50 protein-coding genes, 1 tRNA gene and 2 pseudogenes (2 of these 53 cut by a window edge) are annotated in these 56811 nt (G+C 69.1%); 26 read left to right on the top strand and 27 right to left on the bottom strand.

Annotated features, from left to right (window positions below):
• Together OG804_RS19020 and OG804_RS19015 are read left to right on the top strand one after the other, a co-directional pair.
• Nucleotides 1–759, top strand: partial view of a hypothetical protein gene (locus OG804_RS19020; RefSeq protein ID WP_328388339.1) — the 3' end only. 1449 nt of this gene lie to the left of the window's left edge; the window shows 759 of its 2208 coding nt (coding positions 1450–2208); its start codon lies off the left edge, out of view; its stop codon occupies nt 757–759.
• Nucleotides 760–858: 99 nt separating this feature from the next.
• Nucleotides 859–1773 carry an SDR family oxidoreductase gene (locus OG804_RS19015; RefSeq protein WP_328388337.1) on the top strand — a complete coding sequence of 305 codons (915 nt, stop codon included), beginning with the start codon at nt 859–861 and terminating at the stop codon, nt 1771–1773.
• On the opposite strand, the gene soxR is transcribed toward OG804_RS19015, so the two are convergent.
• Nucleotides 1694–2275: a redox-sensitive transcriptional activator SoxR gene (gene soxR / locus OG804_RS19010; RefSeq protein ID WP_328388335.1), complete on the bottom strand. Its 582-nt coding sequence runs from the start codon at nt 2273–2275 to the stop codon at nt 1694–1696. The genes OG804_RS19015 and soxR overlap by 80 nt on opposite strands.
• A gap of 125 nt (nt 2276–2400) precedes the next feature.
• On the opposite strand from soxR, the gene OG804_RS19005 reads away from it, so the two are divergent.
• Both OG804_RS19005 and OG804_RS19000 read left to right on the top strand, forming a co-directional pair.
• Nucleotides 2401–3675: an arginine deiminase gene (locus OG804_RS19005; protein ID WP_328388333.1), complete on the top strand. Its 1275-nt coding sequence runs from the start codon at nt 2401–2403 to the stop codon at nt 3673–3675.
• Between the two features lie 29 nt (nt 3676–3704).
• Nucleotides 3705–4064 carry a GntR family transcriptional regulator gene (locus tag OG804_RS19000; protein WP_328388331.1) on the top strand — a complete coding sequence of 120 codons (360 nt, stop codon included), beginning with the start codon at nt 3705–3707 and terminating at the stop codon, nt 4062–4064.
• A 10-nt stretch (nt 4065–4074) separates the two neighbouring features.
• Here OG804_RS19000 and OG804_RS18995 read toward each other — a convergent pair whose 3' ends face one another.
• Nucleotides 4075–5694 carry a dolichyl-phosphate-mannose--protein mannosyltransferase gene (locus OG804_RS18995; protein ID WP_442941574.1) on the bottom strand — a complete coding sequence of 540 codons (1620 nt, stop codon included), beginning with the start codon at nt 5692–5694 and terminating at the stop codon, nt 4075–4077.
• Between the two features lie 765 nt (nt 5695–6459).
• Between OG804_RS18995 and rsmI the strand changes: the two genes are divergently transcribed.
• Nucleotides 6460–7305, top strand: coding sequence for a 16S rRNA (cytidine(1402)-2'-O)-methyltransferase (gene rsmI, locus OG804_RS18990; protein WP_328388329.1), 846 nt, complete (start codon nt 6460–6462; stop codon nt 7303–7305).
• An 11-nt stretch (nt 7306–7316) separates the two neighbouring features.
• On the opposite strand, the gene metG is transcribed toward rsmI, so the two are convergent.
• Complete coding sequence (gene metG / locus OG804_RS18985) at nt 7317–8882, bottom strand: methionine--tRNA ligase (RefSeq protein ID WP_328388327.1); 1566 nt, start codon at nt 8880–8882, stop codon at nt 7317–7319.
• Between the two features lie 281 nt (nt 8883–9163).
• Here metG and OG804_RS18980 point away from each other — a divergent pair, with 281 nt between their 5' ends.
• The 3 genes from OG804_RS18980 to rsmA all read left to right on the top strand — a co-directional run bounded on the left by OG804_RS18980 (nt 9164) and on the right by rsmA (nt 11399).
• Entirely contained in the window at nt 9164–10000 is an 837-nt protein-coding gene (locus OG804_RS18980; protein WP_328388325.1) for a TatD family hydrolase, read from the top strand.
• Between the two features lie 151 nt (nt 10001–10151).
• Complete coding sequence (locus OG804_RS18975; RefSeq protein WP_328388323.1) at nt 10152–10334, top strand: hypothetical protein; 183 nt, start codon at nt 10152–10154, stop codon at nt 10332–10334.
• 198 nt (nt 10335–10532) lie between these two features.
• Nucleotides 10533–11399 carry a 16S rRNA (adenine(1518)-N(6)/adenine(1519)-N(6))-dimethyltransferase RsmA gene (gene rsmA / locus OG804_RS18970; RefSeq protein WP_442941891.1) on the top strand — a complete coding sequence of 289 codons (867 nt, stop codon included), beginning with the start codon at nt 10533–10535 and terminating at the stop codon, nt 11397–11399.
• A gap of 1 nt (nt 11400) precedes the next feature.
• Here rsmA and OG804_RS18965 read toward each other — a convergent pair whose 3' ends face one another.
• Entirely contained in the window at nt 11401–11610 is a 210-nt protein-coding gene (locus OG804_RS18965; RefSeq protein ID WP_328388318.1) for a copper ion binding protein, read from the bottom strand.
• Nucleotides 11611–11884: 274 nt separating this feature from the next.
• Here OG804_RS18965 and OG804_RS18960 point away from each other — a divergent pair, with 274 nt between their 5' ends.
• Together OG804_RS18960 and OG804_RS18955 are read left to right on the top strand one after the other, a co-directional pair.
• Nucleotides 11885–12856, top strand: a complete 972-nt coding sequence (locus tag OG804_RS18960) for a 4-(cytidine 5'-diphospho)-2-C-methyl-D-erythritol kinase (protein WP_328388317.1) — start codon at nt 11885–11887, stop codon at nt 12854–12856.
• A 271-nt stretch (nt 12857–13127) separates the two neighbouring features.
• On the top strand, nt 13128–14936 hold the full coding sequence (locus OG804_RS18955; RefSeq protein WP_328388316.1) for an ABC-F family ATP-binding cassette domain-containing protein: 1809 nt from the start codon (nt 13128–13130) through the stop codon (nt 14934–14936).
• 18 nt (nt 14937–14954) lie between these two features.
• On the opposite strand, the gene OG804_RS18950 is transcribed toward OG804_RS18955, so the two are convergent.
• Nucleotides 14955–15788: an Abi-alpha family protein gene (locus tag OG804_RS18950; protein WP_328388315.1), complete on the bottom strand. Its 834-nt coding sequence runs from the start codon at nt 15786–15788 to the stop codon at nt 14955–14957.
• Nucleotides 15779–17101 carry a hypothetical protein gene (locus OG804_RS18945; protein ID WP_328388313.1) on the bottom strand — a complete coding sequence of 441 codons (1323 nt, stop codon included), beginning with the start codon at nt 17099–17101 and terminating at the stop codon, nt 15779–15781. Before OG804_RS18945 ends, OG804_RS18950 begins: the two co-directional genes overlap by 10 nt.
• Before the next feature lie 225 nt (nt 17102–17326).
• On the opposite strand from OG804_RS18945, the gene OG804_RS18940 reads away from it, so the two are divergent.
• Both OG804_RS18940 and OG804_RS18935 read left to right on the top strand, forming a co-directional pair.
• Nucleotides 17327–18355, top strand: coding sequence for an Abi-alpha family protein (locus OG804_RS18940; RefSeq protein WP_442941573.1), 1029 nt, complete (start codon nt 17327–17329; stop codon nt 18353–18355).
• A 350-nt stretch (nt 18356–18705) separates the two neighbouring features.
• Nucleotides 18706–19326 carry a nuclear transport factor 2 family protein gene (locus tag OG804_RS18935; protein WP_328398527.1) on the top strand — a complete coding sequence of 207 codons (621 nt, stop codon included), beginning with the start codon at nt 18706–18708 and terminating at the stop codon, nt 19324–19326.
• Between the two features lie 12 nt (nt 19327–19338).
• Here the strand turns inward: OG804_RS18935 and OG804_RS18930 are convergent, their stop codons facing one another.
• Nucleotides 19339–21021 (bottom strand): peptide chain release factor 3, encoded by a 1683-nt coding sequence (locus tag OG804_RS18930; protein WP_328388311.1) that lies wholly within the window; start codon nt 21019–21021, stop codon nt 19339–19341.
• Nucleotides 21022–21367: 346 nt separating this feature from the next.
• Between OG804_RS18930 and OG804_RS18925 the strand changes: the two genes are divergently transcribed.
• Complete coding sequence (locus tag OG804_RS18925) at nt 21368–21964, top strand: 50S ribosomal protein L25/general stress protein Ctc (RefSeq protein WP_328388309.1); 597 nt, start codon at nt 21368–21370, stop codon at nt 21962–21964.
• 18 nt (nt 21965–21982) lie between these two features.
• A complete protein-coding gene (gene pth, locus OG804_RS18920) occupies nt 21983–22558 on the top strand; it encodes an aminoacyl-tRNA hydrolase (RefSeq protein ID WP_328388308.1) in 576 nt (191 codons plus the stop codon).
• A gap of 16 nt (nt 22559–22574) precedes the next feature.
• Here pth and egtD read toward each other — a convergent pair whose 3' ends face one another.
• From egtD to egtA, 4 genes are all read right to left on the bottom strand, one after another.
• The gene (egtD, locus tag OG804_RS18915; protein WP_328388307.1) at nt 22575–23546 is read right to left on the bottom strand and encodes an L-histidine N(alpha)-methyltransferase; all 972 of its coding nucleotides are present in this window, start codon (nt 23544–23546) and stop codon (nt 22575–22577) included.
• Complete coding sequence (gene egtC, locus OG804_RS18910) at nt 23543–24379, bottom strand: ergothioneine biosynthesis protein EgtC (protein WP_328388306.1); 837 nt, start codon at nt 24377–24379, stop codon at nt 23543–23545. The genes egtD and egtC overlap by 4 nt, the downstream gene beginning before the upstream one ends.
• Nucleotides 24379–25710, bottom strand: a complete 1332-nt coding sequence (gene egtB, locus OG804_RS18905) for an ergothioneine biosynthesis protein EgtB (protein WP_442941890.1) — start codon at nt 25708–25710, stop codon at nt 24379–24381. The genes egtC and egtB overlap by 1 nt, the downstream gene beginning before the upstream one ends.
• Before the next feature lie 64 nt (nt 25711–25774).
• Nucleotides 25775–27103 (bottom strand): ergothioneine biosynthesis glutamate--cysteine ligase EgtA, encoded by a 1329-nt coding sequence (egtA, locus tag OG804_RS18900; protein WP_328388302.1) that lies wholly within the window; start codon nt 27101–27103, stop codon nt 25775–25777.
• Between the two features lie 219 nt (nt 27104–27322).
• Between egtA and OG804_RS18895 the strand changes: the two genes are divergently transcribed.
• Nucleotides 27323–28495: an aminotransferase class V-fold PLP-dependent enzyme gene (locus OG804_RS18895; protein ID WP_328388300.1), complete on the top strand. Its 1173-nt coding sequence runs from the start codon at nt 27323–27325 to the stop codon at nt 28493–28495.
• 139 nt (nt 28496–28634) lie between these two features.
• Nucleotides 28635–29696 carry a hypothetical protein gene (locus tag OG804_RS18890; protein WP_328388298.1) on the top strand — a complete coding sequence of 354 codons (1062 nt, stop codon included), beginning with the start codon at nt 28635–28637 and terminating at the stop codon, nt 29694–29696.
• Between the two features lie 208 nt (nt 29697–29904).
• Here the strand turns inward: OG804_RS18890 and OG804_RS18885 are convergent, their stop codons facing one another.
• Together OG804_RS18885 and OG804_RS18880 are read right to left on the bottom strand one after the other, a co-directional pair.
• Entirely contained in the window at nt 29905–30705 is an 801-nt protein-coding gene (locus OG804_RS18885) for a hypothetical protein (protein ID WP_328388296.1), read from the bottom strand.
• 114 nt (nt 30706–30819) lie between these two features.
• Nucleotides 30820–31362 carry a lipoprotein LpqH gene (locus OG804_RS18880; protein WP_328388294.1) on the bottom strand — a complete coding sequence of 181 codons (543 nt, stop codon included), beginning with the start codon at nt 31360–31362 and terminating at the stop codon, nt 30820–30822.
• A gap of 148 nt (nt 31363–31510) precedes the next feature.
• Here OG804_RS18880 and OG804_RS18875 point away from each other — a divergent pair, with 148 nt between their 5' ends.
• From OG804_RS18875 to OG804_RS18855, 5 genes are all read left to right on the top strand, one after another.
• Nucleotides 31511–32833, top strand: a complete 1323-nt coding sequence (locus OG804_RS18875; RefSeq protein WP_328398525.1) for a hypothetical protein — start codon at nt 31511–31513, stop codon at nt 32831–32833.
• Nucleotides 32834–32844: 11 nt separating this feature from the next.
• Nucleotides 32845–34047, top strand: coding sequence for a hypothetical protein (locus OG804_RS18870; protein WP_328388292.1), 1203 nt, complete (start codon nt 32845–32847; stop codon nt 34045–34047).
• Nucleotide 34048: 1 nt separating this feature from the next.
• Nucleotides 34049–35560, top strand: coding sequence for a tetratricopeptide repeat protein (locus tag OG804_RS18865; RefSeq protein WP_328388290.1), 1512 nt, complete (start codon nt 34049–34051; stop codon nt 35558–35560).
• 56 nt (nt 35561–35616) lie between these two features.
• Nucleotides 35617–36843 carry a hypothetical protein gene (locus OG804_RS18860; RefSeq protein WP_328398523.1) on the top strand — a complete coding sequence of 409 codons (1227 nt, stop codon included), beginning with the start codon at nt 35617–35619 and terminating at the stop codon, nt 36841–36843.
• A gap of 100 nt (nt 36844–36943) precedes the next feature.
• A complete protein-coding gene (locus OG804_RS18855) occupies nt 36944–37801 on the top strand; it encodes an alpha/beta fold hydrolase (protein ID WP_328388288.1) in 858 nt (285 codons plus the stop codon).
• Nucleotides 37802–37868: 67 nt separating this feature from the next.
• On the opposite strand, the gene OG804_RS18850 is transcribed toward OG804_RS18855, so the two are convergent.
• The 3 genes from OG804_RS18850 to OG804_RS18840 are packed head-to-tail and all read right to left on the bottom strand — an operon-like array spanning nt 37869 to nt 40062.
• On the bottom strand, nt 37869–38384 hold the full coding sequence (locus OG804_RS18850; RefSeq protein ID WP_328388286.1) for a carboxymuconolactone decarboxylase family protein: 516 nt from the start codon (nt 38382–38384) through the stop codon (nt 37869–37871).
• 28 nt (nt 38385–38412) lie between these two features.
• Nucleotides 38413–38856: a DoxX family protein gene (locus OG804_RS18845; protein WP_328388284.1), complete on the bottom strand. Its 444-nt coding sequence runs from the start codon at nt 38854–38856 to the stop codon at nt 38413–38415.
• Nucleotides 38857–38889: 33 nt separating this feature from the next.
• Nucleotides 38890–40062 (bottom strand): serine hydrolase domain-containing protein, encoded by a 1173-nt coding sequence (locus OG804_RS18840; protein ID WP_328388282.1) that lies wholly within the window; start codon nt 40060–40062, stop codon nt 38890–38892.
• A gap of 241 nt (nt 40063–40303) precedes the next feature.
• Here OG804_RS18840 and OG804_RS18835 point away from each other — a divergent pair.
• Nucleotides 40304–41164: pseudogene (locus tag OG804_RS18835) on the top strand (sigma-70 family RNA polymerase sigma factor); the annotation flags it as partial.
• A gap of 101 nt (nt 41165–41265) precedes the next feature.
• Here the strand turns inward: OG804_RS18835 and OG804_RS18830 are convergent.
• From OG804_RS18830 to OG804_RS18800, 7 genes and pseudogenes are all read right to left on the bottom strand, one after another.
• On the bottom strand, nt 41266–42183 hold the full coding sequence (locus OG804_RS18830) for a ribonuclease Z (RefSeq protein ID WP_328388280.1): 918 nt from the start codon (nt 42181–42183) through the stop codon (nt 41266–41268).
• Nucleotides 42184–42405: 222 nt separating this feature from the next.
• Nucleotides 42406–43080, bottom strand: a pseudogene (locus OG804_RS18825) (DAPG hydrolase family protein); the annotation flags it as partial.
• A 313-nt stretch (nt 43081–43393) separates the two neighbouring features.
• Complete coding sequence (locus OG804_RS18820; protein ID WP_328388276.1) at nt 43394–44482, bottom strand: hypothetical protein; 1089 nt, start codon at nt 44480–44482, stop codon at nt 43394–43396.
• 57 nt (nt 44483–44539) lie between these two features.
• Entirely contained in the window at nt 44540–44788 is a 249-nt protein-coding gene (locus tag OG804_RS18815) for a hypothetical protein (RefSeq protein WP_328388274.1), read from the bottom strand.
• Between the two features lie 120 nt (nt 44789–44908).
• On the bottom strand, nt 44909–45889 hold the full coding sequence (locus OG804_RS18810; protein ID WP_328388272.1) for a ribose-phosphate diphosphokinase: 981 nt from the start codon (nt 45887–45889) through the stop codon (nt 44909–44911).
• The gene (glmU, locus tag OG804_RS18805) at nt 45886–47376 is read right to left on the bottom strand and encodes a bifunctional UDP-N-acetylglucosamine diphosphorylase/glucosamine-1-phosphate N-acetyltransferase GlmU (protein ID WP_328388270.1); all 1491 of its coding nucleotides are present in this window, start codon (nt 47374–47376) and stop codon (nt 45886–45888) included. The genes OG804_RS18810 and glmU overlap by 4 nt, the downstream gene beginning before the upstream one ends.
• A gap of 43 nt (nt 47377–47419) precedes the next feature.
• A tRNA-Gln gene (locus OG804_RS18800) sits at nt 47420–47490 on the bottom strand.
• Nucleotides 47491–47850: 360 nt separating this feature from the next.
• On the opposite strand from OG804_RS18800, the gene OG804_RS18795 reads away from it, so the two are divergent.
• From OG804_RS18795 to OG804_RS18780, 4 genes are all read left to right on the top strand, one after another.
• A complete protein-coding gene (locus tag OG804_RS18795) occupies nt 47851–48513 on the top strand; it encodes a TetR/AcrR family transcriptional regulator (protein ID WP_328398521.1) in 663 nt (220 codons plus the stop codon).
• A gap of 153 nt (nt 48514–48666) precedes the next feature.
• Entirely contained in the window at nt 48667–49314 is a 648-nt protein-coding gene (locus tag OG804_RS18790) for a TetR/AcrR family transcriptional regulator (RefSeq protein ID WP_328388268.1), read from the top strand.
• A gap of 849 nt (nt 49315–50163) precedes the next feature.
• Nucleotides 50164–53778, top strand: coding sequence for a transcription-repair coupling factor (gene mfd, locus OG804_RS18785; RefSeq protein WP_328388267.1), 3615 nt, complete (start codon nt 50164–50166; stop codon nt 53776–53778).
• A gap of 59 nt (nt 53779–53837) precedes the next feature.
• The gene (locus OG804_RS18780; protein ID WP_328398519.1) at nt 53838–54563 is read left to right on the top strand and encodes a MazG family protein; all 726 of its coding nucleotides are present in this window, start codon (nt 53838–53840) and stop codon (nt 54561–54563) included.
• A gap of 162 nt (nt 54564–54725) precedes the next feature.
• Here the strand turns inward: OG804_RS18780 and OG804_RS18775 are convergent, their stop codons facing one another.
• The 4 genes from OG804_RS18775 to OG804_RS18760 all read right to left on the bottom strand — a co-directional run.
• Nucleotides 54726–55301 carry a TerD family protein gene (locus OG804_RS18775; RefSeq protein ID WP_328388266.1) on the bottom strand — a complete coding sequence of 192 codons (576 nt, stop codon included), beginning with the start codon at nt 55299–55301 and terminating at the stop codon, nt 54726–54728.
• A 158-nt stretch (nt 55302–55459) separates the two neighbouring features.
• On the bottom strand, nt 55460–55942 hold the full coding sequence (locus OG804_RS18770; RefSeq protein ID WP_328388264.1) for a pyridoxamine 5'-phosphate oxidase family protein: 483 nt from the start codon (nt 55940–55942) through the stop codon (nt 55460–55462).
• A gap of 246 nt (nt 55943–56188) precedes the next feature.
• The gene (locus OG804_RS18765; RefSeq protein ID WP_442941571.1) at nt 56189–56443 is read right to left on the bottom strand and encodes a flavodoxin domain-containing protein; all 255 of its coding nucleotides are present in this window, start codon (nt 56441–56443) and stop codon (nt 56189–56191) included.
• A gap of 32 nt (nt 56444–56475) precedes the next feature.
• Nucleotides 56476–56811, bottom strand: partial view of an MATE family efflux transporter gene (locus OG804_RS18760; protein WP_328388262.1) — the end only. The gene runs 1068 nt beyond the window's last position; only the last 336 of its 1404 coding nucleotides appear in the window; the start codon falls outside the window, past its right edge; the stop codon is at nt 56476–56478.

The raw sequence follows: 56811 nt of genomic DNA, 5'->3' as shown, positions 1-56811 counted from the left end.
GGCCGTACGGTCAGCCCGCTGAGTCCGATGGCCTTCGGCAAGATGCGCAACGACCGGGTCAATATCGCCACCGCGGCCAGCCGGTTGGAGGGCAATCGTTGGGCGTCCCTGGCCCGGCAGAACTGGCGTCTGCTGGCACGCCGGGAAGCCGACGAATGGGGTGGTATCGGCACCGAACTCGGACTCGCGCGTGCCATCAAGTACCTCGACAACAACCGGGTGCCCTATCGGTACATGTCCGCCGTACTACTGGACGCGGGAGCCGGCCACGACAGTATCAACCAGGCGCTTCGCGCACGGTCGGTCCGGGACGAGACCAAATCGCGCAACCCGTACGGCTTCGGACCCCTGCAGAAGGCCGTCGCGTCCGGCAATGCGGTGATCAACCATGCCGGGACCGACGCCGATGCAGCCTTCGCCGCTCAGGCCGTGGCCGATGCCGACAGCCTGTCCCGGCACACCCTCGCACCGGATTCCAGTGCGCAGCTGGACTACGGCTTCATCGCGCGGGTCGAAGAGAGCTGGGACTCCGACCGGGCCCTGCGCGCCGATATCAGCCCCGGCGAATGGAACTCGGTCGGCCGGGCCACCCGTACCGCGATCGCCCACCGGCTGGCCACCGATCACTTCGCGATCTCGCGGGCGTTCAGCGACAGTCCCACCTTCGCCAACCGGGAGGCCCTCGCGACCTCGGTCAAGCGCCTGGCCAACCTGGACCACACGCTCCCCGAATTCGGGTTGGACCCCTGGGACGTGTAGCGGCGGCGTGCGAACGCGCGGCGGTTTCCGTCGTGCCGGGCCGACGCCGGATCGGTAGGCTGCTGCCGACATCGCAGTCCGACGATCGGGAGTATCAGCATGGGTCGGGTCGACCGCAGGAAATCGGTGCAGGACGCGAAAACGCTGATCACCGGCGCGGCCAGCGGCATCGGCAAGGCGACCGCGCTGGCTACGGCGGCGCGGGGCGCGCGGCTGGTGCTGACCGATATCGACGCCGACGGGCTGGCCGCGACGGTCGCCGAGGTCGAGGCGGCGGGCGGCACGGTACTCGTCGCCGAGGCGCTCGATATCGCCGATTACGATGCCGTCGCCGGATTCGCGGCGACCGTGCACGAGCAGGTCGGCAGTCTCGACGTGGTGATGAACGTGGCCGGCACCTCGGTTTGGGGGACGGTCGACAGCCTGGAGATCCGGCACTGGCGGCGGATGATCGATATCAACCTGATGGGGCCCATCAATGTGATCGAGCGCTTCGTTCCGCCGATGGTGCGGGCCGGTCAGGGCGGCGCGCTGGTGAATGTGTCCTCGGCGGCGGGTTTGCTGGCACTGCCGTGGCACGCGGCCTACAGCGCCAGCAAGTACGGCCTGCGTGGATTGTCGGAGGTGCTCCGATTCGAGCTGGCCGAGCACGGGATCTCGGTGCACGTGGTGACACCGGGCGCGGTGGCCACGCCGCTGGTGCGGTCGTTCGATCTGGTCGGCGTGGACAAGGAGCATCCGCGGGTCCAGCGGGTGACCTCGCTGTTCACCCGGCACGCGGTGGCGCCGGAGAAGGTCGCCGCGGTGATCCTGAAAGGGATCGAACGCAATCGTTTCCTGGTGTACAGCTCGTTCGACATCCGGTTCGGGTACTGGTGGAAGCGCAAGTTCGCGTTCCCCTACGAACTGCTGATGCGTCAGGCCAACCAGCAGTTCAGCACGCTGAAGCAGTCGGTGAATCGGAATCGAGCACCGGAGAGCACAACGAGTCCGGACTCTCCGGCGCCGCACTGAGCGGGTCGTCGGACTCGCAGCGCCGGGGCTGCTGCTCCGGGCAGTTCAGGTGAACGTCCAGCACCCGCGCGCCGGGGCCCTCGGCGCCGAGCCGGTCGTACTCGTTGACCAGCTTGCAGCTACCCAGTGACAGGCAGCCGCAACCGATGCACCCGGTGAGGTTGTCGCGCAGCCGGACCAGTTGGGTGATCCGCTCGTCCAGATCCACCCGCCACGTGGTGGACAGTGTCTCCCAGTCACGCCGCGTCGGCGTGCGACCTTCTGGCAAACGGTCCAGGGCCGCGCGGATATCGCTCAGTGGGATGCCGACCCGTTGCGAGATCCGGATGAACGCGACCCGGCGCAGGGTCTCACGGGTGTAGCGCCGCTGATTTCCGCTGGTCCGGCGGCTGGAGATGAGGCCTTCGCGTTCATAGAAATGCAACGCGGACACGGCTACTCCGCTACGCTCGGAAAGCTGGCCCGGGGTCAGCTCTTTCGTGGTCCAATCCGCTGTCGGCATCGTTACTCCTCCTCTATCTGAACAATACTTCAGGTTGCTGGAGGTGGGGGCGGAATCGGGGCAACTGCCCCGCGAACAGTCGGCGCCGCCGTGCTCGGGGCCGTTTCGCGCACTAAAGTCGGGACATGGGACCAGATGCCGTACCCGATCGGACATCCGCTGCCCGGGCCCGGGACCAGAACCGCACACCCCCTGCCGCCTACGGGGTGACGACCGAGGTCGGCGATCTGCGCGCGGTACTGCTGCACCGCCCCGGTGACGAACTGCGCCGGCTCACCCCGCGCAACAACGATCAACTGCTCTTCGACGGCATCCCCTGGGTGGAACGCGCCCAGCAGGAGCACGACACCTTCGCCCGGGTACTGCGCGACCGCGGGGTCGAGGTGCTCCTGGTCGCCGACGCGCTCACCGAAACGCTGGAGGTCAGCGGCGCCGCCCGCATCCAGGGCATCTCCGCGGCCGTACACACCCGCCGCCTCGGCCACTCCCTCGCCGCCGATCTGGCCGGCCACCTACGGGGCGTGCCGGCACCCGACCTGGCCCGGATCCTGATGGCGGGGATGACCTTCGACGAACTGCCCTTCGCCGCCGACAACACCTCACTGGTGCGCCGAATGCACCACGGCGGCGATTTCGTCATCGACCCACTGCCGAACCTGCTGTTCACCCGCGACTCCTCGTTCTGGATCGGACCCAAGGTGGCCATCACCGCGCTGGCCCTGCCCGCCCGCGCCCGGGAAACCTCCCTGACCGACCTCATCTACGCCTTCCACCCGCGATTCCTGGGGGTGCGGCGAGCCTACGAATCGCATACCGCGCCGATCGAGGGCGGCGATGTGCTGCTGCTGGCGCCGGGAGTGGTGGCGGTGGGAGTCGGCGAGCGGACCTCGCCGGCCGGGGCGGAAGCCCTGGCCCGCAGCCTGTTCGACGACCGGCTCGCCCACACGGTCCTCGTCGTGCCGATCGCGCAGAACCGCGCCACCATGCATCTGGACACCGTGTGCACCATGGTCGATATCGACGCGGTAGTGATGTACCCGGGGGTTCGTGAGAGCCTCACCGCGTACACGATCCGCCGTGACGAGAATTCCGAAGGCTGCGTGGTGACCGGGCCCGAGCCGTTCCTGCCCGCCGCGGCCGAGGCCATGGGAATAGGCAAACTCCGCGTGATCGACACCGGGCTCGACGGAGTCACCGCGGAACGCGAACAGTGGGACGACGGAAACAACACCCTCGCGCTGCGGCCGGGAGTGGTGGTGGCCTACGAACGCAACGAGATGACCAACGCCCGCCTCGAGGACTCCGGAATCGAGGTACTGCGGATTCCCGGCTCGGAACTGGGTTCGGGCCGGGGCGGGCCGCGCTGCCTGTCCTGCCCGCTTGCCCGAGATCCGGTATGAAACCCGGCCGGATGCGGTAAGAACGAGCCATGCTCGAGATCACGGTGTCCCACGATTCGGGCATCCCACCGTACGAACAACTGCGGCTCGCCGTCATCGCCCGGGTTCGCGCGGGTGAACTGGCGGCCGGCACCAAGATTCCGACGGTGCGGGCCCTGGCCGCACAGCTGGGGCTGGCGCCGAACACGGTAGCCCGCGCCTACCGGGAGCTGGAACAGGACGGTGTGCTGGAAACCCGGGGCCGGCTGGGCTCGTTCATCGCCTCCTCCGGTGACCCGACCGCCGACGCCGCCGGCCGTGCGGCCTCGGAGTACGTCGCGGCCATCCGGCGACTGGGCCTCGACGCCGACGACGCCGTCCACTACGTCGAGGTCGCCCTGAGCGGATAGCCGCGTCCCGCTATCTCCAGCTGGGCAACCAGAGGTGGTCCTGCCAGTTGCCGGTGGTGATCGGCAGCCCGGTGAGAATCGGCCACAGCCAGATGAAATTCGCGATCACCAGGCCCAGGTACAGACAGACCGCCAGCAGACCCAAACTGTGGCGTTCGCTGGGTTCGGTGGGGAGGAACATACCGCCCGGGCCGCGGGCGACCGCGCGTCTGGCGGTGCCCAGTACATCGCCGAGCACCAGCGCGACCGCCATCACCAGGAACGGGGCCAGGGTGACCGCGTAGAAGTAGTACATCTGCCGGTCCAGCGTCAGGAACCAGGGCAGAAGCGCCGCGCCGTAGGCGGTGAGCACGGCCGCATACCGCCAGTCACGGCGGACGATCCAGCGCCAGATGCCCCAGGCCAGTACCGGCAGCGCGACCCACCACAGAGCCGGCGTGCCGACCAGCATGACGGCCTTCACACATTCGGTCTGCCCACAGCCGGTGACCCCGTCGTCGGCGTAGTAGTACAGCATCGGCCGCAAACCCATCGGCCAGGTCCACGGTTTGGATTCCCACGGGTGATGGTTGCCGGCGGAATTGGTGAGTTCGGAATGGAACGTCAATGTGCGGGAGTGGAAATACCACAGCGAACGCATCGCGTCGGGCACCACATGCGACCAGAAACCGCCGGCGCCGATCCCGTCCTCAGGGGCCGAGGGATTCCCGGCCATGTACCGGTAGACGCCGGTCTCGCTGCGGAACCAGGCGGCGTAACTCGCCAGATAGACGCCGAGCGGGATCAGGACCAGCGCGTAGAGCGCGGGACCGAGATCCCGGACGGCGGTGCCGAACACCGGGCGGCGGACGCCGTAGGTGCGCCGCGCGAACAGGTCGAACAGCACACTCATCAATCCGAACGCGGCAATGAAGTACAGACCCGACCATTTGGTCCCGCACGCCAGCCCCAGCAGTACCCCAGCGCCGAACCGCCACCACCGCACCCCCAGCCGCGGGCCCCACACAGTATCGCCGATCCGGCCTTCGGCATCGGCTCGCGCGAGCCGGGCCCGGACTTGGTCGCGATCCACGATCAGACAGCCGAAAGCGGCGGTGACGAAAAAAGTGATGAAGATGTCGAGCATCCCGATACGCGACGAAACGAAGGTCGTCCCGTCGGCGATCAGCAGGATCCCCGCGATGGCCCCGAGCAGCGTGGAGCGGGTCATCCGGCGCACGATCCGGATGACCAGCAGAATCAGCAGAGTGCCGACCAGAGCGGCCGAAAACCGCCAGCCCCAGCCGTTGTACCCGAATAGAGCCTCCCCGATCGCGATCATCTGTTTGCCGACCGGAGGATGCACCACCAGCCCGTAGCCGGGATTGTCCTCGATACCACCGGTCAGGAACTGCCACCCCTGCGGGGCGTAATGCTTCTCGTCGAAAACCGGTGTGCCCGCGTCGGTCGGATAGTTGAGCATGGTGAAACGGGTGATGGCCGCGACAACCGTCAGGAACAGGCTGACCACCCAGCCGCGCGCGGTATCGGTGGGACCGAAATCGGGTGCGGGCCGCAACGGCGCCGGGCTCGACCAGGTGCGCGGCGGCCGCCAGGGCGCGCGGGGGCGCGAGTCGGTCAGCTGAGTCACAGCCCCGAGCTTATGTGTAAATGCGTCGCCTTCTGCGTTGCGGGGTGGAGGGGTGGAGGTGGGGGTGGGTCGCGCGTGACGGTGAGGGTGGGCTCACTGGCGGAGGTGGGGAGGTGGGGTTGCTCGGGAAGGTCTGTGTTTAATTGCGCCGCCTGGGGCGGCGCGGGTGCGGCCCCAGAGGGCCCGCTGTTCAGCACCCGAGACTCGCGGCTGCGCCGCATGCGCTTCGGGCGCTGAACAGCGGGCCGGGCCGCAACCTTCGAGGGCCTCGCTGGACTCGGCGCAGGGTGGGTGCGGCCGTTCGCGGACGGGAGACCGGGGCGGGGTGCCTCGGCGGAGTGTTGAGCAGAGGCGCGGGTTCAGGCCCCGAATTCGCGTGTGCTGCGGCGCGTCCGTATGGGCCTTCCCCTAACTCCCGCGCCACCGATAACTCCCCACGCCGTGATGCTGCCGCGGTGGGTCGTGGGAGGTTCGGTGCAGGGGTGGTGTGGCGGTTCGTGGAGGGGAGATGTTCGGGTTTTGCTGGTGCGGACTGGTGGGTCGTGGGTTCGGTGTGCAGCGTGACCGTCGGCGTCGAGTTCAGCGAGACACTTGAAGGGTTGAGGCCGGTCCCGGCGTTCAGCCCTCGAAGCGCATGCGCCGCAGGCACGAGTCTCGAGGGCTGAACGCCGGGACCAAGGGGGCCTCAACCCCCGCGCGCGCCAGCGCGCCAAATACACTGCCAGCGGTGACAGGCCCGGATCGGCCGGGCCGGGCAGGAGTGTGGTGACGCAGGGCGGGCTGATATTGGCGGCGACACCTCTCGGGGCGATCGGCGATGCCTCGCTCCGGTTGCGGGACGCGTTGGGCAGCGCCGATATCGTCGCGGCGGAGGACACCCGGCGCACCCGGTCGCTGGCCGACGCGCTCGGAGTGGAGATCGGTGGGCGGGTGGTCAGTTTCTACGATCACGTCGAGTCGGCGCGGATTCCGGCGCTGCTGACCGAGATCGCGGACGGCCGGACCGTGCTGCTGGTCACCGACGCGGGGATGCCGTCGGTGAGCGATCCCGGGTATCGGCTGGTGGCGGCCTGTGCCGAGCGCGGCCTGCCGGTGACCTGTCTGCCGGGGCCGTCGGCGGTGACCACCGCGCTGGCGCTGTCGGCGCTGCCCGTGGACCGGTTCTGCTTCGACGGTTTCGCGCCGCGCAAGTCGGGGCGCCGTAAGGAGTGGCTGGGCACGCTGGTCGGTGAGCGCCGGGCCTGTGTGTTCTTCGAGGCTCCGCACCGGCTGGCCGATTGCCTCGCCGACGCCGTCGAGGTGCTGGGCGGTGACCGGCGGGCGGCGGTGTGCCGTGAACTCACCAAGACCTACGAGGAGGTTGTCCGCGGCACCCTCGCCGAGCTCGCGCAATGGGCGGTGGACGGTGCGCGGGGCGAGATCACCGTGGTGCTGGAGGGCGCGTCCGCCACTGTGCTGGATCCGGAGGACCTGGTGGCCCAGGTGGAGGAGCGTGCCGCGGCGGGGCTGCGTCTCAAGGACGCGAGCGCGGAGATCGCCGAGGTCGCCGGCGTGTCACGCCGTGAACTCTACGATGCCGTGCTGGCCGCCCGCCGCGCCGCGGTGGACTAGACCCGCTCGGATCATTCCTCCGTTTTCGGCTCCACATAGCGCGGGAACACCGGCGCGGGGGCCGGCAGTGCGACACCGGGCGTCAGCGGGGTGGCGATATCGGCGAAGTCGCGGGACTGCTGGGCGAGCAGGTCCAGGATCTTCGCCGCCGAACCCGGGACGACCGGCTGGACGAGGATCGCCACGATCCGGATCACCTCGAGGGTGACGTAGAGGACCGTCGCCATCCGGGCCAGATCTTCTTCGGTGCCGGATTTGCGCAGCGCCCAGGGCGCCTGCGCGCTGAAGTAGCGGTTGGTCTCGCCGAGGGTCAGCCAGATCTGTTCGAGCGCCAGATGGATCTGCTGGATGTCGAATTCGGTCCGGCAGCGTTCCAGCAGCCCGTTCACCCGGTCGAGCAGTGCCCGGTCGTCGGCGGTGAACTCGCCGGGGGTGGGGACGGCCGCGCCGCAGTTCTTGGCGACCATGGTCAGGCTGCGCTGCACCAGGTTGCCGAGTTCGTTGGCCAGGTCGGCGTTGATCCGGGACACGATCGCCTCGTGGCTGTAGCTGCCGTCCTGCCCGTAGGAGATCTCGCGCAGCAGGAAGAAGCGCAGGGCGTCGAGGCCGTAGGTGTCGACGAGTTCGATCGGGTCGACCACATTGCCGACCGATTTCGACATCTTCTCGCCCTTGTTGTACAGGAACCCGTGGACGAAGACGCGGCGTGGCAGTTCGACACCGGCCGACATCAGGAACGCGGGCCAGTACACGGTGTGGAAGCGGGTGATGTCCTTGCCGATGATGTGCACATCCGCGGGCCAGTACTTGCCGAACGCGGCGGAATCGGTGTTCGGGAAGCCGGCTCCGGTGAGGTAGTTGGTGAGCGCGTCCACCCAGACGTACATCACGTGGTCGGGGTGGCCCGGGACCGGAATGCCCCAGTCGAAGGTGGTGCGCGAGATGGACAGGTCCTTGAGCCCGGCCTTCACATAGCTCACGATCTCGTTGCGGCGGGTCGCCGGGGCGATGAACTCCGGATGTTCGTCGTAGAGCGCGAGCAGCTTGTCCTGGTAGGCGGAGAGCCGGAAGAAGAAGTTGGATTCCTCGGTCCAGGTGACCGGGGTCTTGGATTCGGTGGAGATGCGGCTGTCGTCGTCGAGCAGGGTGGTCTCCTCCTCGGTGTAGAACGCCTCGTCGCGCACCGAGTACCAGCCGGAGTAGTTGTCCAGGTAGATATCGCCGTTGTCCAGCATCCGCTGCCAGATCGCGACGCTGGCGGCATGGTGGTCGGCGTCGGTGGTGCGGATGAAGCGGTCGAAGGAGATGTCGAGGGTCTTGTCCATCTGCTCGAACACATCGGAGTTGCGCGCGGCCAGCTCTTCCACCGGAATGTTCTCGGCGGCGGCGGTCTGCTGCATCTTCTGGCCGTGCTCGTCGGTTCCGGTCATGAAGAACACGTCGTACCCGTCGAGCCGCTTGAACCGGGCGAGTGCGTCCGAGGAGATGTACTCGTAGGCATGCCCGATATGCGGCGCACCGTTCGGGTACGCGATGGCCGTGGTGATGTAGAAGGCGGGGCGATCGACTGCGCTCATGGTGTGTCGATTCCATCATGCGGACCGCAGTGATCCCGACTCGACTGCGTGTTCATGCCATCAGAGGCTACTGGCACGGGTTCGCGGGCCGGAACCGAATTCGGCGCCGCACCGTGTCCGGCCGGGCCCGGCGGTGGCGGTGCCGCCGCTCCGCGGGGCGGGGGCGGGGTCTCTACTGTGGTGCGCGTGCCTCTTCTCGATCGTGTGCGTGTGCCCCGGCCTGCTCGTGTGGCGGGTCCCGTTCCGCGCGTCCGCTCGCTCCGGCGACGGGTCGCGGACCGATGAGCGCGCAGCGTCCCGCCCCGCCGCCGCCCGAACCGTTGGCGCCGTTGGTCGACGCGCACACCCATCTGGACGCCTGCGGCGCCACCGACGCCGCGTCGGTGACGGCGATGGTCGACCGGGCGGCTGATGTCGGGGTGGGCCGGGTGGTGACCGTGGCCGACGACCTGGCGGCGGCCCGCTGGGCGGTGCGGGCGGCGAATTGGGACGATCGTGTGTACGCCGCCGTCGCCCTGCATCCGACCCGGGCCGGCGCGCTCGACGATGCCGCGCGGACCGAGTTGGCGAAATTGGTGGCCGATCCCCGGGTGGTAGCGGTCGGGGAGACCGGGCTCGACTACTACTGGCCGGGAAAACTGGACGGCTGCGCGGATATCGAAACCCAGATCGAGGGATTCCGCTGGCATATCGATCTGGCCAAACGGGTCGGCAAACCGCTGATGATCCACAACCGCGAGGCCGATCACGATCTGCTGGCCGTCCTGCTGGACGAGGGCGCCCCGGAGACGGTGATCTTCCACTGCTTCTCTTCGGACGCGAATATGGCGTTGTCGTGTGTGGCCGAGGGATATGTGCTGAGTTTTTCGGGGACGGCGAGTTTCAAGAACGCGCGCGAATTGCGGGAGGCGGTGAAGGTGGTGCCCGACGAGCAGTTGCTCGTGGAGACCGATGCGCCGTATCTGACGCCACATCCGTATCGGGGCGCGCCGAACGAGCCGTACTGCCTGCCCTACACCGTGCGGGCGGTGGCGGAACTGCGTGGTCAGGACCCGCGTGAACTGGCGGAGATCAGCACGGCGAACGCTCGGCGGGTGTACCGATTCGGGCGCTGGTAGACCCTCTTGATCTTGAGTGACCTGAATCACAATCGAGCGCCGGAGTATCTCGCCTATCTGGGGTGTCGGCACATATCGGTGATGTGAAAAACCATCGGGTCGGTTCGTTGCGGTTGTCGTCGGCCACGGGCTTCGTTATCGTCCCGTGATCGTGTCACCCTTTGCGAGGATCAACTCCTCACGCTCGCCGCTGCTGTACATGGTCATCGCCGCTGTACTGCTGGTGCTGATCGCCGGCGCCGGCGCGGCCATCGCCACCCACGACTCCGGCAGCGAACGGGCCCGGTCCGCTCCGATCGGTGTCTCCCACTCGCTGGACTCCTTCGCCGCCTGACCCCGGCCGGCGATCGGGCCGCACCGGCAATCGCCCGCCGCCTCGTCGACCGGGAGCTGCCCGCGGCTGTGTCCGCCCGGCCGTTCACGGCTGTGCCCGCCCGGCCGTTCACGGCTGTGCCCGCCCGGCCGTACACGGCTGTGCCGATCCCGCCGTCGGTAATGGAGTTGGTAGGTTTTCCCGGTGTCGGATGCCGAGATGATGGTGCGTGGCCAGGCGGCCCTGCTGGGGCCCGCGCAGGTGCGTGAGCTGGCCGAGCGGCTCGGTGTGCGCCCGACCAAACAACTCGGGCAGAACTTCGTGCACGACGCGAACACGGTCCGGCGGATCGTGACCGCCGCCGGAGTCGGCCGCGCGGACACCGTGCTGGAAGTGGGGCCCGGGCTCGGTTCGCTGACGCTGGCCCTGCTGGACGTCGTGGACGCGGTGCTCGCGGTGGAGATCGACCCGGTGCTGGCCGGGCAGTTGCCCGCGACGGTGCGGGAGCGGGCGGACTCGCTGGCCGGGCGGCTGACCGTGATTCCGGGTGACGCACTGCGGGTCCGGGCGGACGCGCTGCCGTCGGCGCCGACGGCGCTGGTCGCGAATCTCCCCTACAACGTCGCCGTACCGGTGCTGTTGCACCTGATGGCCGAGTTCCCGAGTATCGCCACCGCACTGGTGATGGTGCAGGCCGAGGTCGCCGATCGGCTCGCGGCGGCGCCGGGCGGCCGGGTCTACGGGGTGCCCAGTGTCAAGGCGGGGTTCTACGGGACGGTGCGCAAGGCGGGTGCGGTCGGGCGTCAAGTGTTCTGGCCCGTCCCGCAGGTCGAATCGGGTCTGGTGCGGATCGACCGGTTCGCCGAATCGCCGTGGCCGGTCGACGAAGCGCACCGGCGCCGGGTTTTCGAAGTGATCGATCTGGCGTTCGCGCAGCGCCGCAAAACCTTGCGCGCCGCGTTGGCGGGCTGGGCGGGCAGCCCCGCGGCAGCCGAGCGGCGGCTGCTCGCCGCCGGGATCGCGCCGACCGCTCGCGGGGAAACCCTGGATACCGCGGCGTTCGTCCGTCTCGCCGCGCAGTCCTGACTCAGCCGGCGATTTCGTAGCCCGCTTCGTCGACCGCGGCCGCGATATCGGCGGCGGCGATGGGGCCGGTGCCCTCCACGGCGACTCGGCCGGAGGCGAGATCGACCTCGACGCTGGTGACGCCGTCGATCTTGCCGATTTCGGTCTGCACCGCCTGGACGCAGTGTCCGCAGGTCATCCCGGCGACGGTGTAGGTGCTGGTCGTGGGCATGGCATCTCCTTCGTGCTGAATCCCCGGTCGGGACCGTGCCGCCAATATACCCCTGGGGGGTAGTTGGGGCAATGATGGCTCCGGCTTCGATCGTGAAACGCCCGGACCGCTGGCACCCGCCTCATTCGCCCCGGAACGCGGACCCGGAGGCGGCAGCGCGGCTTCCACCATGCCGCCGGAGGGGCAGCCGTCAGGCGTCCCCTCCGCCTTCGCCCCGGCCGTGCGCCGACTATCGTTGGGCCTCCTCCAGCTGTGCACATTAGGCTGGGTCACCGTGCTGTCCGTTGTGCCCAGCCCCGTCACCGTACGGGCTCCTTCGAAGGTGAACCTCCATCTGGGAGTAGGTGACCTGCGCGCCGACGGCTACCACGAGCTCACCACCGTCTTCCAGGCGCTCTCCCTCGCCGACGACCTGGAGATCACACCCGCCAACTCGCTCACTCTCCGGGTCACCGGTGAAGGCGCCGCCGAAGTACCCACCGATCGCACCAACCTGGTGTGGAAGGCCGCGGTCCGGCTCGCCCAGCTGGCCGGCCGCGCCCCGCTGGTGGAGATCGCCATCGACAAGGGCATCCCGGTCGCCGGCGGGATGGCCGGCGGCAGCGCCGACGCGGCCGCCGCGCTGGTCGGGCTGAACGAGTTGTGGGAACTGGGCCTCAACCGCGACGAACTCGCCGCCGTGGCCGCCGAACTCGGCAGTGATGTGCCGTTCGCCCTGCACGGCGGTACGGCGCTGGGCACCGGGCGCGGCGAGCGGCTGCTGCCGGTGCTGTCGCGCAATGCCTTCCACTGGGTGCTGGCGCTGGCCAAGGGCGGACTGTCCACTCCGGAGGTCTTCACCGAACTCGACCGGCTGCGCGTCCAGGGCAGCCCACCCCGGCTCGGGGAACCGCAGGAGATCATGCAGGCGCTGGCCTCGGGTGACGCGAAACAGCTCGCACCGCTGCTCGGCAACGACCTCCAGGCCGCCGCGGTATCGCTGCGCCCTGACCTGCGCCGCACCCTGCGTGCGGGCGTGGAGGTGGGCGCACTGGCCGGAGTGGTCTCCGGCTCCGGACCGACCTGCGCGTTCCTGTGCGAATCGGCCGAATCGGCGGTCGCGGTCGCGGCCGAACTCTCCGGCGCCGGGGTGGCCCGCAGCGTACGCACCGCCACCGGGCCGGTGCCGGGCGCGCGCGTGACGAGTCACGGGGAGCCGCACCCCCCGGCGCCCGAACCGCCCGGTCCGGCCCCGCGCCGCGCCTGACCGGTCCCGGGCGCGGCCGGGCGCGCTGCGGGTCCCGGCCGTGCGCGGGCTGCGGATGGGCTACGCCCAACAGTGCCTATTAGGCGTACCTCCGCATTCGCTCCGGCCGTGCGCGGGCTTTGGATGGGCTACGCCCAACAGCGTGTATTAGGCGTACCTCCGCATTCGCTCCGGCCGTGCGCGGGCTGCGGATGGGCTACGCCCAACAGTGCCTATTAGGCTGATCGGGGCCCCGTACAGGCGTGGCCGGCAGCCGCAGGCGGAAGGATCCATGTCCAACCTGATCAACCTCGAGCAGGTCAGCAAGAGTTTCGGGATCACACCGCTGCTCGACGGAGTGTCCCTCGGTGTGCACTCCGGCGACCGGATCGGCGTGGTGGGTCTCAACGGCGGGGGTAAGACCACCCTGCTGGAGGTGCTGACCGGAATCGAGGAGCCCGACGCCGGACGGGTGAGCCGTCTCGGCGGACTGCGGCTGGCCGTGGTCACCCAGCGCGGGGTCCTGCCCGAAGGCGCGACCGTCGGCGAGGTGGTACTGGCCGGGTTGGCCGACGACGCGCCCACCGGCGATCTCGCCGAACACGAATGGGCCGCCGACCCCCGGATCCGGTCGGTGCTCGACGGTATCGGGATCGCCGGATTGGGCCTGGATACCTCGGTGGCGAATCTCTCCGGCGGTGAACGCCGCCGGGTCGCGCTGGCCGCCGCGCTGGTGCGCGAACTGGACCTGCTGGTTCTGGACGAACCGACCAACCATCTCGATGTCGAGGGTGTCGAATGGCTGGCCCAGCATCTGCTGGCCCGGCGCAGCGCGCTCGTCGTGGTGACCCACGATCGCTGGTTCCTCGACACCGTCGCCACGCGCACCTGGGAAGTGGTGGGCGGTCGGGTGGAGACCTACGAGGGCGGGTACGGCGACTGGATCTTCGCCCGTGCCGAACGCGCCCGCCAAGCCGACGCCACCGAAGCCCGGCGCCGGAACCTCGCGCGCAAAGAATTGGCGTGGTTGCGGCGTGGACCGCAGGCGCGCACCTCCAAACCGCGCTACCGGGTCGAGGCCGCGGAGGCGTTGATCGCCGATGTGCCGGCTCCCCGTGACAGCGTCTCGTTGGCGGCGTTCGCCAAGAAGCGGCTGGGCCGCGTGGTGGTCGAACTCGAGGACACCACCCTCGCCACTCCGGACGGGCGGGAGCTGGTGCGTGACCTCACCTGGCGGCTGGCCCCCGGGGAGCGGGTCGGTCTGGTCGGCGTGAACGGGTCGGGCAAGACCACGCTGCTGCGCGCGCTCGCCGGTGATATCGAACCGGTGTCCGGGAAACGGATCCAGGGCCAGACCGTGCGGATCGGCTGGCTGCGGCAGGAACTCGACGATCTCCCCACCCAGATGCGGGTGCTGGAGGCCGTCCAGGAGATCGCCATGCGCATCACCCTGGGCGAGGGCAGTAAGGCGCTGGAGCTTTCGGCCGGGCAGCTCGCGGAGCGGCTCGGCTTCACCCCGGCGCGCCAGCGCACCCCGGTACGCGACCTCTCCGGTGGCGAACGCCGTCGCTTGCAGTTGACGCGCATCCTCATGGCCGAACCCAATGTGCTGTTACTGGACGAGCCCACCAACGATCTCGATATCGACACCCTGCAGCAGCTGGAGGATCTGCTGGACAACTGGGCCGGAACCCTGGTGGTGATCAGTCACGACCGCTATCTGGTCGAGCGGATCTGCGACACCACCTGGGCACTGTTCGGCGACGGTGAACTCACCAACCTGCCCGGCGGGATCGAACAGTACCTACGCCGCCGGGCCGAGCTCGCCGCCGGACCGTCCCGGGCGGCGCGCACCTCTGCTGCGCAGACCCGCGCGCCACAGACCGACGGGGCGGCTCATCGGGCGGCCCGCAAGGAACTGAGCCGCCTGGAACGCGCTATCGAAAAACTGGACGCGCGGGAGGCGGCCCTGCATACGGCGATGGCCGATGCCGCCACCGAACCCGACAAACTCATGACGCTGGGCGCCGAGCTCAAGGATGTGCGAGCGCAGAAGGAATCGGCCGAGGAACGCTGGATGGAACTCGCCGACCAGACCTGACAGCCGCCGCCGCGAGGATCAGTGGTTCTCGGCCACCGGACCGTGGGTGCCCGCGATCGGGAGACTCGCCTGAACGAATTCACCGCCGAATACGGTGAGCGCGATACCGCGGTGCTGGAATTTGCCGCGCCCGCCGGCCTGCTTCAGCAGGTCGGCCGCCGGAGCCTGGGCCTCCAGGACCTGATAGCGCTCGGGGGTGCCGACCGGCTCGCTCAGCAATTCGATCAGTCCGATACGGCGCAGGTTGGCCAGATACCGCCGCACCCGTTCGGGATGCCGGAGCCCGGCGTGTTCACCGATCATGCTCACCCCGATATCGGCCACCCCGGGCCGCTGGCCGCCCATGCGGGCGCTGCGCCGGGATGCCCGGCCGCCCCGGACGGTCACCGCGGGCTGCGGACCCTCGAGACTGAGCAGCCGCAGGATGCGTGCCTCGTCGGAGGTCAGTTCGGCCAGGATCCGGGCGAACGCCGGATGCCCTTCGTCGGCGGCCTTGGTGCTGGCGGCCAGTCGCAACAGCGCGGCGCCCTGTTCACGTAGCGAACGTTCGGTGGGGGATTCTGCGGTGGCGGGTTCCGCCGCCGGGACGCCCAGCGCCCGGCGCAGCGCCTCCTGAACCTGTTGCACCGCTTCGGTGCGGATCTCGGTCGGCGGGAGTCCGGCCATACTGCCCCGAACCACCGTCTCGGTGACGTCCAGCGCGGTCTGCACACCCCAGCGCGCGGTTCCCGAGACGGCCGAGGCCGCGACCCGCGCGACGCCGCTCACCGCGCGCACCGTGGCGGCGGGGCCGCCGGGCCTGCCGGGCTCGCCGCTTTCTCGGGGTTCTCCGGTTTCTCGTTTCACAGCCATGTCGTCGCGACCCCCGTTCCGAAGACCAGGATATGCGCGTATCCGGCGAACAGGCCCAGTACGCCGCCGTGCACGAACAGCAGCCACTCGTCCTGTTTGATCGCCGCCCGCAGCATATCGACGAAATCGTTCGGGGACAGCTCCGACATCTGCTTGGCGATATAGGCGCCGATCTGTTTGCCCTGGCGCAGGTTGAAATCCTCGTCGGCGAAGGCCATCGGCGCGATGGCCATCGCCTCGGAGGTCAGGGTCTGGGTCAGCGTCTGGTAGTCGCGACTGCCGAGCACCAGTTTCACCGCGCCGCGGGCCGGGCCCAGAGCCCGGTCGGCGGCGGGCCGCAGGGTGTCCTCCAGCATCTGGAGGGTGCGATCGGATTTCGGGCCGTTCAGCAGTTCGTCACCGATATTGGCCACCGTCATCACCTGGGTGGACACCAGTTCGGCGTAACCGTCGGTGATCTCGTTCTGTCGTTTGATCAGCAGACCCTGCCGCCACGGGCACCACCATTTCGGTTCGGCGGGCGCGAAGATCATATTGAGGCCCACCCAGTTGACCACCCAGCCGATGATCACACCGCCGATCGGCAACACGGCCAGCGTCGGCCAGCCGGTCAGATGCAGGATCGCGACCAGCACCACGCCCATCGGGGCGCCGAAATAGAGACCGAAATTCTGCATGAACCGCAATTCCTTGGCGCCCAGCACCTGGAACAATTGATTCAACAGCTGGGGCCGGGCCTGAAAATAACGGATGACCATCTGTTTGACATCGAGCAACTGGTCGATGTTCGCGCCGAGTTCCCCGGTGAGTTCGCGCAGAATATCCGGAAGTTGCTGGCGCACTCTTTCGTGCACCATCTCGCGCACCTGGGTGGGCAGGTTGTACCAGAGCTGCGGATGTTCGCGGCGAAGAATGGTCTCGACGATATCGCGGATCTGCGACTCAGCGGTGAGTGCCAGCTGCTCGGCCAGCGCGTCGGGTTCCAGCTCCCGATAGAAGTCGGAGACGCTGCCCAGCTTCGAAAGTCCCTTGTCCACCGCGATACTGGCCATCTTGTCGGCCCGGGAGGGGACGATGCCCTGCCAGCCGAACCGGCCGTCGTCGCTGAGCAGCGGCAGGATCTGGATCCGCTTGGGCAGGTACGGGTACAAATACCGCAGGCCGGGTACCCGCACCCCGTGAAAGGCGATCGGGCGGAACAGCATCAGCACACCGGTCCAGTTGGTGATGTAGCCGATGACTCCGGTGAACAGCGGAATGGTCAGCAATTCCAGGAGGATCGTCGGGTGCACCCCGAACACACTCTCCAACACGACACACCCTCCTGCTCCGGTGATCGCCGCCTCACCGGGACCTCAAATTAGCACCACTGCCGAACGCCCACCGCGCCGCGGCGGCCGCCCCGCGGCCAGCGCGTTCGGGTCCGGCACATTAGTGTCTCAGACGTGAGCCGGATCTATGGTCCGGCGGCGGGCTATCACGGCGAATGGGCAATAATCGGTGAGCGGATTCGTTCATCTGGCGATATCGGAGTAGACGTGGCAGACGACAGGACCGGACAGGAGATTCCCCGGGCCGGTTCCCGAGCCGTGAAGCGGAGCTCACCGGAAGCCGTGCGCAGTTCATCACCGGGCGCCGTGCGCAACTCTGCCCCGGGTATCGCGCGCGGCTCCGTGCCGGGCGCCGGGCGCAACTCGGGGGCGGGCATCGAACGCAGGCCCCCGTCGAGTGTGGAACGCAGCTCGGATGTCGAGCAACGCCAGATCAGCAACGAGGCCCGGCTCATCCGCGGTGTCTTCCGGGCGGCCGGACTTGCCGCGGGCGGTGTGGTGCGCGGCGGGCAGTGGGCGGTGAACACCTCCTACGAAGTCACCCGGGAGATCACTCAGGCCGCGCTGGACGGGGAATCCTCGGCCGAGATCGCCGAGCGGACCGGCAATGCGCTGCGGTCCATCGCGCGCAGCGCCCTCGGCGTGACCGAGGGCTCGGTGCGCGAGATCGTCAGCTATGTGCCGACCGGCCAGACTCCGGCCCAGCAGACCGTCGCGGTGGGTTCCTATCTGCGCTCGGCCACCGTTGCCGAATTGCGCAAACGCGGGGATGCGCTGCTGGCCCGCTCGGCCGATGTGTACTTCACCGAGGAGGTGCATCCGGCCTACGACCGGATCCTCGACGAATTGGCGCCCGACGAGGCCCGCATCCTGCGCTTTATGGCGCTCAACGGGCCACAGCCCACCGTCGACGTGCGTACCAACCGTCCGCTGGGGATCGGTTCGGAGCTGATCGCCGGCGGTCTGACCTCGGTTCCGGAGCAGGCGGGGGTGCGGTACATGGACCGCGCACGCTCGTATCTGATCAACCTCAGCCGGCTCGGACTGACCCATAATTCCGACGATCCGGTGGTGCTCAGCCGGTACATGGTGCTCGAGGTCCAGCCGATCGTGGAGGCCGCGCTGAAAAAAGCGGGCCGGGCGCCGAAAATCGTCCGCAAAAGCCTGCGCCTGACCGAGTTCGGCGAGGATTTCTGCCGGACCTGCTTCACCATCGGCAACGGCGAACGTCTCTGATATCGCCGCAGGCCCGGCCCGATTCCAGGTATCTACCTGGCGCTATTCCGAGCCGACCGGTCGGCACGGGGAGTCCCGTAATACCGCCGACGCAGGATAGCAATCCGATACAGATCTGAATTGTCTCCCTATTCGTCCATTTCAGGTGGGATGGTGGAGATATGGACCAGGGCGAGGAGCGTAGCGATCCCGGGCCGCGCCCGGGTGGTTTTCCGCGGCGGCCGGGCCAGAGCAGTGAAACCATGGCCTTCTCCGGCGCCGCGCTCGCGGCAGCGTTGGGAGCCGGACTCGACGTCTCGCTGCCACCGCGGCTCGAGCCCGAACCGGATGTGCCGCTGACGGTGGGACCGATGCGGCCCGGCGAACAGCCCCCGCGCAACGCCGGGGCGCCCGACGATGTGCTCGAGATCCATCGCCTCAAATTCCGGTACGTGCGCACGCTCGACACGAAACTCTGGGACGAATTCGCCGAGACGATGATCCCGGAGGCGACAGCCACCTATAGCGAATATCTGCAGTTCGAATCCAGGGAAGCATTCCTGACATTTCTTCGCAATACACTCGGTCCGCATGTGATCACCGAACATCGCTGCGATCATCCGGAGATCGATGTGAACGGCGACCGGGCAACGGGAATCTGGTATCTGTCCGATACCACGCTGATCCCGGAGAACAATATGTTGTTGCGCGGCTCCGCCTTCTACAACGACGAATACGTGCGTTGCGACGACGGGCGCTGGCGGATCGCGCACACCGGTTACGAACGCACCTACGAAGTGGTGCTCTCCCTCAGCGATCTGCCGAGTCTGCGACTGACCGCCAACCGCTGGGGCCTGATCCAGCAGTCCACCGGGGTCGAGGAAGTCGAACGGAACCCGAGCGGCTACCCGCGCGCCGGGGAACGCCGGGACAACGGTGAATTCGACGCGGACCGCGAATATCCGGGTCCGGAGGAGCGGGCGGCCGGATAGCCCCGGCCCGGGTCAGTCGGCCGCGGCCACCAACGGTTCCAGCGTGAGATCCGGCATCTCCTTCTGGATGTACTGCAGCCGCCATTTATCGCTGAACACGGCCAGGATCGCGCCGTCGCTGCGGGTGAACACCTCCACGCCGCGCTGGCGGTCCAATTCGGGCGCCGAGGCCGCGTCGGTGCGCCGGGCGATCGTGTAGGCGAGGTTATCCAGCTGGGTCTCGACCCCGAATTCACCCTGCATCCGCGCGGTCACCACTTCGAACTGCATCGGGCCGACGGCCGCGAGCACCGGCGACGCGTCACCTCGGGAGTCGTTGCGCAGCACCTGCACCACGCCCTCGGAATCGAGCTGGTCGATGGCCTTGCGGAACTGCTTGTACTTACCCGCGCTCTGTGCCCGCAGCGCCGCGAAATGTTCGGGTGCGAAGGACGGGATCGGCGGGAACTCGACCTTCTTGTCCACGAACAGCGTGTGGCCGGGTGCGAGGGCGGTCGCGTTGACCAGGCCCACGACATCTCCGGGATAGGCGGTGTCCACGGTGGACCGTTCCCGGCCGAACACCGTCAGCGCGTATTTGGTCGCGAACGGACGGCCCGTCTGGGCGTGGGTGACCACCATGCCGCGCTCGAACTCGCCGGATACGATCCGCATGAACGCCAGCCGGTCGCGATGGGCGGTGTCCATACCCGCCTGCACCTTGAACACCACCGCGCTGAACGGATCCTTCGGCGCGCGTGGCGTGCCGTCGACGGCGTCGCGCGAGCCGGGCGCGGGCGCCAGCGCTACCAGCGTTTCCAGGATCTGCCGGACGCCGAAGTTCAGCATGGCCGAGGCATAGATCACCGGGGAGGTCTGCCCGGCGAGGAAGAGTTCTTGGTCGTGGTCCTGCCCGGTCGCCGAGAGCAGTTCGCTCTCTTCGGCGGCGGTGGTCCACGGCTCGCCCTCGCGGACTTCGGCGGATGCGGGAGTCAAGGACTCCTCCGGCGCGATGGTGGCGCCGCCGGCGGTCCGGGTGAAGTGGATGTACTCGGCGGCCGCACCGTCGGGCCCGCGGCGCAGCAGGCCCCGGAAATCTCCCGCGATGCCGACCGGGAGGAACAGTGGGGTCGGGGTGAGCCCGATCCGTTCTTCGATCTCGTCGAGCAGTTCCAGCGGGGCCCGGCCCGGCCGGTCCCATTTGTTGATGACGGTGATGACCGGGATCCCACGATGGCGGCACACCTGGAACAGCTTCAGCGTCTGCGGTTCGAGGCCCTTGGCGGCGTCGATCAGCATGACCGCCGCGTCCACGGCGGTCAGGACCCGGTAGGTGTCCTCGGAGAAATCGGAGTGGCCGGGGGTGTCGACGAGGTTGATCACATTGTCGACCTCGGAGCCCGCGGCCCGGTAGTTGAACTGCAGCGCGGTGGAGCTCACCGAGATCCCGCGCGCCTTCTCCATCTCCATCCAGTCCGACACCGTCGACTTACGCCCCGCTTTGCCGTGGATGGCGCCCGCCTCGGAGATCTTGCGGGCATGCAGCGCGAGAGCTTCGGTCAGGGTCGATTTACCCGCGTCGGGATGGGAGATCACGGCGAAAGTGCGGCGCCGCGACACCTCGGCGGCCAACCCGCGCGCGGCGGGCGCGACGGAGCCCTCGGTAGAGGCGGTCAACGGACATACCCTTTCGGCGGAAGAGCGGGGACAGCCCATCCAGGCTACGTGACGGCCCCGAAGGGTCGCGGGGCCGAGTGCCCGCACCTCGCCTTCCGCTGCCCGCCCGGGTCTCCATGGCCGGGTCGGCAGGGCCCTGCCCCGCGCGCCCGGAGGCGCGGATAATCGAGACACAACCACCCGATTCAGGTGTTATGCGGTGGCTGAGTTACAGTATTCGGGTTGTCTCGGCGAGGGTTCGCATATCTGCGGCACCGTGATCGACGCGGCGCGGCTTCCGGCCGCCTCCGATCGGTCTTCGCCTGACGAGCAGACCAACCGACCAGGGGCGCGATATCCCTGGCACCGCCCACCAGCCCGGTAGAGCCGTAGGAGTTATCCAGTCATGTCCGACGTCAACCTTCTCGAAGCGAAGATCCGCACCGAGTTCGGCAAGGGCGCCGCGCGCCGTACCCGCCGCGCGGGCAACGTGCCGGCAGTGCTGTACGGGCACCAGTCGGATCCCCAGCATCTGTCGCTGGACGCTCAGGAATTCGCGGCCATCCTGCGCCAGCACGGCACCAACGCGGTGCTGAACCTGAACATCGACGGCAAGAAGCAGCTCGCGCTGACCAAGTCGGTCGTGGTGCACCCCATCCGCCGCTACATCGAGCACGCCGACCTGCTGATCGTGCAGCGCGGCGAAGCCGTCACCGCCGACGTCCCGGTCACCCTGACCGGTGAGGCCGGCCCGGGCACCCTGGTCACCCAGGAGGCCAACACCATCTCCGTCTCGGCCGACGCCCTGAACATTCCGGAGTCGATCGAGGTCTCCGTGGCCGGCGCCGTGGTCGGCACGCAGATCACCGCCGCGTCGCTGGAACTGCCCAAGGGCGTCAGCCTGGCCGTTGATCCCGAGACTCTCATCGTGAACGTCGTCGAGCCCCGCGCCGCCGAGCCGGAGCCCGAGGCCGAGGCCACCGAGGCCGAGAGCGCCGAATAAGACCCGGCCACCCCTTCGATGGCCGATACCGCGCCGACGCTCATCGTCGGCCTGGGCAACCCGGGTCCCGCCTATGAGCGCACCCGGCACAATGTGGGCTTCCTGGTCGCCGACTCGCTCGCGGAGCGGGTCGGCGGCCGGTTCACCGCCCACAAGAAATCGGGCGCGGATCTGTTGCAGGCCCGGTTGGACGGCAGACAGGTGCTGATCGCGAAACCGCGATCGTTCATGAACCTGTCCGGCCGTCCGGTGGCCGCACTGGCCCGATTCTTCTCGGTCCCGCCGACCGAGGTCGTGGTCGTCCACGACGAGCTCGATCTCCCGTTCGGTGAGATCAAGCTCAAACGCGGCGGCGGTGAGGGCGGGCACAACGGCCTGCGGTCGATATCCGGAGCCCTCACCACCAAGGACTATGTGCGCACCCGTATCGGCATCGGGCGCCCGCCCGGCCGCCAGGATCCGGCCGATTTCGTGCTCAAACCGTTCTCCGCGGCCGAGCGCAAGGAACTGCCGGTCGTGGTCGAACAGGCGGCCGACGCCGTGGAACTGCTGCTGCGGGTGGGCTTGGAGATGGCGCAGAACCGGCTCCACTGACCTTTGCGCGCCGGGCTCAGGTCCGGGCCGCCAGAACCAGGGCGAAGCGGTCGTCGGGATCGGTCCAGGCGTGTTCGGTGACGAAACCGGCCGCCCGCAGTTCGCTGTCCAGAGTGTGCAGGTGGAACTTCGCGGAGATCTCGGTGCGCAGGTGTTCGCCGCGGGCGAAGCGAACCGTCAAGCCGAGTTCGGACACGGTGACGGTCATATCCCGCGTGGCCTCCAACCGCATTTCGATCCACTCGTTGTCCGGGTCCCAGTGCGCGATATGACGGAAGGCCTCGGGATCGAAATCGGCCGCCAACCGGGAATTGATAACCCGCAGGACGTTCCGGTTGAATTCCGCGGTGACACCGGCGGCGTCGTCGTAGGCCGGAACCAGGATCTCCGGGTCCACGATCAGTCCGGCGCCCAGTAGCAACTGTTCGCCCGGTTCGAGTACGTCGTGGATTCCGGTGAGGAATTCGGCACGTTCGGCGGGGACCATATTGCCGATCGTGCCGCCGAGAAAGGCGATCATCCGGCGTCCGCCCCGCGGCAGCGTGCCCAGGGTGTCGGTGAAATCGCTGACCACCCCGTGGACCGCCAGGCCGGGAAACTCCGCCGCCACATCGTCGGCCGAGGCCCGCAGCGCTGACGCCGAGACATCTTGGGGCACATAGGTTTTCAGTGGGCCCTCCGCGGTGAGGGCATTCAGCAGGATCCGTGTCTTCGCCGCCGAACCGGAACCCAGTTCGACCAGGACCTCCGCCGCCGCGGTGCGTGCGATCGCGCCCGCGACCGATTCCAGCAGGGCGCGTTCGGTGCGGGTGGGGTAGTACTCGGGAAGGGCGGTGATCTGCTCGAACAGTTCGCTACCGCGCGCATCGTAGAACCATTTCGGGGGCAGCCATTTCGGGCTGGCGGTGAGCCCGCGGCGCGCGTCGGCGCGCAGCGCGGCGGTCAGATCGTCGTCGGTGAGATGGACTTCCACGATGGGTTGGGTCATAGCGGCAGACTTTCGGTCGCGGTGGATCGGCCGGCTTCCAGCGTTTCGACGCTCAGCCGGCCGGGTTCGGCGTGCACGAGGCTCCGGTCGGGCAGGGGCTGCCACCGGGGGTCGTCATCGTAGGGTTCGGAGGAGAGGATCGCGAACTCGTCGGTGATCAGTGCGGACAGCGAGTGATAGCAGGTGGTGGCCCACAACCCGCCGCCGTCGCCGAGCAGCAGGTTCACCCGGGAGTCGGGCGCGTGGTGCAGCACTCCGGTGACCAGCAGGCGCAGCGCCGTGCCGGGTGTTTCGGCCAGACCGGCGGGCGGCTCGGGATCCAGCAGGCGACGCAGCAGCTCCCACAGTGCCGCCGAATCGGTCAGGGCCTCGGCCTCGAGCAGATGGCTGGTCTCATAACGCCTCGTCATGCCCGCGCGAGTCGCGGCGACGTCGAGATCGGACAGTACGGCCGTGAGAACCGACCGCCACCGCGGGATCACCCCGTTGTGGCTGAACGCCCACCGATCCCAGAGGAACGGCGCACACGCCGAACGCTGCACCGGCATACCGACGGTGGCCGACCGGACCACCCCGAGTACCGCGGGTGAGGTCAACTGGGGCAGGACCTCCTCGACCGCCGGATCCGTCCAGATCGGATCGGCGTTGCGATAGCGCGTGACGGGCACCGGGCCCGAACCCCACCACGCGACGCCGAATCCGTCGGCGTTGATGGTTCCGCCGCCGCGCATATCCCGCGGTGCCCAGGACTGGGTGCGCAGCGAATGCGGGCCCCGGGTCAGTATCTCGCCGACCGGTACCGGGACGCCCACATAGCCGATGTGGCGGCACATCACGCCTCTTCCGGGCCCACGGTGCGGGCCAGCCGGAACCCGGCGAAGATCTGCCGGCGGATCGGATGATCCCAGTTGCGGAAGGTGCCCCGGCAGGCGACCGGATCGGTGCCGAACGAACCCCCGCGCAGGACCCTGTAGTCGCCGCCGAAGAACACCTCGGAGTACTCCCGGTACGGGAAGGCGCGGAAACCGGGGTAGGGGTGGAATCCGGAGGACGTCCACTCCCAGACGTCGCCGATCAGCTGGTGGACTCCCGCGGGCGAGGCGCCCGCGGGGTAGGCGCCGATATCGGCGGGTTCGAGGTGGCGCTGGCCGAGATTGGCGTGCTCTGGTCCGGGATCGGCATCGCCCCACGGGTAGGCGCGGGTGCGGCCGGTATCCGGGTCGTAGCGGGCCGCCTTCTCCCATTCCGCCTCGGTGGGCAGGCGGCGACCGGCCCACTTCGCGTAGGCCTCGGCCTCGAACCAGCACACGTGCACCACCGGCTGTTCCGGGCGCAGCGGGCGGCGAACCCCGAACACTCGCCGCCACCACTGTCCGTCGGAGTCGCGCTCCCAGAACTGGGGCGCGGTGAGCCCGGCCTCGCGGCGGTGCGACCACCCGCGTTCGGACCACAGTTCCCTTCGGTCGTAGCCGCCGTCGGCGACGAACGCGAGGTACTGCGCGTTGCTGACCGGGGTGGCGTCGATCGCGAACGCGGGGACCCGCACCGGGTGCGCGGGGCGCTCGTTGTCCAGGGCCCACGGATCGGTGGAGGTGCCCATCGTGAAGTCCCCGGCGGGGATCACGACCTCACCGCGCACCACCGTGGTGGCCACGGGCGGGGTGGGCGCGGACAGGACCGCGGTCCCGGTTCGCAGCTGATGGGTGGCGAGCATGGTCTCGTCGTGCTGCTGTTCGTGCTGGGCGATCATCCCGAAGGCGAAACCGCCCTCGACGAGCACGTTGCCCCGGAGCGGGTTGCGCTCCAGGACATCCAAGACCTTCTCGCGCACGGTGCCGGCATAGGCGCGGGCCTCGGCCGGATCCAGCAGCGGTAGCCGCGGCCGGTTCGGCCGGGCGTGTTTGAACGCGTCGTAGAGGTCGTCGATATCGGCGCGTACCGGCTCCCGGCCGCCGACATCGCGGACCAGCCACAACTCCTCCTGGTTCGCGATATGCGCCAGATCCCAGACCAGCGGGCTCATCAGCGGCGAGTGCTGGGCGCGCAGCTCGGCTTCGTCGACGCAGTCGGTCAACGCGGCGGTGCGCTGACCGGCCCGGGTGAGAGTGGCCGCGATGGTGTCGCGTAGCCGCTCGGTGTGTGAACGGTCGGTATTCGGCTGGATGACGGTCACGATGCTGCTCCGCTCGACGGCAGGTGTTCGGTGTGGTGAGGATGCTCGGAGGCGGTCACCCACGGTGGTCCTCGTGCTGTGGCGCCCGCCCGTCGGCGCAGCGGCGGACCGCGGCGTGCACGTCGGGTCCGGGGGACGGGATGTGCGCGGCCGCCACCTCCAGCACGGAGACAGCGGCGGCCCGCAGATCCGGATCGGCGAGGCCGTGACGGGCGGCGTCGGCCCAGCGTCCGGCACCGGGTGCGGCGGCGGACGTCGCGTCGGCCACGGCGGCCGGGGTGGACAGGAGCGCGTTCAGGACGGTGATCGGCACCGTCCAGCCGTCGCCCGGCTGGGCGTCGAGGTAGCGGACCTCGAAATACCCGGCCGGGCGGACCGGCGGGAACAGTGTGGTCAGGTGGTAGTCGAGATCTCCGATATCGGGGCGGCGGCCGATCACCTCGTCCAGATCGCCCGATATCCAGTCGGTGAAGGTGGCGCCGGGCGGCGCCGACCACGCGACCCGTGCGTCGGCTTCGGGCCGCCGCACGCACAGTAGGGGCGCGTCCAGTGCCCAGGCGGCATAGCCGGTCACGGGGTCGGCCCAGTCGGCGACGGGCGGGCAGGCGCGGTCCGGATCCAGATGCAGCCAGGTGCGCATCCGCTGGGAGGCCCAGTCGCCGGTGGGGGCGCCGCGCAGGACAGGCGAGCAGGCGAAGGCCGCGATCAGCGCCGGACCGACGGCGTGCAGCGCGGTCCACCGGGCGGTGAGTTCGGCGTGATCGGCGCCGATATCGAGGCTGACCTGCGCCGCCGCGGTATTGCTCATCATGAGCCGGCCGTACGGGCCGATCCGGGTGAAATAGTCCTCCATCGCCCGGTAGCGCGGGAGTTGCAGCTGACAGTGCGGGGTCCGGGCCGGGTCCGCCGCGGCGGCGACCATCCGAATGGATCCGGCGTGCAGGAGTTCGCGCAACCGCCGCTGGTCGGCGCCGAGCCGGGCGCACAGTTCGGCGGCCTCGGCGACGGCGATGCTGGAGAGTTCGATCTGCCCGCCGGGCTCGACGGTGACCCGGCTGCCGCCGGGTAGCGGGTGGGCGGGGGAATCCGGTGCGATCGAGCGGGGCGCGTAGGGGCCCAGCGCTCGGGCGAGAAGTTCGGTCGTGGGCCGGGGGCCGGTGAACAGGTGATGTGCGCAGTCCCGGGTCGGCTGCGGTGCGCTCCGGCGTGCCGACCGACCGGTACGGCAGACGGTGAACCATTCCAGTTCGGCGCCGATGAGAGCCGGTGGGCCGAGTTTGAAACAGACCCCGCCGACGTACGCTTCGGCCGCCGCTCGGCTGGACAGTGCCGGGTGCGGGGATCGGTCGCTGGTCCATTCCGGGTGTTCGAGCGTGACCGCCATACCAACCTCCATGCGGCTTCTCGCCGGTTCGTATCTCGCGTGTTCGATTGCCGGTACTGCCTGGGCTCGTGTTCGGTTGCCGGTTCGTCTTCGATCGACGGCGGGACACGAACCCGTGCCGTGGCGGCTGGTCGAGCCTCGCGTGGAATCCAGAGTAGCGAGGGGGACGGACACGTTTTCGGCGCGAACGTGTCACGGATCCGTCATAGGGTCGGGGACATGGTCGATGAGCAGCGAGTACGCGGTGATACACCCGGGGTCGGCACCGGAAGCGTTTTTCTGGACAGCGCGGGATCTTCGCTCCCGCCGCGGATCGTGACCGATACCGTCGTGGACCACCTGCGTCGCGAGGCCGAGATCGGCGGATACCGGGCCGCCAACGAACGCCTCGCCGATCTCGCCGGGGTCAAGGACGCGATCGCCACCCTGTTGCACACGACGCCCGACACCGTCGCCCTCAGCGACAGTGCCACCCGTGCGTGGTCGGATTTCTTCTACGCCGTCCCGCTGCGCCCCGGCGACCGGATCCTCGTCTCGGGCGCCGACTACGCCAGCAACGCCATCGCGGCCCTGCAACGCGCCCGTGCCACCGGGGCCCGGGTGGAGCAGATCCCGAACGACGAGGTGGGTCGCCTCGACCCCGACGCCCTGGCCGCCATGATGGACGAGCGGGTGCGGCTGGTGTCGCTGCTGCACGTGCCCACCAACGGGGGACTGGTGAACCCGGTGGCCGCGGCGGCGCGGATCGCCCGCGAGGCCGGGGCGCTGGTGGTGCTCGACGCCTGTCAGTCCGCGGGACAGCTGCCGCTCGATGTCACCGAACTCGGCGTGGACGCGCTGTCGGCCACGGGCCGCAAATGGTTGCGCGGCCCGCGCGGCACCGGGTTCCTCTATCTGCGGCCCGAGCTCGCCGCCGCCATGGAACCAGGACGGCTCGATCTGCACAGCGCCGCGTGGACCGGTCCGGACGAGTACCGGATGGCGCCGGACGCGTCGCGGTTCGAGTTCTGGGAGCACGATGTGGCGGCGCGGCTGGGCCTCGGCGCGGCGGTGCGGTATCTGCTCGACCTCGGTCCCGACGCGGTCTATGCCGCGATAGCCGAGCGCGCCGAGTATCTGCGCGGGGCACTCGGTGAGCTGCGCGGGGTCACCGTCCGCGACCTCGGGGTGGAACACAGTGGCATCGTCTCGTTCACCGTGGCCGGGACGGTACCCGTGGAGGTCCGGGACCGTCTGCTCGGCAAGGACATCACGGTCACCGTCAGCCATCGCGGCTCGACGCTGCTCGATATGACCGCGCGCGGTCTGGATTCCGTTGTGCGCGCCTCGCCGCACTGTTTCGTCGACCGTGCCGAGTTGGACCGGTTCGTCGCGGCCGTCGCCGCGCTCTGAGCGGTTTCGGCGCGCGCGAATGCCGCGCACCGTCGAACACTCCTCGGTGCTGTGGTCGATCTTCGTGACTTCGACTGCGTGAGCTGCCCGGGCGCTAAACTCGGTGAAATCCGGATCACTTGGGCGGCAGGGGTATTCCGTGGCGACAACATCCCGGTGGATCGAGAATTCGCAGCGGACCTTCATCCTCGCGGTGCGCAGGCCGGGCAAGTATCTGTTCGGCGCGAGCGCCCTGATCGCCGGGATCGCCAGTTCCCTCGAGGTCGCGGAGCCGGCGCGCACCGCGCTGGAGGCGGTGCCGGTCGTCACCCAGAGCGACTGGCTCGCCTACATTCTCGTGACGGGAATCGTCGCGGGCACGATCAAAGTGGCCTCTCTGGGATTGCGGATGGCCGTCGGCCGCGAGCCGTTCGAGGTACTGGCCGCACTGATCGACAGGTCGGGCATCGCGCCGGACCTGACCCGTGATTTCGAACGGCGTATCGCAGGAGGGTTGCCGGTGTCGGAACCGATGGACTACCGGTCGCGGCCGATCACGGCCCGCGAACTGGATCTGTTGTGTCAGCTCAACCGCGAGGTCTTCGGTCTCACGGCGTTTTCCACGCCGTTGGATGTCATCAAGCGGCGCAACCGGAGTTCGTTCGAAGCGAATCCGCTCGTGTACCGGATCGTCGAAGCGAGAGTCGGTGACCAGTACCTGCCCGTGGGCATGTCATCGATCCTGCCACTGAACCGGCTGGGTGAAGCGGAGTACTGCCGGACCGGCGGCCTACCCGATTCCGAGGTACGCGGCGTTCATATCGCCGCGGCCGACGAATGGTCCGACGCCGTGGTGCTGTTCTCGATGGGTCTGATTCGCAGCGCTCGGGGCCGTTTGCGCGGGAATTCGGCGGTTCTCCCGTTGGTCTTCCTCGATCATCTGGTCGACATCGTGAGCACTATGCGTGCGGCGCATCCGGAGCGGCGCACCCTGCGACTGTACGCACAGACCGAGCATGTGAAGGGCGGTATCGGCCGGATGCTGCGCCGCCTCGACTTCGCCGATACCGGCATCGTCACCGGCGACGGGTATCCGCTGTGGGAGTGCACCTACGATCTGCACTCGGCGCCCGGTGGCTCGCTGGCTGCCGAAGTCGGGCGGATGGCCTCCGCTCGTGACGACGGCCCGGCCGCTGCCACTGCGCAACCCACCGAGCCGTAGCCGAACTCGGGACGTCCCTCCGGTCAGGAGCGTGCGGGGCTGGTCGATATGTCGGCTCGCGGTCTGGATTCGGTGGTGCGGGCCTCGCCGCACTGCTTCGTCGGCGGCGACGAGCCGGACCGGTTCCCCGCCGCGTTGCGAGCGGTCCCCGGCGTGCGAATGCCGGTGCGCCCGTTCCCGGTCGGGAGCGGGCGCACCGGGCGCGGATTCACGCGTTGACCGGGATCGACAGCACGACCTCCTGCTCGTTCTCGGGCAGATAGTGCGCTGTGACGATCCGGCCCACCTGTACATTGCCGATGGCCGACGGCGGCAGGAACTTCTCGGACCGGGTGGTGAAGATGCTGCCGTCGGGCCTGGTCACCGCCAGTCCGACGGCGACTTTCGAATAGCCGTCGCGGATCTCGCCCGGGACGGTGAGCGACTGCACCACCGCCTGCGCCGCGATCCCCCGGGCGGCGATATCCACCTTCTCCTGGGTGGTGAACCCCTTGCGGATCAGGGATTCGTTCATCACCCGCTGGGCCGCGGTGCTGTCACCGGAGAGATCCAGTTCGACGATCCCGGGGCGGTCCGGGCGGTAACGCACGGGCAGTACGACTCCGGGGGCCAGCAGCGCCAGTTCGGTCAGCGGCACCACCATCTTCGCGGCGGCGTCGAATACCTTGCCGTCCGTGCCTTCGACACTGAACTCGATCCGGATCTGCGGCTGATCGTTGACGCTGACACCGGTGTGCCCGAACGATTTCACCGTGCCCAGACCCATCGGCGCGTTCCGGAAATCGCCGGTGTTGCGGCCGGTGAGCGCCGTGACGACGCCCGCGCCGGTGAACGCGAACACCGTGACGACCACGGTGAGCGCGGTGAAGGGCAGGGCCAGATAGCCGTTGAGCCACGCCAGGTAGTCGGGTTCATAGGGACCGGGTTCGTAGGTGAGGCCGTGCCAGAGGTAGCAGCCGACGGCGAGGACGGCGCCCGCGAGGGCGAGGGTGCGCAGGGTGCGGATCATGATTTCTCCTGGATGGGTTTGTGGTCCGGATACCGGGCCACCCCGTCGCCCCGCACATCCGGCCGGTGCGGATGCGGTGCCGGGGCGACGAAGAGCCCGATGTCCGGATCGGGGTCAGGCGCCGACGATGTTCGCGCAGGCGAAGGTGATCTCGAAGGTCACCGTGGCGGGCCCGGCCAGCGGGTCGGCCATATCGGGAGCGCCGATGCCCGAACCGGTGACGGTGAAGGTGTCGCCGTCGGCGGCGACCTTCGCCGAGCCGCCGGGCTGGCCGTTGCCGTAGCCGACCGCGTAGGGCATCCCGGACGATCCGCCCTGGCTGCCCGCGATGGCCACCGCCTGCACCGTCGTGTCGTCGACGATGCTGGCGCTGACGCTGAGCCGGCCGTACTGGGCGTTGTCGGTATCGGTCAGCGCCAGGGCCAGGGTGTTGCCCTGCTTGGCGCAGGTGGTGTCGAAATCGCCGGTGAGGGCTTTGCCGTCGACCAGCGCCGTCGATGCGCCCGCCGCGTCGCCGCCGGGCGCCGGCTGGGCGGCGGAAGTGGTGTCGGCCGGGGCGGCCGGGGTGCTCGCGGCGTCGTCCCCGCAGGCGGACAGCAGCAGGGTGGCGGAGGCGGCGAGAGCGACGGCGGCGATGCGGAAGAGCGTGGTGTTCATGGTGATTCCTGTTCTCTCGGTGGTCCGGCCCGATGGCCGGGCCGTTACGAGAAAGGTAGGAATCCGCGGCCGCCTACCGATCCCAACTTTCTGCCCCGACACACGGGTGGAACTCCGATAACCTGGGCACATGCGACGACCGCGGGCCATGGTGCTCGATGAGGTGTGGCGCGGTCTCGAAGGTGTAGCGGCGTTGAGCGGGTCCGCGGGCGGGCCCCTGCGCCGGACCGTGAAATTGATCCTCGACCCCTTGGTCATTCGGCCGGTCCAGTACCCGAGTTGCGGGGGCGCCGTCCTGACGGCCGACGGCGCGACGCTGCTGGCCGCCCGGGTCTACGCGCACGCGGACGCGTTGCGGGCGACCGCGGCCTGGTTCACGCTGCTCAAACAGGTCCGCCGCAGGTTGCGGATCACCGAGGGCACCGCACAGGACCTGTACTTCCAACGCTGTTTCGAACTCGCCGCCACGCGCGGCCATCCCGACCCGAATCGGGACCGGGTCCGGGCCGAGGCGGTGCTGCGTGAGATCCACGGGGTCGCGGCCGGCCGCACCACGCAGGCATTGCGGGAGCACCTCACCGATGCGGCGCGGGCCGCCGGGTTGGACGAGCTCGTCGACATCGCGTGGCGGCGCCGGCCCGCACCTCCGGCGGCGCCGGTCGAGCACGAGGGGGAGCTTCGGCAGTTGCTCGAATGCGCGGTGGCCACCCGGACCGTGACCGATACCGGCGCCGGGCAGCGCCTGCTGCGCCGGCTGATCGCCGGGAACGCCGGCACGCATTCGGGTATCGAGCTGTGGCGCGCGCGTTGTGCGCAGACGCTCGGCCTGACGGAGTACCCGGTGCCGCGCAGGCCGGCGCTGGGCGAGTCCGCCTCCACGGCCGGTCTCGGACTACCGTTCGATCGCACCGTCTACGAACGGGTTTTCACGGTGCTGCAGGCCTCGGCCGAACGCGCCGAGCTGCCGCCCATCCCGGATCTGGTCACCACGGAGATCGCGCGCAGTTGTGCGCCGTGGGCGTTGCTCGGCGAATCGCTGCGGGTCGCGGCCGCCGCCGGGGTGGAACTCGCGCTCGGCCTGGCTCCGTTCGCGGTGCGCGCACCGGGCCGCTCCCGGCCCGCCGCGGCCGGGGTGTCGGCGGCCCACGATCTGGTGAACGGTCGCTGGCGACGGGAGGCATACGTACTCCAGGCGCGGCGGCTGGCGATCCACCCGGTGTCCGGGGATCGGGATCCGCTGTCGGTCATCGCCGCCGAATTGCGGACCCCCTGGCGTCCGTACCTGAGGCGGCTGTGGGTGCGTCTGCACGGGCGCGATGTCCGGGAGCTGCCGGTCACCGAACCCGGGGAGCTGTGGGATCTGCTGGACGGTGTGGCGCGTTCGGTGGTGCTCGACCATCGCGCCAGAGTCCGCAAGGCGCTGAGCGCGCGGGCGGCGGTGCCGGAATCGGCCGAGTCGAGGGCGGTCTGATGGTCGATACCGTGCGTGTTGAGCGACTCGAGACGACCCTGTGGCGGATCGCGCCACCTGGTGCGCCGGCCACGACCGATGCCGACCCGGGCCTGGACACCGCCGTCCTGGAGGTCGCCGGCGGTCATCTGAGCTGGAGTCTGCTGGCCGATCAGCGCGTTCCCGCGGCGACCTTGCACGATCTCGATACCGCGCAGGAATGGCTGTGGGCCCTCTACGGGGCGGACGTGGCGGTGGCGGCCGACGATTACACGGGCCCGGTCGAGCTGCCCGCCCGGCCCGAGCGGCCCGAACTCGCGGCGGCGGTGCGCAGGCTCGGGTACGCGCACTGGGCCGCCCGCTGGTGGCCGGCGTCGATCGTCGACGGTATCCCCGCTCTCGATGCCCGAGTGCTCGACGGGGAGATCGTGGAGTTGAGCGAGTTCTGTGAGAGCGTGGTCGACGGTGCGGATGTCCGCGCGCCGGTCGACTCCGCTGATACCACCGCACGAGCCGGCTCTCCGGGCGGCGTCGATCGGTCCGGGCCGGGATACGTTCCGGACGAGACCCGCGCGGACTACGCTCTCGCCGCCGGGGCCGAATCGCGGGACGCGCCCGGGGCGCTGACCCTCGGTCGGGGTAGTGCCGGCTGGGATTGGCGGCACTGCCCGCCCGGTGTCGTCGACGCGTCCGAGCACGCGGTGTCCTGGGAACTCGTGCGGATCGGCAGCGGCAATGTCGTGCGGGTACGGGCGGTGGCCGCTCCGGGCGCCGGTGCGGATCTGCCCGGGCATCTGCGTCCCCACGCGCTGGTGCGCACCCCGGCGGGGAGTGTCGATACCGCGCTGGTGTTGCGCGGGGACACCTGGACGGCGACTGTCGCCGATACGGCGGATTCGGTATCGGGTGTCGAGGTCTTCGTCCCCGGTGTCGGCCCCGCCGCGCCGGGTGACACGCTCCCGCGGCCCTATCCCACCGGCGGTCCGCCGGACACCGATGCCGGCGGCCCGGGGCCTACCGGTTCCGGCGACGTCACGGCAGCGAACGCCCGGCAGCGCGGGCGTATCCGGGAACTCGCGCAGGCCCGGCTGCGGCGTGCCGGACTCCCCGGCTCGGGCGTCACCTCGCGCGCCGCAGAGTCGCCCCGGGCGGCTACCGGCGCTGCGCCCGAACTCGTGGACATCGCACCTTTGTATGCGGAAACAGCGGCAGCCGAGGCGGATTCGGATTTCTGAGATGAGCGAGAACAACCCACCCGGTCTGGAGCTGCTGTACGAGGGCGCCGCCGCCTACCAGGGCGGCGATATCGCCGAGGCGTTGCGGATCTTCGAACACGCCGTGGCCACCACGGCCGACGGCGTACGGACCAGTGCGCTGATCAATGCCGCGAGTATGTACGACGAACTCGGTGACCACGAGGGCGCGGCGGCACGGTACCGGCGGGCGCTCGCCGAGATCCCGGACGACGCCACGGAGAAACGAGCGTCCACACTGATCAACTATTCCCAGGCCCTCCAGCACCTCGGCGCGTTGGACGACGCGCAATCGGTACTCGAGCAGGCGCGGGACCTGCTCACCGACGCGGAAGACCTCGGCGTGCTGCGGGTATCGTGCCTGCTCTCGCTGAGTGCGGTCGCGACGCACCGCAGCCAGTGGAGCCGGGTCATCGAGATCGCCACCGAATCCCTCGACGCTGCCCTACTTTTCGCTCCACACCTGTGCGGGCATCCGCTGATGAACCTGGCCGGCGCGTATTTCGAGACCGGTCGGCGCGACCTCGGCGTGGATTTCGCGCAGCAGGCGCTGGCGGCCTTCACCGCGGCGGGCGACCACAACGCGGTGGCCGATACCCAGCAGAACCTGGCTCAGATCTTCAGTCGGCTCGACCGGCTCGACGAGGCCGAGGAACTGGTTCTGGCCAGCCAGGCGTACTACGAGGGCGCCGGACTCGGTTACCGCGCCGGTATCGGCTGGAAGATCCGCGGATTCCTGGCCGAGTGCCGGGGGGAGATCGATCGGGCCGACGCGTGGTATCGGCGCAGCCTCGACTGTTTCCGGGCTTCCGGCGCCGTATTGGATACCGCTGCCGTGCAATGTCGACTCGCCACCTTGGAGTACGCCTGCGGCCGGGTCGGTGCGGGGCAGCTACTGCTCGCCGACGCGTTCGCCGTGTACGCCGAGCGCGGTCTCGGCCTCCAGTGCGCGCAGCTCGACTACTGGCATGCCGTGCTGGTGGAGATGGTGATCGATGATATGGACGCACTACCGGCCGAGTTGGCCGCGCTGGGCCGTGCGCTGGCGGTGCCGGCCGCGATCGCGATCGACGCGGTGCGCTACACGCTGCCCAACGGCAATCAGCGCGAACAGTGGAATCGGGAGGTCGCCGATCCCGCGATGCGGCTGGCGTTCCGCTTCGCCCATCTCTGCCAGGACGGGCTCCTGCTCGCAGATCTGATCGAAACACAATGTGCCGGAACCACCTTGGATATGAATACGGCCGGGCGGGCGGAGCGCCCCCAATTCCCCTTGGATACGCCGAATCCGCCCACCGGCGCCGATCCGCGACCCGGTCCGCTGCATCTGGGTTCGGCCCTGGCGCGGGTGGCGGCGGCCGCCGGGCTGCCGGTGACCCCGCCACCACGACTGGCGGTGGGACCCGAGGCGCGGATCGCGCTCGGGGAGTACATCGCGGCGGCCGAACAGCGCTACGGACAGCGTGTCCGAGAAGACCGGGTGGTTCCGGCGTGAGCGAGCAAGCGCGTTGCGGCGCGGTGGCGGCCGATCAGCCGACCGTGGTGGTCCGGATGGCCGACGCGGGCGAGGTGTACATGTCCTGGCGCTGGGCCGGTGATACCGCCGCGCCCGGCGTCGCGGCCCTGCCGGGGGCCGATATCGATACGGCCGTGCGGGCACTGGCCGCTGCCCTCCCGGACCCGGCTGTTCCCGGCGGTCTGGAAGGATCCCTCACCACCGGCGCTCTCGCCGCGCCCGATTCCGAATACCTGCTGGCGCGCGACCTCTCCCGGGCGCTGCTGCCCTACGACCTGGCCGGGCAGCTGCACCACCTCTACCAGCAGGGGATCCGGCCTCTCATCCGGCTCCAGCCGTCGCCACGGGTGGCGCAGGTGCCCTGGGAGATCCTCGCTCCCGCGCCGGCGACGCGGCTGATCGATATCGCCGATATCAGCCTGCTGGCCCCGGCCGGAATCGTGCACGCACCCAACCGTGTTCCGCGCTCTTGGCACGACTCGCGCGAGCTACCGGTGGTGGCCGTGCTGGATCCACGGGTGCCCGGTTTCCGCGCCGACTCCGCCCTCGGCTCGGTACTGGGGCGGATGAGCCACTCGACACCGCTCGCCGGACGGATCGCGGACCATATGAATTCGGGCCGACTGCGGCCGGCGGTCACCGACCCGACCGAAATCTTCCGCCGCACCGACCTGGACCGCGGGTGGCTCTCCCACGCCTTGCGCGCCGGGGCGTCCCGACTGCTCTACGTCGGCCATGTCACCGCCGCGCGCCCCGAATCCGGCCAGAGCGAGAACGCCGAACTCCACCTGGCCTGTACCGCCGAGGCCGCCGGGTTCGCCGAACCGCAGCGCACGCACCGTCCTTTCTCGGCGAAAGATCTGCTCCTGGGCACCCATACGATCGATCCGGAACCCACCGCCGGGCCGGAACTCTGGCCCATACCCAGCCGGGTCGCGCTCGTCGCCTGCGAAAGCGGCGGCGATCTGCGGTTCACCGAAGCGCTCGGCCTGATCGCCGCGATGATCACCGGCGGCGCGGAACTGGTCACCGCCACCCGCTGGCCGTTGCCCACCGATCTTGCCTTCCAACGGCTCGGCGGCGCCGCCGCAGCGACGCCGTTGCAGGAGGTCGTCTGCGCCGTCGATACCGCCCACGACACCGTCGATCCGGCGGCGGCGCTGGCTGAATGGCAGCGCGATCGGCTACGAGTCTGGCGGGCGGCGGGTGGTATCGAGAATTCGCCGCTGCTGTGGGCGGCGTTCTCCACCTTCGTGACGTGACCGGCTCGGCAGTAGCGACCATCCCGCCGCAGCGCAGCAATTAATCGGTTTTGATGCATCTGTATTGATGTATCAAAACCGATGGAATATGGTGTGTGTCATGACCACGATGAAAACCGCCACCCTGTCCGTCCCCGGCGCTCGTCTCTACTACGAAGTGCGTGGCCGTGGGCCCGTGCTGCTGATCTCGCAGAGCGGGGAAGGCGACGCGCACCGCACCGAAGATCTCGTCCGGTACCTGGCAGACGAGTTCACGGTGGTCACCTACGATCGGCGCGGGCTGTCCCGCAGCACGATCCACGACGATTCCCGGCCGCCGTCGTTGGCGACCCACGCCGACGACGCCCACCGGTTGCTCGCCGCGGTGTCCGGCGAGCCCGCCCGAATGCTCGGCTGCAGCATGGGTGCGGTGATCGGCCTGCACCTGGCGGCCGACCATCCCGAGCAGCTCGACACCCTCATCGCGCACGAACCGGTGGCCCCCTGGCTACTCGCTCCCGCTGAGCGCGCGGCGCACCTGGCCGAACTGGAGCACTGCCGACAGGTCTTCCGGGCCGACGGATGGCGCGCCGCGCTGGCGCCGATGGCGCGCACCCTCGGGATCGATCCCGCCCGGCAGGACGCCGAACCCGGGGTCCGGCTGCCCGAGCTCACCGCCGAGCGGGCCGCGAACTTCGAATATTTCCTCGGCCACGATTTCGCCGCGATACAGCGGGACAGCCTCGATACCGGGCGGTTGCGGCGTACCGCGGTCCGCATCGTCCCCGCCACGGGTGCGACCACGCCGCCGCACGTCTTCGACCGTCGATGCGCTGTCGAACTGGCGGCCGTGCTCGATACCGAGCTGGTCACCTTCGCCGGCGGGCACAACGGCAATATGACCCATCCGAGCGCCTACGCCACCCGGATCCGGTCCGTTCTCGCCGCGTCCCGGGAGCCGTCGGCAGCCGGGACGTAGGGGGTGCGGCGACGACGGACGCGGCGGCGGCCGGTGACCCCGCCGAACCCCGCGCCCGTCGAATTCGTCAGCCCTGCAACGGTGTCCACTGTTCGGCGGGCGGGCGGCCGGGAATCGGTTTGCCGACGGCTGCCAGCGCGACGAAGAAATTCACTTGGCCGATGGCCATCGCCAGCGTCGCCAGCGCTCGGTCGTCGTAGTGTTGCGCCGCCCCGGCGTAGAGCTCGTCGGATACCCGCTCGCCGTGCGGTGACGGTTGTACCACCGATTCGGCCAACGCCAGCGCCGCACGTTCGGCTTCGCTGAAATGGGGTGCGTCGGTCCAGGTCGCCACCGCGGCGATCCGCTCCTCGGATTCACCGGCGGTCCGCAGATTTCCCGAATGCAGGACGGTGAGGTAGGTGCTGCCGACGATCTGCCCGACGCGCAGCTGGACCAGGCTGATGGTGCCCCGGGGTACCGAACCGTTGCCGGTGGCCTTGAACAACGCCGCGCCGACCTCGGCCAGCTCCGGAACGAGCTGCTGGGGGTTGGGGAGACGGGAGGCGGTCGCCGCCCTCGCGGCGATCGAATAGGTGTGCATGGTGATCCTCTCTCGATGGGTGGTGAAATCAGTTGTGCTGGAGACGGTTCGGGCGGGCACCCGGAAATCCGCGCCGCGCGAGAGCGACTCCGGCCTGCGGTAGCCAGGCGCGGGCGGCGAAGGTGCAGGCGGCGAACGCTGCCGGTGTCGCCCATTTGTCCGGTCCGTCGCCGACCGCCAGATGCGAGGCGGCGGCGCCGCCGTAGACGAAGACCAGCCCGGCGTAGGCCCATTCCTTGGTGCGCGGATGGCCGGGGGTGAGGAGCGCGGCGAGAGCGGCGGCTTTGGCGGCGCCGAGCACGGTCGCGAAGTACATCGGATACCCGAGGCGGTCGAATGCGTCTCGGACATAATCGATCCGGGCCAGATCCCAGTAGGCGCCGACCGCGGTCTCGGCCAATACCGCGGCGACCGGAATCGCCTGCGCGAGCCGCACTGCTCGTGATCGCGGAATCGAGTTGCTGCGAGTCATGGTGTTTATCACTCCGAATTGTCGAGACGTCGGTCAGGCGGCCCGTGAACCTTCGCGGCGGGCGGCCGCACGGTGGATCGCCGCGGCCAGCCGGGCGTTCTCCGGAGCGCTGAAAGCGAACGCGGCGCGCCGGCGCGTATAGCCGTAGGAGATTCCGCTGTGCGGGTCGGCGAATCCGTCGGAGCCCGCCGACCCGGCGTGGCCGAAGGCGTGCACGCCGAGGAACGAATGGATCAGCCCCTTGGCTTCGAAGCCGAGGGAGTAGGGCGCATCGTCCCCGCGCACCAGATCCCTTCCACTGGAATGGATTTCCGTGATCCTCGCGATGGTGTCCAGCGACAGCAGCGGCGGCCGTCCGGCGAGTCCCGATATCGCCGCCGCATACATCGCCGCCAGTCCGCGGGCGCTGCCGACCCCGCCCGCGGACCCCTGTCCCAGACGGCGCAGGTGTGGATCATTGGGCAGCGACATCACATCGCCGGGGGTGAATCCGCGGGCGTTCAGGTTGTAGGCGATTCCCGGAAGGCTGTAGGGGCCCGGCGCGTTCGCCCTGAAGGCCGCCTCGGCCTCCGGCGTCGCCCGCCACGGCAGCACGGGCAGGTAGCGGCCGTCCAGGTCCGGGGGCAGCCCGAGATACACATCCAGTTCGTAGGGGACGCGAATGCGGGTTTCGAACAGCTGCTGGATGCTTTCCGCGGTGATCTCGCGCACGACCTCACCGAGGATCGCGTACATGACGAAGCCGCCGTAACCGTGTGCCGTGCGTGGGGCGAAGTAGGGTCGCTGCCCGGTCATCCGTTCGGCGACCACCCGGTCGTCGGCGAGTTCGGCGACGGTGAACCCGCCGTCGGCGCCGATGAGCCCGGACCGGTGAACCAGCACATCCCGCACTGTGATCTCCGCTTTGCCCGCCACCCCGAACCGCGGCCGATAGTGGGCCACGGGCCGGTCGATGTCGAGCACGCCGTCCTGTATCAGCGAGGCCACCACCAGGCCCGCAGCCCCTTTGGTCGACGAGTGCAGACCGGTCAGCGTGGTGGCGGTGACCTCGGGTCCGGCCCACAGGTCGACGACCGGTCGGCCGCCCGCGAAAGCGGCCAGCTGAGCGCCGGACTCTCCGTTCTCGGCCGCCACGACGGCGGCGAACTCGGCACGCACCTCCTCGAATCCTTCGGCGACGGTGCCGTGTATTTCGACCGTGCTCACGGGTCGCTCCCTTCGGTATCAGTGGCGCGGCCGGAGCCGGAACCCGGCCGCGAATTGTGTTCGATGCATTGACGCGGGCCGGGAGCGAAAGGTGACCGGATATGGATAAGTGCTGGTCAGGGATTGCAGATGTGTCCCTGGCGCGTGCGGCGGTGTGGTGCCGGTCCGCAGCAGTCGCGGCCTCGGTCACGATTTCCGGCGCCGGTTCGTCATCACTACGGACACCCATCGAGGAGGACCCGTGGACGACCAGCAATTCCTGGCCGAGGGATTCGAAGAACACCGCACACATCTGCGTTCGGTCGCCTACCGGATGCTCGGATCGCTCGCCGAGTCCGACGACGCCGTGCAGGAGACATGGTTACGCCTGGTGCGCACCGACACCGGCGATATCGCCAATCTCGGCGGCTGGCTGACCACTGTCGTCGGGCGGGTCTGCCTGGATATGCTGCGCGCCCGCAGAGTTCGTCAGGAAGAGCCACTGGAGGCCGGTCGCCTACCGGACCCGATCGTCGGCCGTCCGCTCGACCCGGAGCAGGAGGCGCTGCTCGCCGATTCGGTGGGACAGGCACTGCTGGTGGTATCGGAGTCGCTGAGTCCGGCCGAACGGCTCGCCTTCGTCCTGCACGACATGTTCGCGGTGCCCTTCGAACAGATCGCCCCCATCGTCGATCGCACCCCGGCGACCGCGAAAAAGCTGGCCAGCCGAGCTCGCCGCCGCGTCCGTGCGGAGGTGAGCGCCCCCGCCGCCGCCCCGGCCCACCGCCATCGCGTCGTCGATGCCTTCCTCGCCGCCGCTCGCGGCGGCGATTTCGAGGAGTTGCTGGTCCTACTGGATCCCGAGGTCGTACTGCGGGCCGACGCCGGTGCGCTCGCGGGCGGTCTGCGTGTGCTGCGCGGGGCGGCCGCCGTCGCGGGGCAGGCCGGGACTTTCCACCGCATGGCCACACTGTGCACCACCTATCCCGCGCTCATCGACGGTGCGGCGGGGCTGGTCAACACTCTCGACGGCGAACCGTTCTCGATCATCGGCTTCACCGTCGCGGGCGACCGGGTCACGACGATCGATATCCTCTCCGACCCGGAGCGGCTGGCCGGTATCGATCTGAGCGCCGTCCTCGGATCCGACACCACAGGACCGGGAACCGGTCGGGTGGTGTCGGATCCCGGTGGGATCGACTGTGACCTCGTGGCCCGCCGAGATCAGCGCCGCGACGGGAACGGAATCCGGTCCAGATCCGAGGCCAGCACCATATCCCCGCCGAACTCCCGCCGCGCCTCGGCCGAATGGGCGTCCAGGGTGCGGTAACGCTGGGAGAAATGAGTCAGCACCAAAGTCCGCGCGCCGGCCGCGGCGGCGATACGACCGGCCTGACTCGCAGTGAGATGGCCGTGCTCCGCGGCCAGCTCGGCGTCGGCGTCGAGGAACGTGGCCTCGATGACGAGCATGTCCACGCCGGCAGCGAGTTCGTAGGCGGCCGGGCAGAGCCGGGTGTCCATGACGAACGCGAAACTCTGGCCGCGCCGCACCGTGCTGACCTCCTCGAGTGTGACGGTGCCCCCGCGCCAGGGGATTTCCCCTTCGTGCTGCAGCCGGCCCACGAGCGGGCCCTGCAGGCCGAGTTCGGCCAGGCGCTCCGGATGGATGGTCCGGTAGTCGGGTTCGGTGATCCGGTAGCCGAACGCCTCCACCGGGTGGTCGAGGCGCGCGGTGGCGATCCGGAACGGGGCGTCGGGAGCCGGTAACTCGCCCGGCCCGGTAATCGGGTGGGACCGCGGTTCCACAGTGCGATGGTAGGCGGTGGCGTCGCGGAGATTATCGAAGAACCGCTGGCCCGAGGCCGGATAGTAGGCATCGATCGGGTGCGGGACCCGGTCCAGGTTGATCCGCTGCATCACCCCGGCCAGCCCGAGGCTGTGGTCGCCGTGGAAATGCGTGATCGCGATCCGGGTCAGATCGGTTACCGAGATCCCGGCGTGGATCATCTGCCGCTGGGTGCCCTCCCCGGGATCGAACAGCACGGCCTCACGACCCCAGCGCAGCACATAGCCGTTGTGATTGCGCCGCGCGGTCGGCACCTGGCTCGCGGTACCGAGTACGACCAGTTCCCGCTGTGACATCTAACGGCTCCCCTGCGGGTGAGCCGATTCTGTCATCGGCGCGAGTTCGGCGGCGCGGCCGCCTTGTTCGTCGGGCATGAACCCGACGATATCGGCCGCCGCGACCCTCCGTACCGGGGATCCGCATTGCGGGGCCCGCCGGTGTCAGCGGCGGAACTCGTCGTACAGCTCGGGGAGGAATCCGGCGAGGTGGTGCATTTCCTGTCCGCAGTGGAACAGCAGATCGCGGGCCAGATCGAGCTGGAGGACCAGGTCGGCCGGGTCGACCGCGGCGCCGCGCAGGATCGCGCCCGCGGCCTGTGCGGGATCCGGGACGTGCAGCCCGTACAGGTTGAGATAGAACCGGCTGCGCATCTCGGCGCCCGTAGCGGTCGGGCGCACCTGATGGGCGAGCCAGCCGAGGTCGACCGGCGCCACCGCGCTCCCCACCCGCGCGAAGATCACTGTCTGCTCGGCGGGCACCGTGAATCCGTGGGCGACCGGATCGCGGAACGCGATCGCGAGCTGCTGCAATTTCGGGCCGACGTACTCGTCGACGTAGGAGATGTTGCCGACGTACTTCGCTCGGTCCGGGATGGGTTCGGCGGTTCGGTCCACCGCCGAACTCGCGAACAGGTGCGCGTCGGGGTGCCAGAGTTTGTAGCGGGCCGAATCGACCGAGTGCCAGCCGAACCACCAATCCCACATGGCGGCGCTCACCCGCGGCATCTCGGTGCGCGCCGCCACCCACAGCACGCCCGCCGCCGTCCGGCCGTAGCCCGTTTCGACGGCGGAGTAACCGGTGGCGTCGAGATCGGTGGTGAGCGTGGCGAAATCGGGGATCCGTTCCACCGGAACGGGCGGTCCGGCGCACGCGGCCGCCACCGAATCCAGCGGCGCGAGCGTGTGCTCGGTCATGAACCGCGCGAAGGGTTTCGCGGCGTCCTCCGGCGAATAGCCGCGGTACCGGGCGCCCGGCGGCGGACCGGTGGGGCTCGCCGCGGCATGTCCCGACGTCAGCGCCGCGGCGGTGGCCGCGACCAGGGTGAGCACGCTACGACGGTCGAGCCGCCGATCTCTCGACATACCCGGAAAATAGGTGGCGCGCCCGATCGGGACCCGGACATCGGCCGGATTCTGTGACGCGGCACAACAGGCCACCCGGACTTCCGGGCACCGCGAGAACCGACTCGGCCGCGATGCCCGGTCCGGACTTCTGATCTGTGCCCGGTCAGCCGAAGGATTCGTTGGGCACGATATCGGTCCCTGTGATGACGAGTCCGATCACCACACCGATGACCAGGCACACGGCCGCCGCGATGGCCGCCCATTTCCCCAGCGACTCGCCGCGGACATGCCCGACCACGCCGAGCACGATCCCGGCCGCCCCGAACAGGATCGGGCAGAACAACAGCGACACCGCGGCGCAGACGAAACCGATGATGGACAGAACCTGCGGTCCCGAGCGTTCGGGCTGCTGGGTGGCGCCGTAGGGCTGGTACTGCTGCTCGGGGTAAGCGGGATAGCCCCCGGCCCCCGGGGCGCTGCCGGACCATCCGCCCTGTTGTCCGCCCGGCGCGGCGCCGCTCGGCCAGCCCGGCTGCGCGCCCGGCGCGCCACCCCATCCCGCCTGCTCACCGGGTGCGTTCCAGCCGGGTTGCCCGCCGTACGGGCCCCCGGGCTGCTGCCCGCCCTGACCTCCGCCCGGCTGTCCGGGCTGTCCGCCGTACCCACCCGGCGGCGGATACTGGCCGCCGCCCGGCGGCGGGTAGGGCGCACCGCCCGGCGGCTGCCCGTGACCCTGCGGCCCGCCGGGTGCCTGCGGTTGCCAGGCCTGCCCCGGGGAATGCTCCTCGGGCCGGGCCGACCACGCCTGCGGCGGAACCTCACCACCGGGCGGTTGCTGTTCGGCGGAGCCGGGTTGCCAGCCTTGGGCGAAGGCGGCGGAGCCCCGGTCGGATTCTCGGTCCGACGGCTGCTCGCCACCCGGCCGGGACGAGTCGCCGGGCGGCCGGGACTCGCGGCCCAGCAGTTTCGGCAGGTACTCGGTGGGCGGATCGTCGGATCGGGCTGCCTCCGCACCGGCCGGTTCGTCCGGCGCCCCGGCGGGGGTATGCGGTCGCGGGGCTTCCGGAGCATTGCCGGAGGTCTGCGGCTCGTCCGGCGGCTGCGGCGCCCCCGGCGCCAGAAGCGGCTCGTCCCGTGTTTCCCCGGCGTGGTCCGCCGGCCGTTCGGACGATCCGGCTCCGGCGTTCGACCGGTCGGTGCTGTTGTCCTCCGGGGTCTCGCCGGATTCTCGCGGGTCCTGCGGTGTGCTCATCACGTCTCCTCGTGCGTCGTCGAGGGCTCGTAGGCCGGTACCGCGGTGCGGGTGCAGTCAGCTGTCGGGTTCGTCCTCTATATGGATGGCGGCGGCCTCGGCGGGACGGTCGTCGTCGACGGCGCGGTCGCGGCGGTCGGGTTCCTGTTCCAGCGATTCGGCGATCCCGAGACGGCCGTCGTCGTCGCCTTCCCGGTTGCGAATGCGCAGGTCACGAGGTGGGTCCTCGATATAGCGTTCGTAGGCGCGGACCTCGTCCTCTTGTTCGTCGTCACCCATATCGGGCTCTCGTGGTTCGCGATCCATACCAACCAGTATGCGCCGCCGCGCCCTCCCGCAGCGGGACCGTGACCAGCGGTGTCGAGTTCTGTGCCCGGACGACGAACGGCCCCGGACCAGCTGGTCCGGGGCCGCTCGGAACAAAGATCAGGCGTTGCCGTTGAACAGTCCGGTCACCGAACCGTTCTCGAACACCTCACGGATGGTGCGGGCCAGCAGCGGCGCGATGGACAGCACGGTGAGCTGCGGGAATTTCTTGTCCTCGGTGATCGGCAGGGTATTGGTCACCACGACCTCCTTGGCGCCGCAGGACGCGAGACGCTCGGCGGCGGGGGCGCTCAGCACACCGTGGGTCGCCGCGATGACCACATCGCCGGCACCGGCTTCACGAAGTACATTCACCGCGCCGGCGATGGTGCCACCGGTGTCGATCATGTCATCGATGAGGATGCAGGTGCGGCCCTCGACGGCGCCGACCACCCGGTTCGACTTCACCTGGTTGGGGACCAACGGGTCGCGAGTCTTGTGGATGAACGCCAGCGGTGCGCCGTCCAGCGAATCCGCCCACTTCTCCGCGACCCGGACCCGGCCGGAGTCGGGGGAGACCACGGTGATGTTGTCGAGGCTGTAGTTGGTGCGGACGTACTCGGCGAGCTGCAGCTGCGCGTGCATATGGTCGACGGGGCCGTCGAAGAAACCCTGGATCTGGTCGGTGTGCAGATCGACCGTGACGATCCGGTCGGCACCCGCGGTCTTGAGCAGATCCGCCACCAGACGAGCCGAGATCGGCTCGCGGCCGCGGTGCTTCTTGTCCTGGCGGGCGTACGGGTAGAACGGCAGGATGGCGGTGATCCGCTTGGCCGAACCGCGCTTGAGCGCGTCGATCATGATGAGCTGTTCCATCAGCCACTGGTTCAGCGGAGCCGGGAAACTCTGCAGTACGAAGGCGTCGGAACCGCGGACCGACTCCTCGAAGCGGACGAAGATCTCCCCGTTCGCGAACTCACGCGCGATCTGCGGGGTGACGTGAACGTCGAGTTCCTTGGCCACCTGCTCGGCTAGTTCGGGGTGCGACCGTCCGGCGAAGAGCATCAGGTTCTTCTGGTTGTCGATCCATGACGCGGTCACTGCTGGTTGCCATCCTTAAGCTTTGTTGCTCGACCTGGTGTCTCATCGGCCGCGAGCGCTTTCGCCGCCGCATCTGCTGCAGCGGTTCCGGGACGTTTCCGCTGCACCCAGTTCTCGATATTGCGCTGCGTCCCCCCGGACACTGCCAACGCGCCGGGCGGAACGTCTTCCCGCAGTACAGTACCTGCTCCGGTATATGCGCCGTCACCCACGGTCACCGGTGCAATGAACATCGTATCGCTGCCGGTGCGTACGTGGGATCCCACGACGGTGCGGTGTTTGCGCACCCCGTCGTAGTTCACGAACACACTGGATGCTCCGATGTTGCTGTGGTCGCCGATGGTGGCGTCACCGATATAGGTGAGATGCGGGACCTTGGTATGCCTGCCGATCTCGACGTTCTTGGTCTCCACGAACGCGCCGATCTTGCCGGACTCACCCAGCGCCGTACCCGGCCGCAGATAACTGAACGGTCCGACCGTCGCACGCGCGTCGACCGTCGCGCCCTCGCCGTGCGTGCGGATCACCCGGGCGCCGTCGCCGACCGAGGTGTTGGTCAGGGTGGAATCCGGGCCGATTTCGGCGTCCTCGCCGATCACCGTCGTGCCCAGCAGCTGGACGCCCGGGCGCACCACGGTGTCGCGGCCGATCCGGACATCGGTGTCGATCCACGTGGTGGCCGGATCGACGATGGTCACCCCGGCGCGCATATGTCTTTCCAGGATGTAGCGGTTGAGCGTGTGCGCCGCCGCGGCCAACTGCACCCGGTCGTTGACGCCGGTGACCTTCGCCGAATCGACCAGCCGTGCGCCCTTGACCGGGTACCCGGCCTCACGGGCGAGTTTCAGGACATCGGTCAGATACAACTCGTGCTGGGCGTTGGCGGTGGACAGCCGACCGAGCATGGTGCGCAGCACGGCGGCGTCGAAGGCGTACACGCCGGAATTGACCTCACGGATCGCGGCCTGCTCGGGCGTCGCGTCGGCGTGCTCCACGATTTCGGCGACCTCGCCGTCGGCGGCGCGCACGATCCGGCCGTAGCCGTTCGGATCGCCGGGCACGAAGGTGAGGACCGTGACGGCCGGCCGCTCGGGATAGCTGCGATGCTCGTCGAGCAGCGCGGACAAGGTGTGGCCGTCGAGCAGCGGGACGTCTCCGGACGTGACGATGACATCACCGGTGAAATCGGCGGGCAGCCCGGAGAGCCCGACCTGAACGGCATGCCCGGTGCCGAGTTGCCGCTCCTGAACCACCGGTACGATCTCGCGGGCCAACTCGTTCGCCACCGCGGCCGCGGCGGCGCCGACCTGCTCGCGGTCGTGGCCCACCACCGTCACCAGATGGTGCGGGTCGATGGAGTGGGCCGCGTACAACGCGTGCGCCAGCATGCTGCGACCCGCGAGGGGATGCAGCACCTTGGGGGTCTTCGACCGCATTCTCGTACCGGCACCTGCGGCTAGCACGATGACGGCGGTCTGCTCCTGCATGAATCTCCCTCGGGCCGACGATGGTCATCGTGCACGCGAGCTGCTCCGCCGCCAGGACTCGAACCTGAACTATCTGAACCAAAATCAGAGGTGCTGCCATTACACTACGGCGGACTGCCACACCGGTGGGTACCCGAAACCCGCCGCTGTGCCCCGGCACGGCAACGATACTCGCATGCCACCCCGGGATACGTCGAACCGTGGTGGTGGCGACACGCCCGCGGGAACTTTCCGACGCGTCCCATCCGTGACCGGCAGACCCTCGACACCGCCCGGGTGACCCCGGCCGCCGCAGGTCTGAGACAGTTGATCTCGATGGTTCTGGTCGCTGGTCCGGCTCCGGCCGTACCCGCGACCCCGATAACCAGGGAGGCGGGAAGCGTGTCGTCGGGAGAACCGAGAGCGGCGGAGGAGCCACCGGCCGTGGGGGAGGCCAAAGAGGTGACCGAGCAGGTCCGGGCGGCTCGGCAGCGGATGACCGGTACCCAGCGGCGGCAGCAGTTGATCGAGATCGGCCGGGCCCTGTTCGCCGAGCGCGGCTACGACGCCACCTCGATCGAGGAGATCGCGCAGCGCGCCCAGGTGTCCAAACCCGTCGTCTACGAGCACTTCGGCGGAAAAGAGGGGCTGTACGCCGTCGTCGTCGACCGTGAGATGTCGATGTTGCTCGACATGATCACCTCCTCGCTCACCAACAACAGATCCCGGGTCCGGCTCGAACAGGTGGCGCTGGCGCTGCTCACCTATATCGAGCAGCGCACCGACGGATTCCGCATCCTGGTGCGGGACCAGCCCGTCTCCTCCACCGACGGCCGCTACTCGAGCCTGCTCAACGAAGCGGTCAACCAGGTGGCGCACCTGCTCGGCGGAGACTTCGAACGCCGCGGCTTCGATATCAGCCTGGCCGGCCTGTACGCGCAAGCATTGGTCGGGATGGTGGCCACCACCGCCACCTGGTGGCTCGACGTGCGGAGTCCGTCGAAGGAAGTCGTCGCCGCGCATCTGGTCAACCTGTGCTGGAACGGCCTGAGCCACCTGGAAGCCGACCCCCAGCTCAGTTCGGAATGGCCCGCCATCACCGGGCCGCCGCCGGCGAACTCCCCGGGCGGGCAGCGAAGTTCGGATAACCACGGATGAACTGCGCCGAACCAGGGTGGCCCGGCGAATCGAGAGACGCAGCGAACACTGATGGTACGGTTCACCCATCCTTTGGGTGCTGTTCGGGCGGTCTACTTCGACAATGTCGGTCTACTTCAGGATGGCTGGTTATCGGTATGACAGGCGGAGCTGATGGCTAGGCAAGCGCGCGCGGAGATCACTCGCGATTCCGTGCTGGCGGGCGCTGCCGACGTCTTTCTGCGCTTGGGCTACGCCAACGCGAGCCTCAGCGAGATCATCGCGCAGTCCAATGTGACCAAGGGCGCCTTGTACTTTCACTTCGGGTCCAAGGAAGAACTGGCCCGCGCCGTGGTCGATCAGGGCAACGAGCGACTCGTCGCATCCTGCAAAGGATTCTTCGACTCCCGAGTCCCGGCACTGGAAGCGGCGATAGGGATCACCTATGTGGTGGCCGACCTGTCGATGAACGACCCGATGGTCGGCGCCATGCTCAAACTCACCCACCAGATCGGCGACTACCGCGGCGCGAACGGCGACAATATCGCCAAAACCTGGGGCGAGACCTACCGGCTCCTGTCCGAACGCGCGATCACCCAGGGCGACCTGCTGCCCGAGCTGGACCCGGAGACGATCGGCCTGCTGCTGTACGGGCTCACCACCGGCATCCACATCGTCGCGGTGGGCACCGAATCGGTCGATCAGATGGCCGCCCGGATGGAACGGGCCTGGTATTTCATACTCCCGTCGATCGTCCCCGACGACAAGATCGCCTATTTCCGGGAGTTCGCGGCCCGGCGGTTGCGTCGGTACGTGCCGTAATTTTGGCCCCGCCTTCGGCGGGTCGGGTCGGGGCCCTCGTCAACCCCGGGTCTTCACTCCGCCGCTCAGTCGCTGCGCTCCTTCGCTCTGTCGCTCCAGAACCGGGGCGGGCCCCGACTGTGTTTGATTGCGCCGCCTTCGGCGGCGCGGGTCGGGGCCCTATCAACCCCGGTTCTTCACTCCGGCGCTCAGTCGCTGCGCTCCTTCGCTCTGTCGCTCCAGAACCGGGGCGGGCCCCGACCACGGAATGCTGGCCTTGTGAGGTGGGGTGAGTGATTTGTGGAGGTTGGCACACCCCTGTGGGGAGGGGCGGAGGTTGTGCTGCCCTCGGTCAACAGGATCGGTGACAAGGTCTGCCTGTGCGGACGGGTCGGCGATGGTCCGGGAGGTCCGTACGCGACGTAACCGCTCGGCGCCGAGTCCAGCGAGGCACTTAATGGGTTGAGGCCCGTCCCGGCGTTCAGCCCTCGAAAGCGCATGAGGCGAAGCCTCGAGTCTCGAGGGCTGAACGCCGGGACGGGCCTCAACCCCCGCGACGCCGCAGGCGGCGCAAATAAACACAGACCTTCGCGAGCAACCCCACTCCTCGCCTTCGCGAGCAACCCCACTCCTCGCCTTCGTGCGCCGGCCCACCCGACCCCCGCCGGCCCACCCGACCCGCCTTGCCCACACCCACCGTCGCCTGCCGGCCCGGTCGCACCCCGCCCCCCCGGGAACCCGCTCGGTCCCCGCCCGACTCCTCGTGACCAGCGAGGTACCCTTTCCGGTCCCCTCGTCCCGGGCCGGGGGCTCGTCGATACACTCGGCTGGCCCGGTGGAATCGCTTTCGTTCGGCGTTCAGGAGAGAACATGTCTGCCCCTCGTCCACCACTGGCGGGACTGGCCGCGGCGGCCGGTGCCGATACCGCGTTGCGGACGGTTTCCGGGATGCTCGGGCGGTCGCCGGTGGAGTTGGTGGCGCCGGCCGCGGTGCGGTCGTTCGTCGCGGCGACCATGGCCGCGCAGCGGCCGGTGGTGGTGGTGACCGCGACCGGCCGGGAAGCCGATGATCTGACTGTCGAGCTCAGCGAGATGCTGGGGGCGGCGGTGGCGCAGTTCCCGTCCTGGGAGACGTTGCCGCACGAGCGGCTGTCGCCGGGGGCCGATACGGTCGGGCGACGGCTCGAGGTGTTGCGGCGGCTGGCTCATCCCGAGGATTCGGTCTTCGCGGAACCGCTGCGGGTGGTGGTGACCACGGTGCGGTCGTTGATGCAGCCGATGGCGAGCGGGTTGGGCGATATCGAGCCGATCGTGTTGCGGATCGGCGGGGAAGCCGATTTCGACGAATTGGTCTCGCGGCTGGTCGAATTCGCGTACACGCGGGTGGACATGGTCGGCAAGCGTGGTGAGTTCGCGGTGCGCGGCGGCATTCTGGACGTGTTCCCGCCGACCGCGGACCATCCGGTCCGGGTGGAGTTCTGGGGCGACGAGATCACCGAGCTGCGGTCGTTCTCGGTGGCCGATCAGCGTTCGCTCGGGGAAACCTCGGTCGACGTCGTGGTCGCGCCGCCGTGCCGGGAACTGTTGCTCACCGCCGCGGTGCGGGAGCGGGCCGCGGCGGTGGCGGCGGCGAACCCGGCGGACGCGGCGCTGGTCGAGATGCTGGCGAAACTGGCCGAGGGCATTCCGGTGGAGGGGATGGAGGCGCTGCTGCCGGTGCTGCAACCGGGGGAGTTGCGGCTGCTCACCGAGCTGTTGCCCGACTCCACCCATCTGCTGGTGTGCGACCCGGAGAAGGTCCGTACCCGGGCGGCCGACCTGATGCGTACCGGGGAAGAGTTTCTGGAAGCGTCGTGGACCGCGGCGTCGTTCGGCGGGGCGGCGCCGCTGGGTGCGCACGGTCTGGATCTCGCGGCCTCGGCGTATCGCCCGCTGACCGATATCCGCGCCAGCGCCGATCAGCGGGAACTGCCGTGGTGGACGTTGAGCCCGTTGTCGGCGGGCGACCCGTCGGAGGTGGTCTTGCCGGTACAGTCCGGGCCCACCGCGCGCGGATCCGACGAGTTGGTCGCGACGATCTTCGCGTCGTTGCGGGCCCATGTCACGACCGGTGGTCGCGCGGTGGTCGTGCTGGCGGGCCACGGCACCGCGCAGCGCACACTGGAACGACTCGGCGAGGCGGAGGTTCCGGCCGCGGTGCTGCCGGCCGGCGAGGAGCCCGCGCCGGGCGTGGTGGGGGTGCTGTGCGGTTCGCTGCACGACGGGGTGATCTTCGGGGACGCGGGCTTGGTGGTGGTCGCGGAATCCGATCTGACCGGTAACCGGGTGACGGCCCCGGGCGACGGGAAACGGCTGCCCGCCAAACGCCGCAACCAGGTGGATCCGCTGGCATTGAACGCCGGGGACATGGTCGTGCACGACCAGCACGGGATCGGCCGGTTCGTGGAGATGATCGAGCGCACGGTGGGCGGCGCGCGGCGCGAATATCTGGTGATCGAGTACGCGCCCGGTAAACGCGGCCAACCCGGGGACCGGTTGTTCGTACCGATGGAATCGCTGGACCAGTTGTCCCGGTATGTGGGTGGGGAACTGCCGAGCCTGTCGAAACTGGGCGGGGCGGACTGGGCGAACACCAAGCGCAGGGCCCGCAAAGCGGTTCGGGAGATCGCCGGCGAGCTGGTGCAGCTGTATGCCGCCCGGCAGGCCGCCCCCGGTCATGCTTTCGGCCCGGACACGCCGTGGCAGCGGGAGATGGAGGACGCGTTCGTCTTCACCGAGACCGTGGATCAGCTCACCGCCATCTCCGATGTGAAGGCGGATATGGAGAAGGCGGTCCCGATGGACCGGGTGGTCTGCGGTGATGTCGGGTACGGCAAAACCGAGATCGCTGTGCGCGCCGCGTTCAAGGCAGTGCAGGACGGCAAGCAGGTGGTGGTGCTGGTGCCGACCACACTGCTGGCCCAGCAGCATCTGCAGACTTTCACCGAACGTCTCGCCGGGTTCCCGGTCACGGTGAAGGGGCTGTCCCGGTTCACCGACCCCGCGGAATCGCGGGAAGTGCTCGCGGGCATGGCCGAGGGCGAGGTCGATATCGTGGTCGGCACGCACCGGCTGTTGCAGACGGGGGTGCGCTGGAAGAACCTCGGGCTGGTCATCGTGGACGAGGAGCAGCGTTTCGGGGTGGAGCACAAGGAACACATCAAGGCGCTGCGTACCCACGTGGACGTCCTGACCATGTCCGCGACCCCGATCCCGCGCACGTTGGAGATGAGTCTGGCCGGTATCCGCGAGATGTCGACCATCCTCACCCCGCCCGAGGAACGCCATCCGGTGCTGACCTATGTCGGCGGTTACAACGACAAACAGGTCACCGCGGCGATTCGGCGCGAGCTGCTGCGCGACGGCCAGGTGTTCTATGTGCACAACCGGGTGTCGTCGATCGAGAAGGCGGCCGCGCGGATCCGGGAGCTGGTTCCCGAGGCCCGGGTCGTGGTGGCGCACGGCCAGATGAACGAGGACACTCTGGAACGCACCGTCCAGGGATTCTGGCAGCGCGAATACGACGTGCTGGTGTGCACGACGATCATCGAGACCGGCCTGGATATCTCCAACGCCAATACTCTGATCGTGGAACGCGCCGATGCGCTGGGTCTTTCTCAGCTGCACCAGTTGCGGGGCCGGGTCGGGCGCAGCCGGGAACGCGGCTACGCCTACTTCCTGTATCCGGGGGAGAAACCGCTCACCGAAACCGCCTACGACCGGCTCGCCACCATCGCGCAGAATTCCGATCTCGGGGCCGGCATGGCCGTGGCCATGAAGGATCTGGAAATCCGCGGTGCGGGCAATGTGCTCGGCGCCGAACAGTCGGGCCATGTGGCGGGCGTGGGTTTCGACCTGTACGTACGACTCGTCGGCGAAGCGGTGGAGGCATACCGGGCGGCCGCCGACGGGAAACCGATCACCACCGAGGAGACCAAAGAGGTCCGGATCGACCTACCGGTGGACGCGCATATTCCGCCCGATTACATCGCCAGCGACCGGCTGCGGCTGGAGGCCTACCGCAAACTCGCTGCCGCTCACGACGATCCGGCGCTGGCGGCGGTGGTCGAGGAACTCGTGGACCGGTACGGGCCGCTGCCCGTCGAAGTGGGCCGGTTGGTCTCGGTGGCCAAACTGCGGCTGCTGGCGCGCGAGTACGAGGTCGCCGAGATCGCGGTGACCGGTACGACGGTGAAGATCTCGCCGCTGTCGCTGCCCGATTCGAAACAGATGCGGCTCAAGCGGATATACCCGAGCGCGACCTACCGCGCCGCCAGTGGGGTGGTCCAGTTGCCGCTGCCGCGGGTGCGCGACAGTGTGGGCGCCGACCGGCTGCGCGACGTCGTGCTGCTGCAGTACCTGGCGGATCTGCTGCTCGCGCTGGACGGAAAGGCCGCCGGCGCTGTGGACCTCACTGTGGCGACCGAGGTGTCCACGGCGCGATGACGTCTGTTCCTCCATCCGGCGCCGCCGGTGACGACCACGTGTCCCGGCCAGAACCCGAGATGCTCGAATCGGAAACAGCCACCGTGGCGGCGGGGTTGGCCGAGGCGGTCGAGGTGATGGACCGGCTGTGGCGGTTCGGTGGCTGGGAGGTCACCCAGACCCACGATTCGCTGCGTCCGTACCTGCTGGAGGAGACCTACGAACTGCTCGACGCGATCCAGCACGAGGACACCGGGACCATCCGCGAGGAACTGGGTGATCTTCTGCTGCAGGTGCTGTTCCATTCGCGAATCGCGGAGGCCGCGGGGGAATTCACCATCGACGATGTGGCCGCCGCGCTGGTGGCCAAACTGGTGAACCGCAGCCCGCATCTGTCCGGGGAGGCGGCGGCGTTCGGCTTCGACTCCGCAGCGTCGGTGACGGACAAGGTCGCCGCGCAGGAAAAAGCTTGGGAAGAGCGTAAATCCGTGGAGAAGGCCCGGCGGTCCTGCCTGGACGGTATCGCCATGGCACAGCCCGCGTTGGCGCTGGCGGAGAAGGTCCGATCTCGCAGTGCCCGGGCCGGGCTACCGGACGAGCTGATCCCGGAGAGCCTTCGCGTGATCCGGCTGGGCGGCCCGGAGAGCGCGGAAGAAAGCTTGCGCAAGCAGACCCTCGCCTTCGCCGCGACGATCCGTCGGGCGGAGGACGCCGCCGAAGCCGCCCGGGAGGCGCGCCTGCCGCTGTCCGCCGCGGACTGGCGCAGGTACTGGTCGGCCGAGCGCCGCCTCGATCACCGACCGTGACATTCGCGAGAAACGCATCCGCCTGGGGCCGAGTTCAGCTGGGCCGCCGAGGGTTCGGCCTGTTCGGCGTTTCAGCGCTCGAAGCGCACGTGCCGCAGGTGCGCGTCCCGAGGGCGCAACGCGGGATCCCGGGGCCGGCCCCTGTGCGCGTCGGCGCGCGGATCAGACATTGACTCCGTAGTCGCGCGCTATACCCGCCAGACCCGAGGCGTAGCCCTGGCCGATCGCGCGGAACTTCCATTCACCCTGCCGGCGATAGAGCTCGCCGAACACCATGGCGGTTTCGGAGGAGGCGTCCTCGGACAGGTCGTACCGGGCCAGTTCGGCGCCGGTGTTCAGATCGGTTACGCGGATATAGGCGTTGCGGATCTGGCCGAAGGACTGGCCGCGCTGGTCGGCGTCGTGAATGGATACCGGGAAGAAGATATTGGTGATCGTTTCGGGCGTATTCGCCAGATCGACATTGATCACCTCGTCGTCACCATCGCCCTCACCGGTCAGATTGTCGCCGGTGTGTTCGATGGAGCCCTCCGGTGAGCGGAGGTTGTTGTAGAACACGAAATGCTGGTCCGAGAGAACCTTCAGGCTCGGGCCGGTCGCCAGGGCGCTGGCGTCCAGGTCGTAATCGGCGCCCATGGTGGTGCGCACATCCCAGCCGAGGCCGACGGCGATCTTGGTCAGGTTGGGGGCCTGTTTGGACAGCGAGACATTTCCGCCCTTGGCCAGGTTGACGCTCATGATCTCCTTCCCGCGGCGCCCCTGGCGCCCGACTGGCTGAGCGCCTTGGGCGCCCGACTGGTTCGATGCCCTGGGACGCCGACCGGATTCGACGCCTGGGCGCCCGTCAGGTATGAAGCTGGGGTTCCCGACCGGTTCGGCGCGCCGCGCCCCCGACCTCAGTTCTTCTCTTCGTTCTCCGCCCAGGACTTCAATATCGAGACCCGATGTTCGAGGGCGTGCAGTTCGCTGTCGTCGAGGATGGTGCGCTGGATACCCTGGGCGACCGCGAAGGCCGACTGCCGATGGTCGTCGATAACGTCCACGTCCAGGCGGACCGCCACATAGTCGGCGGCGCCGGGCATCTCCTCGGCGATGACCTTCGCCGAACCCCGGGCGCACAGGGCCACGTTCCCGCCGCCGAGGATCAGCAGCGCGACCTGCGGCCGCTCCCGGAGTCGGGCCAGCGATCCGCGATCGAATTTGAGGCTCAGCAGGATTCGCCGATCACCGGCGCGGACCGGCCAGGAGACCGGGATGGCGTGTGGCGCCGGATCGGTGGTGACCAGGACCGCGATCGTCTCCTGCGGCCATTCCGGCAGCGCTTCCAGTTCGGGATGGTCGGCCGCGGTGCTTTCCGCGGGACTGATTCCGGCTGCCATATCGTCCCCTCCTGGATCGACGTGGCGCGGCGGAAGAATGCCGCACCGTGCACCAGTCTAGAGGTCGGCGCGGACGCGCGCCGGGGAAGTACCCGGTCCTACCTGCGCCGGAACGCGCTGCCGCCGACCGCAATCCGGGTGCCTGGAGCAAGGGAGACCTCAGAACGCAAGGTCAGCAAGGCCCTTCGGGCGTGGTGCGGTCTGGTGGGGGTGTATCGGTCCGCGGTGGACCGGGCTCCGCTCGGATCAGGCGGTGGCCAGGACATCCGAGTCGGTCCGGACCCAGGTCCGGCCCATCGCGGCGGGCGCGATCTCACTGGACGCGTCGTGGCGGGCGTGGTCGCCGAGCTGCGTGCCGCCGAGTGCGGCCAGTTTCGCGGCGGCGATCTCCCCGCCCCGGTTGAAGGTGTTGTCGTAGACCGAATCGCCCAGTCCGAACACCGCGAACCGCAGACCGGTCAGATCCGGGCGGCGCGTGTCCAGGGCGGCGAACCGGGCCACGCCTTCCGCTCGAAAACTTTGGAGAGGCAATCCTAACTTACGGTCTGCGTCGGGCGGGGAGCCAGCAGTGCGTCCTGCTGGTCGAGCAGGCTGAAGTACTTGCGCAGCATCAGGCCCGCGGTGGCGGCCAGGCCCGCGGTGAGCCCCCACCAGACCCCGGCGGCGCCCAAGCCGGCCGGAAAGGCCAGCACCAGGGCGGTGGGCAGGCCGACCATCCAATAGCCCACGACCGATAAGCGGAAACCGGCATCGGTGGCCTGTAATCCGCGCAGCAGTCCGGTGCCGATGTTCTGGGCCGCGTCGACGAACTGCAGCACGATACCGATCAGCAGCAGCGAGCGTGCCACCTCGAGGGTCGCGGCATCGGC

This window comes from Nocardia sp. NBC_00416, from assembly GCF_036032445.1.
Classification (GTDB): domain Bacteria; phylum Actinomycetota; class Actinomycetes; order Mycobacteriales; family Mycobacteriaceae; genus Nocardia.
The sequence above is the reverse complement of the archived record's forward strand: the minus strand, read 5'-3'. Positions and strand labels throughout refer to the sequence as shown.

Excerpts from the sequence above, each read along its gene's own strand:
- OG804_RS19015 (WP_328388337.1), top strand. The coding sequence starts at position 859 with ATGGGTCGGGTCGACCGCAGGAAATCGGTGCAGGACGCGAAAACGCTG.
- soxR (WP_328388335.1), bottom strand. The coding sequence starts at position 2,275 with ATGCCGACAGCGGATTGGACCACGAAAGAGCTGACCCCGGGCCAGCTT.
- OG804_RS19005 (WP_328388333.1), top strand. The coding sequence starts at position 2,401 with ATGGGACCAGATGCCGTACCCGATCGGACATCCGCTGCCCGGGCCCGG.
- OG804_RS19000 (WP_328388331.1), top strand. The coding sequence starts at position 3,705 with ATGCTCGAGATCACGGTGTCCCACGATTCGGGCATCCCACCGTACGAA.
- metG (WP_328388327.1), bottom strand. The coding sequence starts at position 8,882 with ATGAGCGCAGTCGATCGCCCCGCCTTCTACATCACCACGGCCATCGCG.
- OG804_RS18980 (WP_328388325.1), top strand. The coding sequence starts at position 9,164 with ATGAGCGCGCAGCGTCCCGCCCCGCCGCCGCCCGAACCGTTGGCGCCG.
- rsmA (WP_442941891.1), top strand. The coding sequence starts at position 10,533 with ATGATGGTGCGTGGCCAGGCGGCCCTGCTGGGGCCCGCGCAGGTGCGT.
- OG804_RS18965 (WP_328388318.1), bottom strand. The coding sequence starts at position 11,610 with ATGCCCACGACCAGCACCTACACCGTCGCCGGGATGACCTGCGGACAC.
- OG804_RS18955 (WP_328388316.1), top strand. The coding sequence starts at position 13,128 with ATGTCCAACCTGATCAACCTCGAGCAGGTCAGCAAGAGTTTCGGGATC.
- OG804_RS18950 (WP_328388315.1), bottom strand. The coding sequence starts at position 15,788 with ATGGCTGTGAAACGAGAAACCGGAGAACCCCGAGAAAGCGGCGAGCCC.
- OG804_RS18935 (WP_328398527.1), top strand. The coding sequence starts at position 18,706 with ATGCGGCCCGGCGAACAGCCCCCGCGCAACGCCGGGGCGCCCGACGAT.
- OG804_RS18930 (WP_328388311.1), bottom strand. The coding sequence starts at position 21,021 with ATGGGCTGTCCCCGCTCTTCCGCCGAAAGGGTATGTCCGTTGACCGCC.
- OG804_RS18925 (WP_328388309.1), top strand. The coding sequence starts at position 21,368 with ATGTCCGACGTCAACCTTCTCGAAGCGAAGATCCGCACCGAGTTCGGC.
- pth (WP_328388308.1), top strand. The coding sequence starts at position 21,983 with ATGGCCGATACCGCGCCGACGCTCATCGTCGGCCTGGGCAACCCGGGT.
- egtD (WP_328388307.1), bottom strand. The coding sequence starts at position 23,546 with ATGACCCAACCCATCGTGGAAGTCCATCTCACCGACGACGATCTGACC.
- egtC (WP_328388306.1), bottom strand. The coding sequence starts at position 24,379 with ATGTGCCGCCACATCGGCTATGTGGGCGTCCCGGTACCGGTCGGCGAG.
- egtA (WP_328388302.1), bottom strand. The coding sequence starts at position 27,103 with ATGGCGGTCACGCTCGAACACCCGGAATGGACCAGCGACCGATCCCCG.
- OG804_RS18895 (WP_328388300.1), top strand. The coding sequence starts at position 27,323 with ATGGTCGATGAGCAGCGAGTACGCGGTGATACACCCGGGGTCGGCACC.
- OG804_RS18885 (WP_328388296.1), bottom strand. The coding sequence starts at position 30,705 with ATGATCCGCACCCTGCGCACCCTCGCCCTCGCGGGCGCCGTCCTCGCC.
- OG804_RS18880 (WP_328388294.1), bottom strand. The coding sequence starts at position 31,362 with ATGAACACCACGCTCTTCCGCATCGCCGCCGTCGCTCTCGCCGCCTCC.
- OG804_RS18875 (WP_328398525.1), top strand. The coding sequence starts at position 31,511 with ATGGTGCTCGATGAGGTGTGGCGCGGTCTCGAAGGTGTAGCGGCGTTG.
- OG804_RS18865 (WP_328388290.1), top strand. The coding sequence starts at position 34,049 with ATGAGCGAGAACAACCCACCCGGTCTGGAGCTGCTGTACGAGGGCGCC.
- OG804_RS18860 (WP_328398523.1), top strand. The coding sequence starts at position 35,617 with ATGGCCGACGCGGGCGAGGTGTACATGTCCTGGCGCTGGGCCGGTGAT.
- OG804_RS18855 (WP_328388288.1), top strand. The coding sequence starts at position 36,944 with ATGACCACGATGAAAACCGCCACCCTGTCCGTCCCCGGCGCTCGTCTC.
- OG804_RS18850 (WP_328388286.1), bottom strand. The coding sequence starts at position 38,384 with ATGCACACCTATTCGATCGCCGCGAGGGCGGCGACCGCCTCCCGTCTC.
- OG804_RS18845 (WP_328388284.1), bottom strand. The coding sequence starts at position 38,856 with ATGACTCGCAGCAACTCGATTCCGCGATCACGAGCAGTGCGGCTCGCG.
- OG804_RS18830 (WP_328388280.1), bottom strand. The coding sequence starts at position 42,183 with ATGTCACAGCGGGAACTGGTCGTACTCGGTACCGCGAGCCAGGTGCCG.
- OG804_RS18820 (WP_328388276.1), bottom strand. The coding sequence starts at position 44,482 with ATGAGCACACCGCAGGACCCGCGAGAATCCGGCGAGACCCCGGAGGAC.
- OG804_RS18815 (WP_328388274.1), bottom strand. The coding sequence starts at position 44,788 with ATGGATCGCGAACCACGAGAGCCCGATATGGGTGACGACGAACAAGAG.
- glmU (WP_328388270.1), bottom strand. The coding sequence starts at position 47,376 with ATGCAGGAGCAGACCGCCGTCATCGTGCTAGCCGCAGGTGCCGGTACG.
- OG804_RS18795 (WP_328398521.1), top strand. The coding sequence starts at position 47,851 with ATGACCGGTACCCAGCGGCGGCAGCAGTTGATCGAGATCGGCCGGGCC.
- OG804_RS18790 (WP_328388268.1), top strand. The coding sequence starts at position 48,667 with ATGGCTAGGCAAGCGCGCGCGGAGATCACTCGCGATTCCGTGCTGGCG.
- mfd (WP_328388267.1), top strand. The coding sequence starts at position 50,164 with ATGTCTGCCCCTCGTCCACCACTGGCGGGACTGGCCGCGGCGGCCGGT.
- OG804_RS18780 (WP_328398519.1), top strand. The coding sequence starts at position 53,838 with ATGCTCGAATCGGAAACAGCCACCGTGGCGGCGGGGTTGGCCGAGGCG.
- OG804_RS18775 (WP_328388266.1), bottom strand. The coding sequence starts at position 55,301 with ATGAGCGTCAACCTGGCCAAGGGCGGAAATGTCTCGCTGTCCAAACAG.
- OG804_RS18770 (WP_328388264.1), bottom strand. The coding sequence starts at position 55,942 with ATGGCAGCCGGAATCAGTCCCGCGGAAAGCACCGCGGCCGACCATCCC.